The sequence below is a fragment of the Bradyrhizobium sp. LB11.1 genome (assembly GCF_040549385.1).
Taxonomy (GTDB): domain Bacteria; phylum Pseudomonadota; class Alphaproteobacteria; order Rhizobiales; family Xanthobacteraceae; genus Bradyrhizobium.
This window is the reverse complement of record NZ_JBEPTH010000022.1, coordinates 1-55,117: the sequence shown is the minus strand read 5'-3', so window position 1 is coordinate 55,117 and position 55,117 is coordinate 1. Positions and strand designations below refer to the sequence as shown.

Here is a 55,117-nt window from a genome sequence, read left to right as displayed (position 1 = left end):
CTCGCCCGCACGCGTGATCCGCACGCTCGACGACGCCCAGGTGCAGAAGATGGGAAGTGCGGCGAGGTTCTACGTCGCCAACGGTCCGCGCTTCAAGAAGGGCCTGAAGCGGATCGGCTAGTCGCCTTCGGACTCGCGCGCTTCGATTGCGCCGGCAACTTTCTCGTGGCCGGCGGCCCACAATGCATGCTCGGCACTGCCATCCTGATACGGATTGGCTTCGGCAGGGATGTTCTCGCGCGCCGCGCGTTCGCCATCTGCAAAGGGATCGCGATCCGTCATCGTGATTTTGCCTTTCGGGTCCTGGAGCGCGCCGTCGTCTTCTCCGCCACGCCGTCGAGTCTCGCGCTCTTGCGCAAGGCGTCCCTGAGGTCAATCGGGATGCCGTGCTTCTTCAAGAGGTCGGCGAAGGCTTCGTCCGCGAGCTCCTGAATCGTCGCCATCCTGTCGCGCCCCAATTGCTTCAGCTTGTCGAACGTATCCTCGTCGAACGCGACCAGTTTGCGCATGATCGTGATTGCCTTCCTGTTTCAAGCTGATGTGAGGGGATTTGTTCCGGAACCTGTCCTTGTCGCAGCCGTTGATGCTCGGCTTCGGGTGCGAACCCCAGTGCCGATGCGACGGTGAACACAGAGAACCAGCTGCTCGACAAGAAAGTTGAAGAGCATCTGTCGCGGCTGCTGACGCTCGCGCGGAAGTGAGCCGCCGCGCCTATCATCAACGATCGCCCGACATTAGCTTGGCGTCTGTTTGGAGTGTGGAGCGTTTCCACGCGGAGGATGATGAGTTGATGTTACGCAAGATGATGATGGCCGCGCTGGCCGTTGCGGCAGTCGGTCTCGCAGCGCCCCAGGCGGCGCAGGCGTTTGGCGGTGGGCATGGCGGCGGCGGCCATATGGGCGGTGGCCATTGGGGCGGCGGAGGCGGTTGGGGGCACGGTGGTGGCTGGGGCCACGGTTGGCATGGCGGCGGCTTCTGGCCGGGTCTTGCAATCGGCGCCGGCATTGCGGGCGCCGGCTATTACGGAGCCTATGGCTACGGCTACGGCGACCCCTATTATTACGGCGGCGACTATGACGATGGCGGTTATGGCGCGCAGTGTTACCTCGTGCGGAAGCGCGTGATGACGCAATCGGGCTGGCGCGTCCGCCGCGTTCAGGTCTGTGAATAAAGTCTGCGGCTAATGAGGGTGCCGGACAGAGGCACCAGAATACCGGAGAACTAAAAAACAAGGCCGTTGACGCAGTATACCGTCAACGACCTTGCCAGCCCCGGACATTAAAATCGGCTCACGCCATCCGGTATGGGCAAGCATCGCGCGGAATCATACGGACAAGTGTGATCCATTTCACAAGTGGCAAAAATAAAAGGCGGCTGCCCGGGATCTAATTAGCTGCGTGAGCGTTTGCGCGCGCTGCTGGCGCGGGCGCGGTGACTCACCGGTTTCCTTGGGGTGACCGAGGATAGATCGGTCTCGTTCGAGCGCACGCTGGCAAACGATTGCCGCAAGCCGTCGATGGATTCGTTCAGATTGGCGACCTGCTCAGACAGGCGCTTGGTGTCGGCCTGCTGCGAGGCGAGCAACCGTTTCATGGTCGAAAGCTGGTCCTGCACGACCTGGAGCTGGTCGATCGATTCCTGCTGGGTCGCCTCCAGCCCCTTGGTCTTCTCGACGAGCTGCTCGGAGGCCTGCGCGGCGCGCGCCTGCAGCTGCCGCGATGCGACCACCCGGTCGGTCTCGGGCGCCGCGCCAGTATAGGCGCGCCAGATCGCGATCGAGGTGACGCCGGCGATCAGCAGCAGCAGCGCTGCAGCCGTCAACGCGATCGGCTGAGCACCGAGACGGAGGAGGGGATTGGACGGTGTGTCCTCTGCGAGATCGATCATCGCTGACAAAACCCAAATTGACACTTGGTGATTGGCGAAGAGCGGCAGCACAAGAACGCAGAACAAGGCGGCCGGGACGTCCCGAAAGCGTTACACTTCAGCAACAAATGGGACGAAAAGGTGGCCGCCGGTGGAAAAAACGCAGTTGACCCAACGCGACGGCTCTGGCGGGCGAGGGCGGCGCGCCCAAAAGAAGTCCCTGTTCGGGCCGAATTCGGGTTGAGCCGAGAGTATCAGGGTATAGCCTATCGTGATGCGATGGATGGATGCAAGCCCGCGATAGACGGGCGGGTCTCATCGCGGGGCTTATGGCTGAAACGGCGCAAACGGGCCTGAATAGGTCTTCGGACGCGGCGCTGCGTAGGGGCCGAGCCGGGAGGTCGTCAGCCCGAGCCGCACCAGTCCTTCCGCAAGCGTCACCGCGGCCGCAACGCCGTCGACCACCGGCAGGCCGTGCGTGGCGGAGAGCTCGGCGGCAAGATCGGCCATGCCGGCGCACCCCAACACGATGGCCTCGGCGCGGTCGTCGCGGATCGCGGCCGCGATTTCCGTGGAGATTTTGCCAAGGGCGTCTGCGTTGCGCTCCTCCAGCGCGAGCACAGGGACCTCGGCGGCCCGCACGCGGGCGCAGCGCTCGGCAAGGCCATACTTCCGCAGATTATGCTCGATTGGCACGATGGAGACACCGAGCGTCGTCACCACCGCAAAGCGCGCCGCGATCAGGCTCGCCACATGGAAGCCGGCTTCGCCAATGCCGATCACCGGCGTTTTCGCGGCGGCACGTGCGGCATCAAGGCCGGTGTCGTCGAAGCAGGCGATGATGTGGGCATCCGCGCCATCGCGGTCGGCCTCGCGGATGCAGCTGAGCATGCCGGGAACGGCAAAGGCCTCGTCGTAGAAGCCCTCGATCGAGACCGGCCCCATCGCGGGCTGACGCGCATCGATCACCGTGTCGGGCAGGGCGACCGCGCGCGCGGCAGCGCCGATCTTCGCCGTCATCGACGCGGTGGTGTTGGGATTGACGACGTGAAGTCGCATCAGATCAGACAAGCCCCTTGCCGGCATCCGAGCCCTTGGCCGCCTGCCGCCTGTTGAGCATGTGGATGGTGCCGAGCGCAAGCGTGATCACCGCAAAGGACACTGCGGAGATGATGGTGCCGAGCGCGTAGATGTCCGGGTTGGTCACTGTCGTGGTGAGGCCCTGGAGATCGAGCGGCAACGTATTCACCGCGCCGATCGCCTGGCTGGAGCGGGCGAGCTCGTCCCAGGACAGAGTGAAGCCAAACAGGCCGATGCCGATCACCGAGGGCAGGATGATCGGCAGCACGACATGACGGAAGGCCTGCCACGGCGTCGCACCGAGATCGCGCGCGGCTTCCTCGAGCCTTGGATCAAAGCGGTTGAAGATCGCAAACATGATCAGGAGGCCGAACGGCAGCGTCCAGGTCAAATGCGCGCCGAGCCCTGAGGTGAGCAGGCCCATCGAGGTTTCGAAATTCTCGTTGAAATAGCCCTTGATCAGATCGTCGATGATGCGGAACTCGAGCGAGATGCCGAGCGACGTGATGATCGAGGGAACGATGAGGCTCGCGATCGCCGAGTAGAATAAAATGCTCTGCGCCTTGAATTTTCGGCGGAAGGCCATGCCGGCGGCGACGGACAGCACGACGGTGACAGCCATCACGATGATGCCAAGCAGCAGTGAGCGGCGGAAGGCCGCGCCGAGATCGACGATACCGGTGCCCTGGAACAGCTTCGCAATCCAGAAGGTCGACACGCCATTCATCGGGAAGGTGAGACCGCCTTGCGGCCCCTGGAACGACAGCACGTAGATCGCGATCATCGGGCCGTAAAGAAACAGCACATAGGCCGCGAAGAAAATCGCGAGCACGTAGAAAGAGCGCGGGCGTCCTTCCTTCATCGCCTACAACTCCTTCTTGATGTCGACGATGCGCGACATCATGGTGATGATCAGGAACGTGATGACGAGCAGGATCACGGCATTGGCGGCTGCGGCGGGGAATTGCAGCGCATTAACCCGCGTCTCGATGATCTTGCCGGCCGCCGCGATCTGCTGGCCGCCCATCACGCCGATGGTGATGAAATCGCCCATCACGATGGTGATGACGAAGATCGAGCCGATCACGATGCCGGGCTTGGCGAGCGGAATGATGACGTTGACCAGCGTCTGGAAGCCGGTAGCGCCGGCGTCGTAGGCGGCCTCGATCAACGACTTGTCGATGCGGATCATCGAATTGAAGATCGGCACCACCATGAAGAAGGTGAAGAGGTGGACCAGCGCCAGCACCACGGAGAATTCGGAGAACAGCAGCCATTCCACTGGCTGGCTGACCAAGCCTGTCTTCATCAGTCCGGAGTTCACGAGGCCGTTGCGACCGAGCAGCGGGATCCAGGCGATCATGCGGATGACGTTGGAGGTCCAGAACGGGATCGTGCAGAGTAGCGACAATCCCATCTGCCAGGTCTTGGATTTGACGTGGAAGGCGAGGAAGTAGGCAACCCAAAAGCCGATGAAAAGCGTGATGGCCCAGACGAGGAAGCACAGCTTGAGCGTCTTCAAATAGGTTTTAGCGATGGTGCAGAGATCGGGAAGCTGCGCGATGCAGCCTTCGAAGGTGTCGGTGTAGCCGCGGCCCGAAAAGGCCGGCAGCAATTGATATTCGTTGTAGTCCCAGAACGAGACGATGACGACGAAGACGAGGGGGATCAGGAAGAAAGCGAGAAACACCAGCATCATCGGTCCGGCCTGCAGCCAGGAGACGAAGGAGGGCGACAGGCGCGCCGCTTTCGCAGGGCGCGCCGTGTCCGATCCCCGGACGAGGTCCGGGGATGCCTGTTGCAGGATGTCTTCCGACGTATCCGTCACGCGGCGATGAACTCGTTCCACTTGCGGACCATGTAGTCATTCTCGTCCATCACGGCGTTCCAGCACGCGACGCCGCCCATGCGCTCCTCGTAGGAGCCGCCGTCACGCACGGAACCCGCCTTCTCCAGCAGTGAGCCGTCGGGCGCCTTGATGTCCTTCTCGGCCGGCTTGCCTTCCATCCAGTAAGCCCACTCGTAAGGCTCCATGTTCGCCTTCGCGGTGGAGAGCACGGCCGAGTAGTAACCCTGGCGGTTGAGGTAAGCGCCGGCATAGCCGGACAGGAACCAGTTGACGAACTCATAGGCCCAATCGAGCTTCGCGCCCGATACGCCCTTGGAGACGCAGAAGCCCGAGGCCCAGGAGCGATAGCCTTCCTTCAGCGGCTGGAAGGTGCAGGCGATGCCCATCGAGCGCACCTTCGTCACAGCCGGCGACCACATCGACTGGATGACGGTTTCACCCGAGGCCATCAGGTTGACGCTCTCGTTGAAGTCCTTCCAGAACGCGCGGAACTGGCCGGCCTTCTTCGCCTCGGTCATCACCTTCATGGTGAGATCGATCTCTTCCTTGGTCATGTTGCCCTTGTCGGCATATTTGTACTTGCCGGCGGCTTCCACGACCATCGCGGCGTCCATGATGCCGATCGAGGGGATGTTGAGGATCGAGGCCTTGCCCTTGAACTCAGGGTTGAGCAGTTCAGCCCAGGAGCTGATCGGGCGCTTGACGATATCAGGGCGGATGCCCAGCGTGTCGGCGTTGTAGACGGTCGGAATCAGCGTGACGAATTCGGTCGCCGACGTCGCGAACGTCTTCGAGTGCTTGCCTTCGAGATAGAGCACCTTCCAGGGCGCCGTGCCCTGGCCGCCGATCTTCTTGCCGCCGGGCGTTTCACCCTTGGTGAAGACTGGCGTGATGTTGTCGAACTGCTTGATCTTCTTGGCGTCGAGGGCAAGGATGTTGCCCGACGGCACGATCTTCTTCAGCGAGAAATATTCGGTGTCCAGCACGTCGAAGGAGTTCGGCTGGGTCATCACGCGCTTGGTGACGTCGTCGGTGGTCGCGGTGATGTATTCGATCTTGATGCCGGTATCCTTCAGGCACTGCTTCGAGATGTCGTCACCCTCGTTCACGGCGGTGCCGAGATAGCGCAGCACCTTCGGCTCGGCCGACATCACGTAGGGGAAGCCGGTGATGGCCCCGGAGCCGGCGGCGAGGCCAGCGAGACCTGCGGTGCTCTTGAGTAGGGTGCGGCGGCTGACGCCGGTCTTCTTGGTGGTCTCGGTCATTCCAGTCACTCCTCTGTGTTGCGCATTTTCCAAAGTGATGGGGCTATTGCAGGCGTTGCGCCTTGGCGGGATCCCAGGTGGCCAGCACACGATCGCCCGGACGGAAGGGGTGGACGTCGAAGGCGGCCTCGGGAACGTGAGAGAATAGGGCGGTGCCATCGTCGAGCGTGAGCGAGACGGCGACATAGGAGCCCTGGTACTCGGTCTGGGTCAGCAGCGCCGGTGCGCCGAACGTGCCGTCAGCGAGCGGCTTGATACCGAGCTGATCGGCGCGCACGGCGATAAGCTTGCCGGCGTCGCTGAGGACGTTGTGACCGCCGATAAAGCGGGCCACGAATTCGGTGCGGGGATGGTGAAAGATGTCGCGCGCCGTGCCCTGCTGCTCGATCTTGCCCTGGTTCATCACCACGATGTGGTCGGCGAGCGCCATCGCCTCGTCCTGGCCGTGGGTGACCTGGATGAAGCTGATGCCGAGCTCGCGCTGCAGCCGCTTCAACTCGCCGCGCATCTTGACCCGCAGGAACGGGTCGAGCGCGGACAGCGGTTCATCGAGCAGGAGAATCTGCGGCTCGGTGATCAGCGCGCGGGCAAGCGCCACGCGCTGCTGCTGGCCGCCGGAGAGCTGGGCGGGCAGGCGGCCCGCGTAGGGGGTCATCGCCACCAGCTCGAGCAATTCGCCGGCCCGCTTGTGCCGCGTAGCCCGGTCGACGCCGCGCATTTTCAGGGCAAACGCAACATTGTCGAGCACGCTCAGATGCGGAAACAGTGCGTAGGACTGGAACATCATCGCCGTGCCGCGCTTGGCGGGCTCCAGATCCGTGACGTTCTGCGGCCCTAAGATGATGTCGCCCTCGCTGACCGCCTCGTGGCCGGCGATCATGCGCAAGGTCGAGGTTTTGCCGCAGCCGGACGGGCCGAGCAGGCAGCAATAGGTGCCGGCGGGAATCTTCAGATTGACGGTGTCGACCGCCAGCGTCGTGTCATAGCGCTTGCTGACGGCGACCAGTTCGAGAGCAGTGGGAGTGGCCATGGCGTGTCCGGGCGGTGCGATGTTCCGCCTCTCTCCGCAAGGTCCGTGCCAACAGCGCAAATTTGTGTGAACAAAAAAACTGTGCTGCGGAGTCAGGTCGTTAGATCGAATCCAGCGCGGTTGTGCGACGCACGGGCCGGGCAAGGATGTGCACACGAAATGGGCGAAGATTGTATAAAGTTTCGCCTGTGATTGGACACAGCTCGTCGACTACCATTCGAGACCGAACGTCGTCGACCAAGCCCTCAAACCCAGCCCTTCGAACTAATGGCCGCCAAACCACGCCCGAAATCAGATGCGCGCGACGTGCATGATCGCGTTAGCCGGATCAGGGACGGTGTGACCGCGGCAATCCTCGAGCATCGCCTGCTGCCGGGCACCAAGCTCGGCGAGGACGAGCTCGGTGAGATCTATGGCGCGAGCCGCACGCTGGTCCGCACCGCGCTTCAGCAGCTCGCGCATGAGGGTATCGTCAACATTGAGAAAAATCGCGGCGCCTTCGTCGCGCGTCCGACGCCGGCGGATGCCCGCGAAGTGTTCGAGGCGCGCCGCCTGATCGAGCCCACAATCGTCGATCACGCTGTCGATGCCGTCTCGCCAGCATGGATCAATCGCCTTCAGCAGCATCTTGCCGAGGAGCGCGAGGCCGAGTTGCGTGGCGACGCGCGCGCCTCGGTCCGGCTCTCCGGCGAATTTCACGGTCTCCTTGCCGAGATGAGCGGCCACAGCATCTATCTCGGTTTCCTGAAAGAACTGATCGCGCGCTCTTCGCTGATCATCCTGCTCTATCGCCGTCACGACACGCCGGCCTGCGGCACGGATCATCACGCCGAGATCGTCACCGCGATCCGCAAGCACGACAAGCAGGCTGCGCGGACGCAGATGCTGTCGCATCTGAATGAGATCGAAGCCGAGCTGTTCCTGAAGGACCCGGCTGCCGACGAGTTGCGGCTTGCGGACGTGCTGGGCGTGTAAGCATCATACTTGGCGTCGCTATCGCGTGTTCGAGCCGATATTCCCGTTTTGAGTTGAGTTCGACGCAAGTGCGGCAGTCGCGCTTACCTATCTGCCTGCAAATCTCGTTCGGTGCGGTCCACCGGAGCGTTCTTGTCGTGCCGTATGGCTGAGTTGCAGAGACGCCCTGTGGTTGCAAGTTGACACGATGCTGTCGCATGCCTCAAGTCAGGGGCCCGTTGAGCTCTAGAACGGAGCCGAGAGTTGGAAGCCGTTCTGGGGAGTAGTGCGATGGCGTCGCGTTCAATCGTCTGGGACCGAGGGAAAGCTTACGTCGGACTTTTCAGAGCAGCCGCGCTCCTTGCGTTAATTGGAATGAGCCTCTGTATTTCATCACCGGCTCCCGCCCAGCAGGATTCGATTGTTCTGCTCCGCAACGTCCGGATTTTTGATGGAAAGAGCGCGACGCTCTCGACCGCATCCAATGTCCTCGTCAGGGGTGGCAAGATCGAGAAGATCTCGACCGCAGATGTCGCGGCCACCGGCCAGGTGATCGACGGTGGCGGCCGGGTGCTGATGCCGGGATTGATCGATGCGCACTGGCACGCAATGCTGGTGCGCCCGACGCCGATGGCAGCTCTTGCAGGCGATATCGGCTACAACAATCTGCTCGCTGCCAGCGAAGCGACCGCAACGCTGATGCGCGGCTTCACCACCATACGCGATATGGGTGGGCCGACCTTTGGCCTGAAGCAGGCCATCGACGAGGACCTCGTCGCCGGTCCGCGCATCTATCCGTCCGGCGCCATCATCACCATCACCGGCGGCCATGGCGATTTCCGTCAGCTTTCCGATCTGCCGCGAACCATCGGCGGCATGCTCAGCCGCATGGAGCGGATCGGCGGCAGCATGGTCGCCGACAGCCCCGACGAGGTGCGCCTGCGCGCGCGCGAGCAGCTGATGCAGGGAGCGTCGCAGGTCAAGCTCACCGCGGGCGGTGGCGTGGCGTCGCCGTTCAGTCCGTTGGACGTCTCGACCTTCACCGAGCCCGAGCTGCGCGCCGCAGTCGAGGCCGCCGACAATTGGGGCACCTACGTTGCCACCCACGCCTATACGCCGGTCGCGATCCAGCGCTCGATCGCCGCCGGCGTGAGATGCATCGAACATGGTCACCTCATGGATGAGGCGAGCGCAAAGCTGATGGCGGAGAAGGGGATCTGGCTGAGCACGCAGCCTTTCCTGGATCTATCCGCCGCCGCCGCGCTCGGGCCTTCGGAACAGGACAAGATGCGGCAGGTGGTTGCCGGCACCGATCGCGTCTATGCGCTGGCAAAGAAGTATCACCTCAAGACCGCATTCGGAACCGACGTCCTGTTCTCGCAGGCGCTGGCGGAGAAGCAGGGCTCGATGCTCGCCGCGCTGACGCGCTGGTACACGCCGGCCGAAGCGCTGGCCATGGCAACGTCGACCAATGCCGAGCTTCTGAGCCTGTCGGGCCTGCGCAATCCCTACCCCGGCAGGCTCGGCGTGGTCGAGGAGGGCGCGCTCGCCGATCTCCTCCTCGTCGACGGCAATCCGCTCGACAACATCAACCTTGTCGAGGATCCCGCGAAGAATTTTGTGGTGATCATGAAGAACGGCAAGGTCTACAAGAACATCCTGCCGCACTGAAAGCCGTGCCCCCAAAAAGTTGCGGCCAGCCATTGGGGGATGGCTGGCCGCGCGCGAACCGGTCTGGGACGGGGAGGGGTGGGGATGTGACCGGGTCGCGTAACTCGCTCGTTTGTCTCTACTGATCTCTTGCGCTGGCGGTGGAGACCGCCGGCTTGGTATCGCCGAGCGACACCCAGACGTTGGGATCGGCCTGCGACTGGCGCTTGACGAAGCGGTAGCCGGTCTCCGTCCAGGCAACGACGCTCTCGTTCTGATTGTCGAGAACGAACTCGCCCTTGTCGGTCTTCACCGTCAGCACCGCGTGTCCTTCGCCCTTCTTGTCGCGCACGACGGTGATGAGCAGGGCCTCGCGTGGCCAGCCGGCATCAATCAGCATCTTGCGCTTCAACAGCACGTAGTCTTCACAGTCGCCGTAACCATCGGTCGGCAGCGACCACTTCTCGATCACGCCCCAGTGGTCCTGGTCGGTCAAAGGCTTGATGGTCTCGTTGACCCAGCGATTGACCTTGGTCAGGTCGCGCCATGCGGTCTGCGACATCACGATGTCGCGCGGCTGCGTTGGCCCGGCCTGACACTGAGCGGTATTCTCTGCACAAAACTCGACCCAGCCGATCGGCGCACGCGTGGTGTCGCCGAGGCTCGCATAGAGCAGACGGCTCTCACCGGCCTGCGCTGCTGCGCTGATCCCGAAGAGCATGGCAGCAAGTGCCAGTCTCTTCCCCTGTCCCCTGAAGTCCAACATTGCGGCCCCCGTTTCTTGTTGGGACCACATTTCGCACGGAGCTTTTGAGTTGCCGCTAAGTCAGCCAAGTCAAATCGAGGCGAATACAAGTAAAAGGCGGGGCTAATTCGATCTATACTTGAAGAAAATTCGAGTAAAATTTTAGAATACTGCAATTGATTCAAATTTTAGGGATTAACGCGGAAACGCTTGTGGAATGGCTATATGGGCGCGCGAACAGGTCGCGCGTTAACCCGCGTCAGGCGCCAGCCCGACGCGAAAAAGGCGGCGTCCGGATCACGGAAGCCGCCTTTGAGGCCTGGAAAACAGGGGTCTTGGCGCTATCGCGCTTTTACCGCGCGGTAACGCTCTCTTCGAGAGTCTCGATCGGCTGCGAGTGCAAGAACTCCAGTGCGAAGCCGTCTTCGACGTTTCGGACCACGCGGCCCTGGACCCGGCCGAGCAGAACCGTCGATTTCAGCGGCGGCCGGTTCTCCGCTGCGATGGCGGCGCCGGACAGCGAGAGGTCGATGATGCGGCAGGTCATCTTGGTGCCGTCCTCGAGCGTCAGCACCGCGATCGGGTTGCGCGGCACGATGCGGTCGTGGCGGCGGTCTTCCGGCAGGTTGAGGATGTCGCGGTTGGCGAGCCATGTCAGCTGGGCGGCGAGCTTGTCGCGCTTGCGCGGCGTCGCCCCGACCGTCATGGCGAAGCCGTTGTCGATGATCCGGGTGATCTTGCCCTCGACGCGGCCGATATGGTCGAGATAGGCGACCACGCGGTCGCCGACATTGCCGATGCCGGGGGCGAGCAGCGCGAGCCCGCCCGGTGACATGTTGATCACCTGGCAGGGGAATTCACGGCGATCCGGCAGCATGTAACGGCCGAGCAGGTGCACCTTCACCCGCTGGAAACGCCGACGTTCCTCGGCGGCCGGAAGAAATTTTTTGTTCGCCAACGCCATTTTCACAACCCGACCCCCCGCCTGGCGGAGTCCGAGACGACCCTAAGGTGCATAGGGTTAATGCCGCGTTATGATTTGGCGCGTCGGTTGCGGACAGACACAATGCGTTCGAAAAGCCACATCAAGGGCGGGCAGGCCAGTACCGTCAGCGCGCCGAGGTCCAGCGCGACCGCGGCGGTGCCCGCCGATTTGGCCAGCCGCCCGGCCACGGCCGGCCCCAGCATCATCGCACTATAGAAGAGTGTGTAGAACACACCCATCCCGATCGCCCTGGTTTCCGGGGCGAGCACGCGGGCGGCCAGGCTCATGATCGGGCCGGCCGGAAAGCCCCCGATCAGGCCGATCAGAACCAGGGTCGTGATCACGGAATCCGACCGACTCAACCAGGCCAGCAGGGCGGCCACCACGAGGCTGGCTGCGATCGCCATGAAAAAAGGCCGCTTGAAACGATCGGACAGATAGCCGCCTGATGGCACCGAGATCACCGACAGCCACATCACGAGGCTGATCGCCGAGCCGGCCGCCGCAATGCTCCAGCCGCGCTCGGCGAGCAAAGAGGGGCCGAACGAGAAGATCATGGCGAAGCCGACATTATAGAGGCCCCAGATCAGGCCCGCCACGATCACCGCCAGCAGTGCGAGGCGATCAAGCCGTCCCGAGCCAGTCGCGATCGCCGTTGCGCCCGGCGGCGGCTGGTAGAGCATGATCAGGGCAATGCCGATTGCGCTCAGTGCACCGGTCGCCATGAACACGGCGCCCGCGCCATAGGCCGTGCCGATCGCCGGCAGCACCAGCAGAGAGATCGCAACACCCGCCGGCCAGGAGTTGACGAAGATCGCCATCGCGGTCGCGATCTCCTTACCCGCAAACCAGTCGGTGCCCATCTTGGTGAGCTGAACCGTCAGCAGCACGCCGCCGGCGCCGGAGACGAGCCGGCCCGCCATCTGCAAACCCCAGATGTCGGTGGTCGCCATCACGAGGCTGCCTGCCGTCATCAGCAGCAGCGCCGCGATCGTGGCCGGCTTGTCGCCAAGCGTTCGCCCGATCGCGCCGCCCGGCAGCGCCAGCACGACGCCCGGGGTGAAATAGAGCCCGATCAGGATGCCGATATCGCCGAGCCCGACGCCAAATGTCTTTTCAAGCAGGGGCGCGACCGCGGCCACGCTCTGGAACTGAAACGCAATGGTGAGGCGAACGGCGAACAGGATCGCAAGAATAGCCCAGCGACTGCGCAATGCCTGATCTCCCCAACCCGCTTGTCGAGCGTGCGGTCGGGAGGGGCGAGAGTCAACCGACAGTCTTCCTCGCCGCGCGTTGATAAAGGACAAGCAGCAGCGCCAGCAGCACTGCGGCCGAGAGTCCCAACGACCAATGAATGCCGATCGCAGCACCAAAGACGCCGACAGTGATGCCGCTGAAGGCGCGCATGCCGAGGCCGGCCATATTATAGAGACCGACCACGCGGCCGCGGATGTCGGTCGGCGCGTTCAACTGCACCAGCGCCTGCGCCATGGTGTTGAACGACAGCTCGAAGAAGCCCGCGCAGAACAACAGCACGATCGCGACCGGATAGATCCGCACGGCGGCGAAGCCGAGCAGCGATACGCTCCACAATGTTGCGAGCAGGATCGCACTGCGCGGCGTGCCCTTCAGCCGTCCCCACGATTCCAGCGCGATGCCCGCGAGCAGCGCGCCACCGGCGTCGGCTGCGAGCAGCACGCTGTAGGACACGCCGGGATCGCCATGACCGAGATCGCCGGCAAAGCCCGGCATCTGCGCGTGATAGGCGTTGCCGATCATGAAGGAGGTGAGGCCGGCAAGCCACATCATGGCCGTCAGCACCGGCTGCGCGCCGATGGCACGCATGGTGTCGACGATGTCCGCAATGCCGCGCACTGCAAAGCGTCGCACAACGACGCTCTTGTCGCGCATCGGCGCCCAGAACAGCCAGAGCAGCATCGGCAGATAGAACAGCGTGTTGAAGACGATGCCGTGCGAGGTGCCGAGCGTCAGCATGATGACGCCGCCCACCGCGGGCCCAACCAGGATGCCGAGATAACGCGCCATCGCGTTCAGCCGCACCGCGCTCGGAAGATCTGCGGGCCCGACGAGATCGTAGAGCAGCAACTGGTTCGGCGTCTGCCAAAGCACGCCGGCGCAGCCGTGGATCACCAGCAGGAACATGGCGTGCCACATCTGGATCGTGTCGGTGATGAAGAAGAAGCCCCATCCGGCCGAGGCCACGATGAACAGCAGCATGCCGCACTGGATGATGCGCCGCGGATCGAAGCGGTCGGCGAGCCCGCCGACCGCGACCGAGAACAACAGGAACGGTAGCCAGTGCGACAGCACGGCAAATCCGCCCAGCGTCGGCGAGTGGAATTTCTGGAACACCACCCAGTAGCTGATCACATGCTCGATATTGTCGGCCATCATCGCCAGCACGTAGGCGATGAACTGCAGCCGGTAGGGCACGGACTTCATGGCCGCGAACGACCCGGACGCGGCCACGGGATTTTGGGGCAGGGGATTCAAGCGATCACCAGGACAGGGCTTTTGCGGAGTTACACGTTCGCTGGCGCGTGCTCAAGACAATTGGGCGGCTTGAACAGCAGCCATGCGCTGCCGCAACATGCTCCACCGTCATCCCCGCGCAACCGCGAAGCGGTTGTCGCTGGAGGTGCGCGCTCTTTGCGCGCCTCAGGATGACGCCGCGCTCGTGGCTGCGATGTAGCCCGGATGGAGCGGCTTGTCCGCCGTAGCTCAACGAGCGAAGGCGGAAGTGCAATCCGGGCCGCTGTCCCCGTATTCCGCTTCGCTTCATACGGGCTACAAGGTCGCACCTTGGCACGACCGTGCATCTCCCATACGCTTCGCCTCAGGTCCGCACCCATCAATCATAACAGACGGGCCGCGAGGAAACAGCCATGCAACAGATCCGCGTCTGCACCCACGCCGGACCGGGCTCGGAGCCCGTGATCAAGACCGTGCCGTGGCCGCAGGTCGGTCGCAAGGGCGCGCTGATCAAGATCGGCGCATGCGGTGTCTGCGGCACCGATTTGCATATCCTGAAAGGCCATTGGCCGAAGCCGCTGCCATGGCCGTTCACGCTCGGCCATGAGATTGGCGGGGTCATCGTCGAATGCGGCGACGAGTTCACCGAGGATTTCATGAGCAAGCCGCTCAAGGTCGGATCAAAGGTGATGATCCCGCCGCTGATGCCGTGCGGGCGCTGCTATTACTGCATCCATTATCCGCAGACCGCCAACAAATGCCTGACGCCGGTCTATTACGGCCGCTATCTCGGCTTCGACAAGGCGCCGCACATGTGGGGCGGCTGGGCTGAATATGTCTATGTCGATCTCGACATGCTGCCGGGCACCAAGATCTACAAATTGCCCGACGACATGTCGCTGCGGCTGGGCGCGCTGTCGGAGCCGCTGACCTCCTGCATCCGCGCCTTCAACCGCGCGACCCGCGCCGGCGGCTTCACCTGGGCCGACACGGTGGTGATCCAGGGCTCGGGCCCAATCGGCATTCTGGCGGTGGCGGCGGCGAGGGAGATGGGGGCCGGGCGCGTGATCTGCGTCGGCGCGCCCGAGGAGCCGCGACTCAAGCTCGCGCGCGAGTTCGGCGCGGAGGCGACCGTGAACATCGAGGAGATCAAATCGCCGCAAGATCGCATCGCGCGCGTGCGCGAGATCGTCGGCGGTTTTGGCGCTGATCTGGTGATGGATTGCTCGGGCCACCCGACCGCGGGCCCCGAAGGCATCGAAATGCTGCGCGACGGCGGCACCTATGTCGAGATGGGCCAGTTCACCGACGCCGGCTCGATCGAGACCTCCTGGCACCGCATCTGCACCAAGGACCTCAACGTGCTCGGCTCCTGGGGGTTTACAGGCAACGATCTCCCGCTCGGCGTCGACATGCTCTACCGCACGCGTGACAAGTATCCGTGGCTGAAGATGCAGACGATCTATCCGTTCACGGAAGACGGCGTCGCGCAGGCGGTGAAGGATGCGATGGCGATGAAGACGGTGAAGTCGACCATCGTGCCGTGGCCGGAATTGGTGGATTGAACAATCAACCACCAAACGTCTTGCGGAGCGCGTTATGTACCGGGTCATAGCAGACAGTCTTGAGGCCTATCTCAACTTCGATCCCGAACGGAAATCCGATCTCGTTCGGCTGCACGAGGTGATACGGAAGGCTGCTCCGAGCTTGAAACGCTATTTTCATAAGGGCACTCCGGTCGGCGAAGCGGGCATGCGCATGAGGATGATTGGATACGGCAAGTTTCGCTACGCGATCAGATCGGGCGATCTCATCGAATGGCCAGTGGTCGGCGTGGCGCTCCAGAAGAATTACGTCAGCGTCTATGTGGCAGCGACAAAGGGGGACGCGCCGATTGTGAAGGGCTATGCCGGCACGCTCGGCGAACTCAGATCGGGCCGCAACAATTTCAGCTTTGAGCGGTGCGCCGATTTGAACACGGCCGCTCTGTCGTCGCTGTTCGCGGAAGCTGCGGGCATCTTCGCGGCGGACCCCCAAAACCCGGTTCGATATATGCAGGGTTCCTAGCCAGATTCCGCTGCGGCCGCAGCACCGCCAGGTGAGGGTCGCAAAAGCTTCACGAAGAATCCTCGAGATATTCGCTTGGAGATGAAACTTAAGCCCCAGTTCCGGCTTTCAGTTCAGGGGAGAGGTACCGTGAAGCGAATCCTGAAACCCGTCACCTACATCCTGGCTGCCATCTACTTCCTGGTGGATGCGGTGTTCATGGCCGTGGCGCGGCCGATCTCGCGCTGGCTCGGGTGGCATTTCGAATTCAAGCGGCTGCGCGCCTGGATCAAATCGCTGTCGCCCTATCCATCGCTCGCGCTGTTTTCCGTGCCCGTGATCATTCTGGAGCCAATCAAGCCGCTGGCGGCCTACCTCGTCGCAACCGGTCAGTTCCTGAGCGGGGTGACGGCGTTCGTTGGCTGCGAGCTGCTCAAACTGGTGCTGGTCGAGCGCCTGTTCCATCTCACGCGGGACAAGCTGATGCGGATTCCGGCTTTCGCGTGGGCGTATGGGAAGTTCACCGAAATGAAGGCGTGGCTGGAGGCAACCGAAGCCTGGCGCGCCTTCCGCGCTCTGAGCCAAACCGCGAAGGACTTTGTCGTGCGGACCAGGGCAAGGCTGGCCGGCGGCTTCAGCAGGCTCGTGACCTCCCGGGACTAGAACCGCGCCCCTCTACGCGAGCTTGCGCGCCGCGGCGGTGGCCTTGTCGCCCGTGTTCGGCGTGCCGGAGGGTTCGATCAGCAGGAGATGAACTTCCTCGCGCGCCACCGGCCGATGCTCGACACCCCTGGGTACGACGTAAAGCTCGCCCGGTCCGAGCGTCACCGTGCGGTCCCGCAGCTCGATGTCCAGAATGCCTTTCAGGACGAGAAAGAAATCGTCAGTGTCGTCGTGCTTGTGCCAGGTGAATTCTCCCTTCACCTTCACCACCATCACGTCGCAATCGTTGAAGGTCGTGACCGTGCGCGGCGACCAGAACTCCCCCGAAGGTCGCGAGCTTGTCGGCAAGCGATATGCTGTCGGCCATGTTTCACCCGTATCCTGCCTGTGTCCTGGTACGTCCAATGCCGCAATTTAGGCGAGATGACCCCAAAAGTCCGGCATTTCGGCCGAAAAGGCGCGCTGGACGCGTCGAAGCAGACCAGAAAGTGCTGTTGAAGGCCCCCCGAGCCTGTTCACCCTGTCGTCAATGCCATGCATCAAAGCCATGGTGATTTGGCGGCTTCTGGCGTAAAGAGCATCCAAATCAAAATCATCATGGGTGTGAGCGGGCCTTCTGCAGTGACTGCAGCGTCAGGCCCCTCGGCTTTCCGTTCCGCGCCCCCGGACCAACCAAGGTTTTCCATCCCGTGTCCTTTCCGGCCCTGACCCCGCCGCTCGCCCGTGCCTTGGCTGAGCGCAATTACGATTCACCGACCCCCGTTCAGCTCGCCGTGCTCGGCGAGGATGCGGTCGACCGCGACCTGCTGGTGTCGGCCCAGACCGGCTCGGGCAAGACCGTCGCTTATGGATTGGCCATGGCCAAGGACCTGCTTGATGGTGCCGAGCAGTTCGAGCGCGCCGCCGCACCGCTGGCTCTGATTGTCGCGCCGACTCGCGAGCTCGCCTTGCAGGTCCAGCGCGAGCTGACATGGCTCTATGAACATGCCCACGCGCGCGTCGTCTCCTGCGTCGGCGGCATGGACCCGCGCCGCGAGCAGCGCGAGCTTGCCGCGGGCGCCCACATCGTCGTCGGCACGCCCGGCCGTCTCTGCGATCATCTGCGGCGCGGCCGTCTCGACATCTCGGAATTGAAGGTCGTCGTCCTCGACGAGGCCGATGAGATGCTCAATCTCGGCTTTCGCGAGGACATGGAGTTCATCCTCAAGACCACGCCGGACACGCGGCGCACCTTGTTGTTCTCGGCGACGTTCCCGCGCGGCATCGTGGCGCTGGCGAAGCAATATCAGCAGCAGGCGTTCCGGATCGAGGTCGCGGGCGACGAGGGTGGTCACGCCGATATCGAGTATCGCGCCATCCGGGTTGCTCCCGGTGATGTCGAGCACGCGGTCGTCAATGTCTTGCGCTTTTTCGAATCGCCGAGCGCGCTGGTGTTTTGCAATACGCGAGATGCGGTCAGGCATTTGCAGGCAGCATTGCTGGAGCGCGGTTTCTCCGTAGTCGCGCTATCAGGCGAATTGACGCAGAACGAGCGAACCACGGCGCTGCAGTCGCTGCGGGACGGACGTTCGCGCGTCTGCGTGGCGACCGACGTCGCCGCGCGCGGCATCGACCTGCCGAGCCTCGACCTCGTCATTCACGCGGATCTGCCGAATGACGCCGAGGTCATGCAGCATCGCTCGGGCCGCACCGGACGGGCGGGCCGAAAGGGTGTCAGCGTGCTGCTGGTGCCGCCCGTACGCCGGCGGCGCGCGGAGGTGCTGCTGAATCTGTCCGGCATCGATGTGATCTGGGGCACGGCGCCGCAGGCGGACGAAATCCGCAAGCTCGATCACGAGCGCATGCTCAAGGATGCGCTGTTCTCCGAGGAGACGACCGCCGAGGATCTGGCGCTGGCGCAAGCCTTGCTGGCCGAGCGGTCGGCCGAGGACATCGCCGCAGCACTCGCGCGGCTCTATCGCGCGCGGCTGCCGTCGCCGGAAGACATCATCGATCCCGGCGAGCGAAGCAGCCGGCCGCGCGACGATCGCGGCCGTGACGATCGGACATCGCGCGGCGATCGCACGCCGCGCGACGATCGAAAGCCGCGCGGCGATGACCGCTCCGAAAGGCCTCGACCCAAATCGGGGAAATCGTCGCCGAAGCATGGCATGGCCGAGTCCACCGTATGGTTCCGGGCCAACATCGGGCGAAGAAAGAATGCGGAAGCGCGCTGGCTCTTGCCGATGATTTGCCGTCGCGGCGGCATCGACAAGGGCGACATCGGCGCCATCAAGATCATGGACACCACGACCGAGTTCGAAATCTCCGAGCGGGTTGCGGAATCCTTCGCTGCCAAGATCAAGCGTCCGGACAAGGAAGACAATATTCGCCTCGAGCCGATGACGGGTGCGCCGCAAGCGCAGGCGCCGGCGGAGAAGCGCTCACGCGCTCCACAGCGCGGTGAAGGTGACGACGATCATGCGGCCCGCCGCGGCGACGATCGATGGAACGCGAACGGGCCGAAGCAGCACGACAGGTCGCGGGGAAAGCCGGAAGCCAAGCACCAGGGCAAGCCGCATGCCAAGGCGCACGTCAAGGCTCACGCGAAGCCTGATGGCGGCGGCAAATTCGGCAAGCCGGCGTTCGGGAAGAAAAACAAGACATTCGAAAACAAATCCGGTGACGCCAAATATGCGCCGTCGGTCACCGAATGGCCTGGTGCTTCCGCGAAGAAGGGTAAGAAGAAGCACCGCGGCTGAAGGTGCTATAGGGCGAGCCCGCGCAGCATGTAGGTCGCGCTCGCGCCATAGGACGAGAGTTTGTCGCGCAGCGCCGCATCCGGTGCGACGGGGTGGAAACCGAGGCGCTCCCACAGCGGTCGCGTGGCGTAGACCGAGACCAGCGCAAGCGTCGTGATGCCTGATGATCGCGCGAGCTCTTCGATCGTTGCGACATAATCTCGCGCGACGCCGCCGCGGAAGTCGGGCAGCACGGCGACATCGTGCAAATAGAGGCAGTCGGCCGCGTCGGGCAATCGGTCGAGGAAGCCGTCGAGCGGCGGGATGTGTTGCTGTATCCAGGGATGCGCGAGGCCGTAGCCCGCGATCTCGTTGCCGGCGGCGAGCACGCGGCAGCCGTCCGGATAAAGCCGCATCTTCTCCGAAAGCACTTCGGGGCGCTCTGGGAGATCAGGATGTATTTGTGCCGCGATCGCGCTGATCGCTTCGATGTCTTCGGCGTGTGCGCGGCGCCAGTGCGGCTTGCTCATCTCGACTGTTCCGTATCAACCAACGCAATTTATTCCGTCGCGCTGATGTGCGCAGCCAAAAATATCTTTACCGCCGTTTCAGGAATACCACGCGCATTGCGGCGTCCTACTTCGTGCAAGCCAATTGCATGACAGGAGACATCATGACGACATCCTCGATCCGCCTCGCGCTCACGCTCGCAGCAACGCTGGCGCTCACCTCCGCTGCGCTCGCGGCACCGCCGACCAAAACGGGCAAGACCGACAAGGGCAACGTGCTTACCGACGCCAAGGGCATGTCGCTCTACACGTTTGATAAGGATATGGACGGCAAGTCGGCCTGCAACGGTCCGTGTGCGACAAACTGGCCGGCGGTGAAGGCCGAGGCCAGCGACGCCGCAGGAGATGGCTACACCATCATCGCCCGCGAAGACGGCTCCAAGCAGTGGGCCCACAAGGGCAAGCCGCTTTACACCTTTGCCAAGGACACCAAGCCCGGTGACGTTAGCGGCGACGGCTTCCTGAACGGTGCCTGGCATCTGGCGATGCCGTGAGGACAGTCTCGTGCCCCGGCGCAGCAGCGTTGCACGCTGCAGCGCGTCCGGGACACGGGAGAGAGTTATCGCAGCCCCTCATACACCATCAGCCCGCGTGCGATCTGCAATTTGCGGATGGCGCGCGGCAACAACTTCTCCGGCTGGTGCAGATAGCGCCAGGAGGTGACGGTGAAGGCGCGAAGCGCGCCGCATTCGTCGTCGAACGGCGCGAGCACGCCGGTCACGCTGACCGGCGTGTGCGGGCGGGCGTTGAAGGGCAACAGCAGCAGTTCGAGATGCGCCTTGCTGCCGTCCTCGCGGAGCGCAGTGAGGCCGGCGATGGCGCCGAGCGTCTCGTCCGCGACGATGGTTGCGATCTCCTCGATCTCGCGGCGGCTACCTTCCGCGAACAGCGCGGCAAAGCCCTGATCCTTGAGATCGCAGCCGGCGAGCGCGCAGACGCGGGTGCCGGCGACGCGGAATGGAAAGCCGGATTTCGGCTCGCAGGACAGGACGAAGATGTCGCCCAGTAGCTCGCGAACGGCGGCCGGGTCGATATCGGCCCGATCAGGGGCTCGCGCGCTACCGCGCTTCTTGTCCCAATACGCGAAGAACGCGCGGCTCGATGGATGTTTCATGACTGACGCTCACCCCGGGGCGCAACCTCATGGGACAAATCTGTCCCGCTTCAGTGCACCTGAGATCCCTGTGTTGTTGTGCAGGAGGGGAATTGCAGCGTCCATGCCGCGGGCGCGTTTTCGGTCCCCTGCGCGCTGCCTTTGCGTTGTTAACGTTAAGTTAACTATGCGCTTTGCCCCGGCGTCGCGGCTGCTATGGTGATCGTGGTCGCAAGCTTCGCCGCTTTCTTCCAGGTTCTGGGCGAAGCCTGTACACGGGCGTCAAACAGTTTGGTCACTGGCCGCGGGGAGGGGTGGGGATACACCTTTTTCTTCTGTGGTGCCGGGAAGGCCGACACGGACAGGCAGGGCCTTCCCAGGGCCCTGCCTTTTCCTTTTGTGCACTTGCGCAAAGCCGGTAAAGGCGACTATCTCCAAGTGCCTTGTTTCGAGAAGTGCCTTGCTTGGAGAAGCTTGTTGCTTCGATCGCGCCTGAAAGCGAAACCGCCTTGGATTCCCCGCCACCACCACCGTCAGACCAGCCGGTCGTCGTCGAAGAGGCCCCGCGCGAGCCGGCCCTGACGCTGCCGTTGCCGCTGACGGCTTACGTCGTCCTGCTGGCAGCGATCCATCTGCGGGTGCTGCTGCCGCCGGAGCTGGAGAACTGGACCATCGACGTCTTCGGCTTCATCCCGAAGCGCTACGATTCCTCGCTGGTCAATTTGCAGTTCGAGGGCGGCGCCGGTGCCAAGGTCTGGACCTTCGTCACCTATTCGCTGCTGCATGCCAATCTCACTCATCTCGCCTTCAATGTGCTGTGGCTGCTGCCGTTCGGCAGCGCGCTGGCGCGGCGCTTTGGCGCTATCAGGTTCTTCGTGTTCATGGCGGTGACGGCCGCCGCCGGTGCGCTCGCCCATCTCGCCACCCACGAGCACGCGGTGGTGCCGATGATCGGCGCCTCGGCCTCGGTGTCGGGGGCCATGGCGGCCGCGATCCGGTTCGCTTTCGTGCGCGGCAGTTTCCTGTCGTTCAGCCGTTCGGACGCCGATACCGCCGCCAAAGTTCCGGCACTGCCGCTGTTGCAGGCACTGCGGGACCGGCGCATCGTCGGCTTCCTGGGCGTGTGGTTCGCCCTCAACATCATCTTCGGCGTCGGCGCGATCGGCGTCGAAAGCAACAGCGCGGGCGTCGCCTGGGAGGCGCATATCGGCGGCTTCCTCGCAGGGCTGTTGCTGTTCGCACTGTTCGATCCCGTGCCGCGCGTGCGAAACGATGATGCTGCGGATGCGTCATCACAGGACATTTCAAACGGTATTTGAAGCGGCGCTTGCGGCGCTGCCCGAATTCATCCATCATTCCCGAGAAGAATGTTCCGAAGCAGCAAGCTCATAGAAGCTGCGCTTCGCAAAGCGCCTGAACGTGAAACCGGCGCCGAAACTGTTAGTTGAAGACTCGCGAACAAGTCCAAGCCGCGCCAAGCGGACGGATCCGATTCAGGGAGGCGACAATGACGGTACGTTCTATCCTCAATGCCAAGGGCCACCAGATCATGAGCGTCGCGCCCGACGCCAAGCTGGCCGCCGCGGTAAAACTGCTCGGCGAGAAGAAGATCGGCGCGGTGCTGGTGATGGACCAGAGCCGGCTCGAGGGCATCCTGTCGGAGCGCGACATCGTGCGCGTGCTCGGTGAGCGCGGTGCCGGTGTGCTGGAAGAGCCGGTGTCTCAGGTCATGACCCGCAAGGTCGTCACCTGCAAGGAGACCGACACGGTTGCCGAGCTCATGGAGATGATGACCACCGGTAAGTTCCGCCACCTTCCGGTGCTGGATAACAACAAGGTGGTCGGGCTGATCTCGATCGGCGACATCGTCAAGCGCCGCGTCCAGGAATACGAGTCCGAGCAGGAAGCCCTGCGCGACTACATCAAGACGGCCTGAGCTGGTCTTACTCGATGGCCTTCGGCGCGGCGCTTTCGGGCGCCGGAGCCAGCACGTCGATCGTTTCCTGGATCGACTCCAGCGCGCGTTCGGCGGCGCGGGTGCCGTGCGCGATCATTTCCTCGGCACGATGGAAATCGAACCAGCCGAACCGGCCGACCCGTGGCGTGATCAGGAGGTCCGGCGGATCGCCGGCGAGCCGCGCGCGCGTGATGCGGTCCTGCATGATGTTGAAGGCGTCCACCATCACCGAGGAGATTCCGGGACGACCGGCGGTGCCGAAGAACTCGCGCTTGACGGTTTTCTCCGGCGAGAAGAAGCGCGGAAAGCGCCGCTTGGCCGGGGGTTCCGCAGTCACGGGGGCGACCGGCGCGGGCATTGCACCGTGCGCATGGATCGTCGTCGAGTGCGTGAAGATGTCGGTGGACAGATTGACGGCGATGACGATTTCGGCGCCGAGCGCCCGCGCCGCCGAGACCGGCACCGGGTTCACCAGCGCGCCGTCGACCAGCCAGCGGTCGCCGATCAGCACCGGCGAGAAGATGCCGGGCAGGGCGTACGAGGCGCGCATCGCATCGACCACGCGGCCGTGCGTCAGCCAGATCTCGTGGCCGGTGCGGACCTCGGTCGCGACGCTCGCGAACTTGATCGGAAGGTCTTCGATCAGGGTCTGGCCGACCGCCTCCTCAAGCCGGGTGGCGAGCTTCTCGCCGCCGATCAGGCCCGAGCCGTCGAGGCGGATGTCGAGATAGCCGAGGATGTTGCGCATGCCTTGCAGGCTGCGACCCCATTCTTCGAGCGTATCGAGCCGGCCGGCCGCATGGAGGCCGCCGACCACCGCCCCGATCGAGGTGCCGACCACGACATCGGGCACGATTCCGTTGGCCAGCAGCGTTCTCATGATACCGATATGAGCAAAGCCGCGCGCCGCGCCGCCCCCCAACGCAAGGCCGATGACGGGCCGGCGGATGCTGCCGAGTCCGACCTTCTCGCCGTTCGCGCCCCGACCTCTCAAGATATCCAGCACCGAAACCCTCCTACACCGGGCCCAACCGCACTCGCCAGACTAGGCACCGCACGTGCTCGCCGCCAGATCGAGCGCCAAGCATGGTTTATACCGTTCGGGACGCAGGGGGGCGGGAGTATGGCGAGGGCCGGTTGCCTCTGATGTAATCACGCAGGCGTCAACCGGGTTCCAAAGAACCGTCCCAAGGCCGTGTTTCTGGGGGTTTCAGAGGCTTGAATTTGCCGCGTTTTCGGTGAAAAGCAGGTGGCATGACTCTCGGGGGTGACGGCATCATCGGATGGCGGCGCGGCAGCAGGCTGCTGCCGGCGCTGGTGGTTGCTGGCTGCCTCGCAATGTCAGGCCAAAATGCTGCGCAGGCGCAGCTTTTCTCCGATCGTCCGCCGCCGGTGCCCCCGGCTTCGGTGCCCGACCCCGGCGGCGCCGTCAGCCTGGCGCCGCCCTCCGGTCCGGGCGCCGGCCCTCCGAGCCTGCCCCCGACCCTGACGCAGCCGAACACACCCAGCATGCCGCCGCCCGCGGTGACGAGCGTGCCGCCGCCGGCACCTCTCAATGCGGCCGCGCCCGGGCAGGCCGTGCTGTCGCTGACCGCGAAATACGGCAAGGATACACCTGCGATCACCAGCGGCCTGGTGTGGCGGGTGTTTGCCGATCGTCCCGACGAGAACGGCACCTTCAAGCTGATCCGTGAGGATCGCAGCGCCACGCCCAACATCGTGCTGCCGCCGGGCAATTACGTCGTGCACGTCGCCTTTGGTCTCGTCAGCGCGGTGCGCACGGTCAGCCTGAAGGCCGAGACCGACCGCGAATCGTTCGTGCTGCCGGCCGGGGGCTTACGCATCGAGGGCCGCGTCGGCACCAGCCGCATTCCGCTGAACCAGATCTCGTTCGCGATCTACAAGGGCAGCCAGTTCGAATCCGGCGAGCGCGCCTCGCTGGTGCCGAACGTCGCAGCCGGCGACGTCGTGCTGCTGCCGGAGGGCACCTACTACATCATCTCCAACTATGGCGACGCCAACTCGGTGGTGCGCTCTGACATCCGCGTCCAGGCCGGCAAGCTCACCGATGTCACCATCACCCACCGCGCCGCGGTAATCACGCTCAAGCTCGTCAGCGACAAGGGCGGCGAGGCGCTCGCCAACACCGCCTGGTCGGTGCTGACGCCGGGCGGCGACGTGATCAAGGAATCGATCGGCGCCTTCCCGCGCGTCGTGCTCTCCGAAGGCGAATACCGGGCCATCGCCAAGAACGAGGGCAAGGTCTACGAGCGCGGCTTCAATGTCGTGAACGGCGTCGACGGCGAAGTCGAAGTCGTCGCGCGCTGACGCTTTCTTGTCCCGGACGCGGTGGGCATGAAATGCCGTTTCGCAGAGCCGGGGCAGGACAGTTCGCTTCTCATTCAGCGCACGCAAATCCCATCATGCGCTGGCCGATCTGCGCGGGAGATCGCTTCAGCGAGGGTGGCGCGGGCGCACATTTCCGTCTTGGTATCGCTGTAAGCGCTACCAGGCTCCGCCGCGGAGGGATTGGGAAACACCGGCGGCATCAGCTTATTCCAGGTGTGGTGTGACTTCGTCATATCCGGTGCAAGATACATATTTCCGATATTCAATTTCATTCGCTTTCCGTCCTGCTGCGTTATATGTCGGGCATCCGTCCGATGGGGGAGGCCGGCGCAGCCTTGATGGGCTCGCGCGACCGGCAAGGAGCAGGGGACCAAGCGCGTCGGCATGTTCGAAGTGATCCTCACCAGACGCAAACGGTTGGGTTGGCGGTGGCAGGTCTGCGACCAGTCCGGCAAGATATGTGCCGACGGCTTCGAGCGCACGCGGCCGTCCGCCAAATATTTTGGCGAGCGCGCGCTGTTCTTCCTGTTGTCGCAGGCTTATTTGCGCAACCGCTCTGCGGCGTCGAGCGAGGACTAGCGGCGCGTGCACCGTCAGATATCGACGACCAGCTTGCCCGTGGCGGCGTGATCCCTGATCAGCGCATAGGCCTCGCCAACACTCTCCATCGTGAAGCGCCGGTTGTCGAGCAGCGGCACCAGCTTGCCGGCTTCGGCCAGCCGCGTCGCGTCCGCCATGATCTCACCGTGATGTGCGCGGCCTTCGCCTGAGAGCAGCGGCAGCAGCGTGAACACGCCGGAATAGGTGGCGGCACGGAACGACAGCGGCGCCAGCGTATGCGTGCCCCAGCCGAGCGCGCTCACGACATGGCCGAAGCGGCGCACCGCCGCAAAGGACGCATCGAGCACCTTGCCGCCGACAGTGTCGTAGACGATGTCGAAGCCGCGGCCGCTCGCGTGCTCGGCGACGTAAGCCTCAACCGCCGTGTCGCGATCGATGAATACAGCGCCAAAGCCTTCGATGGTCGCGCGCTGCGTTGCCGAGCCGGTCGCGTACACCTCTGCGCCGAACGCGCGCGCGATCTGGATCGCGACATGGCCGACGCCGCCCGCGCCGCCATGGATCAACACCTTCTGTCCGGCCTTCAGGCCTGCGCGATCGATCAGGCCTTCCCACGCCGTGATGAAGATGAGGGGCAGGGCGGCGGCCTCGCGCATGCTGAGATTGGCTGGCTTCAACGCCAGCAGGTCCGCATCGACGGCGGCGAATTCGGCCAGCGATCCCTGCACGCCGCCGACGCCGCCGGTCATGCCGTAGACCTCGTCGCCCGGCCTGAACCGCGAGACCTCGCGTCCGGTCTGCTCGACCACGCCGGCGAGATCGATGCCGGGGATCGCAGGCAACGGGTGGCGCGCATGCGCCGCAGCACCAGCGTGGATCTTGGTGTCGAGCGGATTGACCCCGCTTGCGCGGACGCGCAGTAGCACCTCGCGCGGGCCGATCTCGGGCGTGGAGATGGTTGAGAGCCGCAAAGGGGCGTTGTGGGTCTCCAGCACGCCCGTGCGCATCGTCGATGGTGTCGTCATGATCGTCTTGCTCCGTTGTCGGCCTCCAATATGCCCATGATTTTTTGCATGGAAAGGAACAGGGATGTACGATGATCGTGCATTTTTGAATGAGCGGGATTTCGATGGAATGGAGCGATCTGCGCATCTTCCTGGCGATTGCGCGCGAGGGGACACTTGGCGCCGCCGCGCGCAAAATCGGCCAGACCCAGCCGACGATGGGGCGGCGGCTGCGCGCCCTCGAACAGGCGCTCGGGCAGACGCTGTTCCAGCGCACCGCCGACGGCTTTGTGCTGACCGACGAAGGCACGGCCGTGCTGGCGCATGCCGAGCGAATCGAGGAGGAAGCGATCGCGCTTCAGCGGCAGGCGACGGGTACGGAGACGCAGCTCGACGGCACCTTGCGCCTCTCCTCGTCGGACTGGTTCGGCGCGGTGATGCTGTCGCCGGTGATCGCGGCCTTCGGCAAGCTCCATCCGAAGGTGATCGTCGAGCTTCTGACCGATGCGCGGCTCTACAGCCTGCCGCGGCGCGAGGCTGATCTGGTGTTTCGCATCAAGCCGTTCAGCGAGCCCGAGGTCATCTCCAGAAAACTGCTCCACATTCCCTACGCGCTCTACGGCAAGAAGGGCGGCAAGCCACCGCGTGCCGGCGACGGCAGCGGTGCCCGAATCGTGACCATGAACGCGGAATTTTCTGACGTGCCCGACGCCGTCTGGCTCAAGCGCACGCTGCCGAAAGCGGAGATCGCCTCGCGCAGCAACAATCGCCAGGCGCAGGCGGAGCTCTGCGCCGGCGGCGGCGGCCTCGCCGTGCTGCCGCGCCCTCTCGGCGATCGCGATCGCCGCCTCGTCGCGCTCGACATCGGCGCGAGCCCGCCCGGCCGCGACACCTATGTCGGTTATCACCGCGATCTCAGGCGGCTGGCGCGTTTACGCGCATTGCTGGATCTGGTGATTGAGAAGATTGCAGACGCGAGGCCGTAGCCCGGATGGAGCGAAGCGAAATCCGGGGGCCACTGTGTCCGCAGGATAGATTCCCGGATTGCGCTTCGCTCCATCCGGGCTACGCAGGCCACAACCCCTTGCGCTGCCTGACGGGCAAAACACCCAAACCCTCGGTCAATCCACGTCGCCGCAAATATTCCACTTTACCGAAATTCGGAAACGGCGTATGTATCGCGCAACCCGGCCCATGGAAGAGGGGCGTATCGCGATCGTCACGAACGCGGGCCGGATGGCGGTGGACGTGGGTCACATCGGCGCGAAGGGTTTTGCAGGGCGGGCAACCGTGAGCGAGACCATCGCGCGTACGACCGGTGTGATTTGCGTACGGCAAAATCGTGTGGTCCTGGCGCCCGGGGTCTGTGCGCCAAGTCTCGTGGTGATGCGTGTGACTCAACCGGGCACGCGTATCAGTCATCTGCGAGGCGACGGGGGCAATAGTGCATCGCTCCCCGGGGAGAGCACGACATATGCCGTCAACCCACTGCGCAGGGAAGGCCGGATGTTGGGCTTCACCTGTATGCCGCTGTGCAGCTTTTCGTAGCGCAATTGTCGCACAGTGGACCGCGGGTGCCAGCCGGCACCCGGTCTTCCCTGCGCCCTCTTTCAAATGAGGGTGAGGCGATAAAGCAAAGCTCGGGCGAACAGCCGCGAGGATGCGCAAGTGTGTCTGCTTGCTCCGTCATTGCGAGCGCAGCGAAGCAATCCAGACTGCCGCTGTGGAAAGATTCTGGATTGCTTCGCTGCGCTCGCAATGACGACGTGGAGACAGCTGCGCGCGAAAATTTTGATCGCGCAGACGCATCGCTTTTCAAGCAACCGTCATAGTCTCTAACGCCCACTAACCAATACGCGACTTAAAACTGCAATAATCACTAAAGTGGAACCGACGACGGGCGCCCTTTTACACGCCGTTAAGCGGGCCGGCATTTGGATGCGCGGGGAAAGTGCGTTGGGGACTGCAATGAGTGCCGCGAAGAAGATGCCGGGCAAACCGGCCACCGAAATGTTTGACGACATCCCGGTGCTTCAGCGCAAATGGCGTGCCGCGTTGAAGCCGGGTGACCGGCTGCCGCGCTATGAGGACGTGATGCTCGGCAGCCTCGGACGGCTGGCCGACCATATCGCGTTGCTCAAGGGTGACGGCGCGCTCGAACTCTCGCGTAGCGGGCGCTACGTGCAGAAATGGCTTGGCGAGGAGCGCTGGGACATTCCGGTCGCTGAGCTGTCGCCGGATTGCGCCACCGCGCTGTCGGAGGCGGTGGCAAGCGCGCTCAGGAACGGACAGCCGCATCAGGCCAGCGCCCATTGCGTGCGCGACGGCATGGTCCGGACCTACGATGTGCTGGCATTGCCGACGGCCTCGCGCTGGGGCGCGACGCTGGTCGGCGCGTATGTCAACGAGCGCGGCGCGCAATATAATCTGCTCGATGCGATCTTCTCGTCGACCGACGACGCGGTGGTGTCGCTGGCGACCTTGCGCGACGCCAACGGCGCGCCGTTCGATTTGCAAATCGTGCACCACAACAAGAGCGCCGAGCTGCTGCTGAAGATCGCGAGCGGAAACCTGCTGTGGCGGCGGATCGGCGAGGGCAACACGCTGCTGGCCGCGTCCGAGATCATGGAATTTCTGCTCAAGGCGGTCTCCGGTGGCCGCGGCGAGCAGCTCGAGATCGAGCACGAGGCCCGTTATCTCCGGCTCAGCGCGACCGCCTTCGCCGACGTGGTCTCGCTGACGATCTCGGATGTCACCGCGCTAAAGCGCCGCGACGCCTCGTTCCGCCTGCTGTTCGACAACAACCCGATGCCGATGTGGGTGTTCGACGCCGACACCAAGCAGTTCCTTGGCGTCAACGACGCAGCGGTCCAGCATTACGGCTACAGTCGCGCGGCGTTCCTGCGCATGAAGCTGCATGAGATCTGGCCTGAGGACGAATGGGACAGCCATGCCGAGGCGCTCGAGCGTGTCGGCGAAACCTACCACTCTTCGCGCAACTGGCGCCACCTGCGCGCCGACGGCAGCGAGATCGAAGTGCTCACCTTCGGCCGCCGGGTCACCTTCGACGATCGCGACGGCTATCTGGTCGCAGTGGTGGACATCACCGAGCGGCGCAAGGCCGAGGCGCGGATCGCGCACATGGCCCATCATGACGGGCTCACCGATCTGCCGAACCGCGAATATTTCCAGGAGCGCTTGAAGCAGGCACTCGATCAGGCCGTCGGCAAGCGCGTCGGTGTGCTCTATATCGATCTCGACCTGTTCAAGAACATCAACGATTCCTTCGGGCATCCGGCGGGCGACCGTCTGCTCAAGGAGGTGGCTGAGCGCCTGACCACCGCGGTCCGCGGCGTCAATCTCGCAGCAAGGCTCGGCGGCGACGAGTTCGCCGTGATTCTGGCGGCCGACGTCTCGCCGAACGAGGCCAGCGCCTGCGCGATCGTGCTGATCGACATGCTGAAGGCGCCCTACGACATCGACGGCCAGGAGATGGTGATCGGCGCCAGCATCGGCATCGCGTTGTCGCCGGGCGACGGTGTGACGTCGGAAGAGCTGATGCGCAACGCCGACATGGCGCTGTACCGGGCGAAATCCGACGGCGGCGGCATGCATCATTTCTTCGAGCGCGAGATGGATCTCCAGGCGCAGAAGCGCCGCGACATGGAGCTCGATTTGCGCCGTGCGTTCGCCAATGGCGAGTTCGAGCTGCACTACCAGCCGCTGGTGTCGATCGCCTCCGACCGAATCTCCGGCTTCGAGTCGCTGTTGCGCTGGCATCACCCCGACAAGGGCATGATCTCGCCGGCGGAGTTCATTCCGGTCGCCGAAGACATCGGCCTGATAACCCAGCTCGGCGAGTGGGTGCTGCGCGAGGCCTGTGCAGAAGCGGTGAAATGGCCATCTGACGTCAAGGTCGCGGTCAATCTGTCGCCGGCTCAGTTCCGCAGCCGTAACCTGGTTCAGGTCGTGATCTCGGCGCTGGCGCAATCCGGCCTGTCGCCGAAGCGGCTCGAGCTCGAGATCACCGAGTCGATCTTCCTGGCCGAGACCGATGCCAACCTTGCGATCCTGCATCAATTGCGCGAGCTTGGCGTCAGCATCTCCATGGATGATTTCGGCACCGGCTATTCCAGCCTCAGCTATCTCCGCAGCTTCCCGTTCGACAAGATCAAGATCGACCGCTCGTTCGTGAAGGATCTCGCACAGCGGCCCGATTGCGTCGCCATCGTGCGTGCGATCTCCGGTCTCGGCCGCAGCCTCAACATCACCACGACCGCGGAGGGCGTCGAGACCGAGGATCAGCTCGATTGGCTCCGCGCCGAAGGCTGCAACGAGGTACAGGGTTTTCTGTTCAGCGCGGCGCGGCCCGCCGCCGAGATTGCAAAGCTGCTCGCCGATTTCGGTCAGCGCGCTTCACGGGCGGCGTAACTCTTCGGGGTAGCAGTCGTAGACCAGCGCCTTGAACGCCGGCGTGATGCGGCCGCGCTCGTTCTGGGTCTGCTGCATCAGGACGTAGACCATGTCGAGCTTGGGATCGACGCCGAAATAGGTGCCGCTGCCACTGTCCCATTTCAACTCGCCGATCGAGCCTGGCGGCGGCGGTTTCGCATTGCCGGGATCGGTGCGCACCGCGAGGCCATAGCCATAGCCAAAACCGTCACCGGGAAAATAGAAATAGTCGCGGTCGACGCCGGAGCCGGGTCCGATCTGATCGGTCGTCATGTCCTTGAAGGCGGCTGGGCTGAGATACCGCTTGCCGTCGAATTCTCCGCCGTTGAGCAGCATTTGCGAGAAACGCTGATAGTCGGTGACGGTCGAGAGCAAGCCGCCGCCGCCGGATTGCCATTCCGGATGGTCGAGGCGCTCGCGCTCGGCATCGAGCAGGATCTGGTCGCTTGGCAGCGGACGCGCCATACGTTCGAGCTCGTCCGGCGTCGTCAGCACGAATTTGGTGCTGGTCATGCCGAGCGGATCGAGGATGCGCTGTTTCAAGGCGTCGTACAGCGTCTGCCTGGTGATGATTTCGATGACGCTTCCGAGCACGTCGGTGGAATGACCATAGCGCCACAGCGTGCCCGGTTGGCGCGCCAGCGGCAGCTTGGCGACGCGCTCGGCGAATTCCTTGTTGTCGAAGTGGCCCTCGAAGATGTTGGCGGCCTTGTAGGCGAGCTCGACCCATTTGCCGCCGATATAGTCGTAGGTGATGCCCGAGGTGTGCCGCATGAGGTCCCGGATCGTCACCGGGTGGACCGGCGGCACCAGGTCGAGCGCCAGCGAGCCGTCGGGCTTGGTGACCTCGAGCCCCACCTTCGTGCCGGCGAAGAGGGGGATGTATTTCGACACGGGATCGGTAAGCGCGAGCTTTCCCTCGTCGATCAGCATCATCGCAGCCAGGCTGGTGATCGGCTTGGTCATGGAGTGGATGGCGAAGATGGTGTCCGGCGTCATGGACAGCCGGGTCCTGACGTCGCGCACGCCGAACAGCTTGAAATAGACCGGCTTGCCGCGCTGCTGGATCAGGACCGTAGCCCCCGGCAATCGACCGGTGGTCACCTCGTTCTCGAAGAAAGAGGTGATGCGTCGCAGCCCGTCGGCGGAGGGGGCGGGGACGTCGGCGGCACGGCTTCGCGCCATCGTGCCGGCCAGCATCGCGGCCCCGACCAGAAATTCACGACGCTTCATCCGGGCTTCCTCCCTCGCCGGGAACAAAGCCGCAAGACGTCGGAGGCGTCAACAAGACTTCGATTAAAAACGCGTCACGATTTCAGAAAGGACCGGCCGCGGACGATCCTCGCTCGGCTTGGTCGGCGTGCCGATGTGGACGAGGCCGGCGAGCTTTTCGTCGGCCTTGAGGCCAAGCCCGTCCAGCACGTCGCGATCGAAGGAGAACCAGCCGCTCAGCCAGCAGGCGCCGTAGCCCAGCGCGGTCGCGGCCGTGACGATGTTCATGACGCTCGCGCCCGCCGACAGTTCCTGCTCCCACGCCGGCACCTTGGGATGTGGCTTGGTGAAGCTGACGATGCCGATCACCAGCGGCGCATCGGTGAGGCGCTTGCGCTCGGTCTCGATGTCGGCTGCGGGGGTACCGGGATTCTTCCGGGCAAAGACTTTTGCGATCACCTCGCCGGCGCGCTGGCGGGCATCGCCTTCGAAAATGATGAAGCGCCAGGGCGCGAGCTTGCCATGGTCGGGCACCCGTGCGCCGATGGTCAAAATGGTCTCGAGCTCGGCCGGCGAGGGGCCGGGGCCGGTCATCTCGCGCGGCTTGACCGAGCGTCGGGTCTTCAGGAGTGCGATGGCGTCGGGCACGGGGATATCCTCTTCGGCTGGTCGTCGGGCGTGCAATCCCCAGATAGGAATGCACGCCCGCAACCAAAAGCGAATTTAGATCGATTTCAGGGATCAGACCGCTTCGCGCATCCGCCGGACATCCGGAGGGGTCGCCTCGTCGACCAGGGCGGCGATCGCCTCCGCGGTCGTCGACACCTTCTGGCCGTCGCTGCCGAGCCGGCGGACCGAGACCGAATGCGTTTCGGCCTCTTTCTTGCCGACCACAAGCAGTGCCGGGATCTTGGCCAGCGAGTGTTCGCGGACCTTGTAATTGATCTTCTCGTTGCGCAGGTCGATCTCGACCCGAAGCCCTGCGCGCCGCGCCTGTTCCAGCACCTGCTTGGCGTACTCGTCGCCCTCCGAGGTGATGGTGGTGACCACCGCCTGCACCGGCGAGAGCCAGAGCGGGAAGTTGCCGGCGAAGTGCTCGATCAGGATGCCGATATAACGCTCCATCGAGCCGCAGATCGCGCGATGCACCATCACCGGCGGTTTCTTGCCGCCGTCATGGTCGATGTAGAACGCACCGAACCGTTCCGGCAGGTTGAAGTCGACCTGCGTGGTGCCGCACTGCCAGTCGCGGCCGATGGCGTCGCGCAGCACGTACTCGAACTTCGGTCCGTAGAAGGCGCCTTCGCCCGGGTTGATCTCGGTCTTGATGTGATTGTTCTGCGACTGGATTTCGCGCAGCACGGTGGCCATCACGCGCTCGGCGTGATCCCACATCGCATCGGTGCCGACGCGTTTCTCGGGCCGGGTCGAGAGCTTCACCGTGAGATCGCCGGTGAAACCGAAGTCCGAATAGGTCGAGAGAATGAGATCGTTGATCTTCAGGCATTCCTCGGCAAGCTGGTCCTCGGTGCAGAAGATGTGCGCGTCGTCCTGGGTGAAGCCACGCACGCGCATCAGGCCGTGCATGGCGCCGGACGGCTCGTAACGATGCACCACCCCGAACTCGGCAAGGCGCAGCGGCAGGTCGCGGTAGCTCTTCAGGCCGTGCTTGAAGATCTGGACATGGCCCGGGCAGTTCATTGGCTTCAGCGCAAACCAGCGCTTGTCCTCGGCCTCGTCGCCGGCCGACTGCGCGGCGAACATGTTCTCGCGATACCAGCCCCAATGGCCCGAGGTCTCCCACAGCGACTTGTCGAGGATCTGCGGCGCGTTGACCTCGTTATAGTCGCCGGTCAAGCGGCGGCGCATATAGGCGATCAGCTGCTGGAAGATGGTCCAGCCCTTCGGGTGCCAGAACACGACGCCCGGGCCCTCCTCCTGGAAGTGGAAGAGGTCGAGCTCGCGTCCGAGCTTGCGATGGTCGCGCTTCTCGGCTTCCTCGATCTGCTTGAGATAAGCGTCGAGGTCCTCCTGCTTGGCAAAGGCCGTGCCGTAGATGCGGGTCAGCATCGGGTTGTTGCTGTCGCCGCGCCAATAGGCGCCGGCTACCTTCATCAATTTGAAAGCGTTGCCAACCTTGCCGGTCGAGGTCATGTGCGGGCCGCGGCAGAGATCGAACCAGTCGCCCTGGTAGTAGATCTTGATTGGCTCGTTGCCGGGAATGGCGTCGACCAGCTCGACCTTGAAGGCCTCGCCCTTGTCGCGGAACACTTGCTTGGTTTTCTCGCGGTCCCAGACTTCCTTGGTGAAAGGTTTGTCGCGCGCGATAATCTCGCGCATTTTCTTCTCGATCGCGGCAAAATCGTCCGGCGTGAACGGCTCGTTGCGGAAGAAGTCGTAATAGAAGCCGTTCTCGATCACCGGGCCGATGGTGACCTGCGTGCCGGGCCACAGCGATTGCACGGCTTCGGCAAGCACATGCGCGCAGTCGTGGCGGATCAATTCGAGCGCGCGCGGATCGTCGCGGTTGACGAACTCGATCTTGGCGTCCGCTTCGATCGGATCGTTGAGGTCGGCGACTTCGCCGTCGAGCGCCATCGCAACCGTGCGCTTGGCCAGCGACGGCGAGATGCCCTTGGCGATATCGAGGCCGGTGATGCTCTGGTCGAACTGGCGCTGGGCGCCATCGGGGAAGGTGAGGGTGACTTTGGCTGCTGGGGTCACGGGCTTCAGGTTGCTGAGGGAATATTGGAAGCCGGATTCGGACTTCGCTTGATCAGATTTGGCTTGTTCAGATTTGGTTTGATCAGACTTCGGTTGATCAGATTTGGGCTGGTCGGTCATTGCATTTCTCCTGAAGCTCACTCCTGCGAACGAGCGCAGGTAAGCGGGAACGAGCGATATATCAGGCGATTCGGCCTGCGCAATTCGGCAATTCCAAGAAAGTGGCGCGCAAAAGCCGGGGCGGTGCTCCAACTATTTCGAGCGACGCCCTTTCACTGGCCGCGGGTCTGGTCTACATGCATTTGCATGGAAAATCCCCGCGTCGGCCGTTTCACGGCAACCGCCCTGATGCTTGGCAATCTCGTCACCGGTTGCTCGGTGCTGGCGCCGGCGGGGATGCTGCCGGAATTGTCCGCGGGGTTGGGGATCAGCATCCATGCGGCAGGGCTGCTCATCACCTTCGGCGCGATCACGCTGTGCATCGGCTCGCCGCTGACGGCGTGGCTGACCAGCCGCATCGAGCGGCGGGTCTTGCTCTCGACCACGCTCGCGGTCCTCGCCCTCGGCAACCTCGCCTCGGCATTTGCGCCCGACTATGCGAGCCTCCTTGTCATCCGCCTGGTGATGCTTGCCGTCGGGGCGCTCTATACGCCGCAGGCCGCGGGCACGGCGGCGCTGATCGTGCCGGCGGAACGGCGCGGCAGCACGATTGCCTATATCTTCCTCGGCTGGTCGTTGGCTGCCGCCGTGGGCCTGCCGCTGATCACCTTCATCGCCAGCCGCTATGGCTGGCGCGCCGCCTATGCCGGGATCGGTGCGCTCGGCTGCGTCAGCTTCCTGTTGCTGCTGGTGCGCCTGCCGGTCGGCTTGAAGGGCACGCCGGTCGACCTCAAGACCTGGAGTGAGGTCGGCCGCAACAGGGCTATCCTGCTGCTGCTCGCGATCACGATGTTGCAGATGTCCGGCCAGTTTACGGTGTTCACGTTCATGGGCCCGCTGCTCAAGAAGCTGACCGAGGCGAGCCCGGATGCGATCGGCATGGTGTTCGCCATCTATGGGGTCTGCGGCTTCCTCGGCGTCGTGGTGGCGACCCGCATCGTCGACACATGGGGGCCGTACCGGACCTCCTTGCTGTTCACGTGCCTGTTACTGGCGGGCATCACGGGGTGGGCACTGAGCGCGGGCACCCTTGTGATGATGGCGATTGCGGTTGCGATCTGGGGACTGGGCTTTGCCTCGACCAACTCGATGCAGCAGGTGCGGCTAGTCGCGGCCGCGCCGCCGTTCGCGTCCGCAACCGTCGCGCTCAATACGTCCGTCCTCTATATCGGCCAGGCCATCGGCTCTGCCGTCGGAGGGTTGCTGTTTGCCAGCGAGCTGCTGCACAGCACAGGCTTCGTGGCGGTCGGCTTTGTTGTGCTGGCGCTGGTGCTGGTGGTCGTGAGCCGTCCCCGGCCGACTGCTACCACCCCAGGCTGAAGCCAGGCATTTCCTGTGTGCAAGGCGCTTGGCAAACCGCGCGGGAGAGCGCTAGAAGGCCGTCATGGGGACCAGAGAGAGTTGACTGAAATGAGGATGATTCTGGCGGTTGCCGCGGTGCTCTATTCAGCCTCCGCGTTGGCGCAGACCGACAAGCCACCGATGGTGGGGGACAAGCCGCTGGTGCAGGTCAAGCCCAAGGGGACCAAGGCGGGCACCAAAGAGGCGGCTGCCAAACCCGCCGCTCTGGCGCCGAAGGGCAAGCCGCAGTCGATCGCGGTTCGGCTCCAGGCCTGCCTCGACCTCGACGACGGCACCAAGGACCGGCTCAACTGCTACGATGCGGTGATCGCGCCGACGCCGAAGCCGAAGCCGGCGAAGGCCAAGGGCTACGCCGATTGCCGATTCTTCAAGGAAGAGGACGAGCGGTTGGCCTGTTTCAACGGCTTTGCCGAGAGTATTCCGAAGCTGCCGAAAAGCTGAGGCTTGCGAGCCGGACGCCTAGTCGGCGATCCGGCTCAGCATCGCTCTGAAGGCAACGCCCGGCAATTGCAGGGCGGTGCCTTCGAACTCGGCCGTGTCGCCGTCCTCCCGGCCGGCGAGCGTCAGCGTGATCCGGTCGATGCCGAACAGCGCCTTGAACGACGGATCGTCGTTGTAGCGCTCGGTCGAGATCTTGACCTTGATGCTGTTGCCTTCGCCCGTGTAGGTGCCAATGAAGGCGAAGGCCGAATTGCCGCCGCGCATCTTGCCATCCGTCACATAGACGACTCCGCAGCCAGTTCCATGAACGGTGTGGAAGTCGACCTTGTACAGTCCCTGACGCACTGCCTGTCCTCGCGGTATTCCAAACGCACTCGTGCAGTTCGGCCGGTAACATAGGGTCGTGGCCAGCCGAAGCAATCCGGTGGCTGCCGAGGATTGTCGGCCATCAACATTACATTTTGATCATGGCCTGACGGAATTGCAGTCAGCGCGGCGAAATGCCGGCGCGCGCAAAATCCAGCCTAACGGTTTGAGGCGGCAGAGCTGGTGGCCGCCACGCGTGTCAGCGCCAGCGCCGGCGTTGCCGACATCTTCACCAGCACGTCCTTCAGCGGGTATTGCGTCCACGCGCGGTTGACGTAGTCGCGGTGGGTGATGCCGTCGCCCGTTTCGACGAACACGACGCTGCCAGGACGCAACGGGCCATCCATGTCCTCGGAGACGCCGATGCCCTTCTGTCGCAGCGTGCTCATCAACTCGCGGTCGCGTTTTGCGGTGTGGTGGGTGTAGGAGCTAACGAAGAAGCCCGCGCGGTGGCTCTCGATCCAGGACGCGAACTTGTCCATCTCACCATAGACGGCGTCGAGCAGAACGACGCCGCGGACGCGATCGCTGATGCCGCCGACCTCGAGGCTCCAGGCGGTCGGCAGGAAGCCGCCGCTATAGCCGACGATCACGATCGGCATGTTGGCAAAGGCGCGCGCGCTGTTGGGATCGCCGGTCAGCTGCGCGAGGTGGCTGGCTGACTCTTCCATGAAGCGCTTGAGGCCACCGGGCTGCCAGAATTTTCCGGCACTGGAATCGGCGGCATCGACGGCCATCTGCGGTGCAAGCAGCACGGCATTGGCGCCGGAATCGGTGATCTGTTGCGGTACCAGCTGGCGATCGCGCACGTCACGCTCGAGCGTCGCGCCGTTGCCGTGGAAGAACACCACGATCACGCCGGGCTTGCGCACGTCGAAATGCTCAGGCACGTGCATCAGCACGCGGCTGTCATTGTAGGTTTCGTCCTGCCAGAACACGCGCCCCGAAGAGCTGCGGTGGCCGCGGCGGTCACCTTTGGAGATGTTGAGGAAGGGCGAGTCGGACGCAGGGTTGTTGCCGAAATAGGGGAAGGCCGAGGACTTCATGCTGACGAGCGTCGTCAGGTCCTCGCGTGGCGGACGCTGATAGGGCACCTGCGGCGCGAGCGAGGCAACCTTGTAGGGCGCTTGCTCAGGCTGAGGCTGTTGCTGAACGGAGCGCTTGGGCGAGAAGTCCGACATCTGCCGTTGCAGGAGACTTTCGCTCGCCGACGGGAAGCGCTCTCTGAACTGTGGGGCAGGGAAGCGATCTTCGAACGTGTCGCCGGTTGCGACTTGTTGATTGGACAGTCGCGAATTGGTCTTGGCGACCACCTGGACATTCGCTTGCGAGTTGGCCGCAAGCGCCGTCGGGTTGGGCGCATTGCCGCATTGAACCAGCGTGAGCGACAACGGCACCAAGCCTGAGATCACGGCGATCCGAAGCGCACGACCGCGCGCCCCGGACGCCTTGGCCCGGTCAGCGCGCATGTCTGCTTTCAATCTCGGAACGGCCCCGACCATCCACCCATGACCCCAAGCCATGAACTCACGTCCATCGGCAACCGTAAGACAATTGAGCCGACTGGCGTTTAGGCGACGTTAAGTGTCCGGAGCAATTTCCCCACATCCGGAACGATCAAAAAAGACCACGCAATCGTGTCGCGATTGTGGGAGGGGAGCGGGTATTCCAGCGGACGATTACGGGGTTTATTGCCCAAGGGAGACACAGAAGGTGCTGAATTACCTGTTCTGATCGCCTCATTTAGCCCTTGTTAACCCTGCTTGAATTGACTGCACCAAACTGCACGATGCCTCCCACGAGGCGCGACGCCTGAGGCTAAGGACCCAGATGACGGCATCAGATGCGGGAACCGCGCCCTGGACCGGGCGGCTGACCGGAGGCGGCTCCGGGGTTTCTGTTCTGGTCGCAACCGCGATTGTCGTTGCGGACATGATCGGGGTCGGCGTCTTCACCAGCCTCGGCTTCCAGGTCAAGGACATCCCCTCGGGCTTCTCGATCCTCGCGCTATGGACTGTCGGCGGCATCGTCGCGCTGTGCGGCGTGTTCTCCTACAGCGAGTTGGGCGCGATGTTTCCCCGCTCGAGCGGGGAGTACAATTTTCTCGGGCGCGCCTATCATCCGGCCTTCGGCTTTCTCGCCGGCTGGGTCTCGGCGACGGTTGGCTTCGCGGCGCCGGTCGCGCTCGCGGCTATGGCCTTCGGCGAATTTGCCAAGTCCGTCATGCCCGGTGTGCCGCCGATCCCGCTCGCGATCGGCGTGGTTTGGCTGGTCTCGATCGTGCAACTGACCGGCGTCAGGCACGCCTCGACCTTCCAGTTGATCTCGACCATCCTCAAGGTCGTGCTGATCGTCGCTTTCCTCGTCGCCGGTTTCGTCATCGGCACGCCGCAGCCGATCTCTTTCGCACCGCAGTCCGGCGATCTGGCCCATATCGTCAGCGCGCCTTTCGCGATCGGGCTCGTCTTCGTGATGTACTCGTTTTCGGGGTGGAATGCCGCGACCTACATCATCGGCGAGATGAACACGCCGCAGCAGAGCCTGCCGCGTGCGCTGCTCGCGGGTACACTGATCGTCCTGGTGCTATATGTCGCTCTCAATGCGGTGTTTCTCTACTCGACGCCGGTCGGCGCGCTAGCCGGCCAGCTCGACGTTGCTCGTGTCGCAGGCAGCGCGATCTTCGGCAACCTCGGCGGCCGGATCGTCGGCGCGATGATCTGTGTCGGCTTGATCTCCTCAATCAGCGCGATGATGTGGATCGGCCCGCGCGTGATGATGACGATGGGGGAGGACATCCCGGCGCTGCGCGTGTTCTCGAAGAAATCGGTGAGCGGTGCTCCGGCCTACGCGATCTTGTTTCAGCTCGCGGTCGCTAATTTGCTGCTGTTCACGCGTAGCTTCGAGGCGGTGCTCGACTTCATCCAGTTCGCGCTTTTGTTCTGCTCGTTCTTCACGGTTGCCGGCGTGATCAAGTTGCGCATCACCGATCCCGACCTGCCGCGCCCCTATCGCGCCTGGGGATACCCGTTCACGCCTCTCATTTTTCTGCTCGTGACCGCGTCCATGATGTACTACCTCTTGACCGAGAGGCCCGTGCAGTCGCTGTCGGGGTTGCTCGTCATGCTCGCTGGTCTCCTGATTTATGCTGTTTTCCGCAGGCGGCCGATCACCGCTGCCGCATCATCACATCGCGAATGAACATGACATCGCGAGTAAACATGTTTCGACCCATGAGAATTGCGGCCGTCGCTCTTGCTCTCCTGGCTGCGGTCACCTCGTCCGTGCGTGCGGCCGAGGTTACCTTCGACGACACCGCGCGTTTCCTCGCGGGCATGCAGCCATCGGCTGACTCGCCGCTGGCGGCGCTCACCAGGGATCCGTCCTGGCAGCATCACGCAAAATTCTTCGACGGCGCCTTCGCCCAGCTCGAGCAGCGGCAATTGTCGAGAATCCGGAGCTGGTCAGACGTCAATCTCGCCGCGCCGCGGCCGACCATGTTTTATTTTTTCAGTGGCCCGGATTTCCTTTACGCCAACGCCTTCTATTCCAAGGCCAGCACCTATGTGCTGGGCGCGCTTGAGCCGGCCGGCGCGGTACCAAATCTGACCAGGCTGTCGCGCGGCTCGGTCGATGCCGCGCTCTACAATGTCGAGCGCTCGCTGGGCTCGATCCTGAGTTTCTCCTTCTTCATTACCAAGCAGATGAAAGCCGACCTGCACACCAACCAGGTCAACGGCACGTTGCCGATCCTCTACGTCTTCCTGGCGCGCTCCGGCAAAACCATCCGCAACGTCGAGATGGTGGCGATCGACGACAAGGGCGGGATGCACACGGGCAACGACAATCCGGGGCCGAACGCCACGCGCGGAGTCCGCATCACCTTTGCAGGCGCCGACGGCGAGGCGCGCACGCTGTATTATTTTTCGACCGACCTGTCGAATTCCGGCGCACGGGCCGCCGGCTTCCTGAAATTCTGCGAGACGCTCGGGCCCGGCAACAGCCTGCTCAAGAGCGCGTCGTATCTCTTGCATGCGGGCAACTTCACCGTTGCTCGCGACTGGCTGCTCGCCAACAGCGCGACCATCATTCAGGACGATTCCGGCATTCCGCTTGCCAGCTACAATTTGCGGCAGTGGCGTTTCTTCCCGTTCGGCCGCTATCTCGGACCGATCAGCAAATTTCCCGGCCGCTATCAGGAGCGCTACGCCGAACTGTTCACGCGTGCCCAGCCGATCGATTTTGGCGTCGGCTATCGCTGGCGGACGCATGAGTCGAATTTGCTGCTGTCGGTGAAGACGGCGGGGAGCGAGGCCGCGCCGGCAGCGGAGATCACATCGTCAGCCGAGCCGCCGCCGAAACCAGCACGGCCGAAGCGGCCACGTCCACTCGAGCCGGTCCCGCCGCCGCCCGGACGCATCTTCTGGTTCCGTTAAATTAGCTACCAGTGCACGCTCTGGCTCGGCACGATGAACGCCGTGGTGCTCGGCTGCGTTGCAAAGCTTGTCGCCAGATACCAGCCGGAGCCGAGCACGAGTGTGAGCAAGGCTATAATTGCCATCATATCGATGGTTCTGGGGTCGTAGTGGTGGTGACCCCTGTGGCCAAGATCTGGACCGAGCCTGAAATGAAAATGAGGGCTGATTTTCCAGCGCATTGTTGTTTCCTCCCGTGGGAGCATCACAACAACGCAAGGGCGGAGTTCCGGTTCCGGTCAGAGCAGCGATGCGTAAAGCACCGCAGCATGCTTACGAAGCGTTGACGCCGCGCCAGCGCGCGTATCGCCATGGCAAATACCAGCGCGCAGTTCGCGGCGCAGTGAGAGGCACGTTGTCGATGCCAGAGGTACCGAATGGGTTGCAGCGCAGCAACCGCGCGAGCGTCATCCAGCCACCGGCCCAAAGCCCGAACCGCCCGATCGCCTCATCGCCATACACGGAGCAGGTCGGCAGATGGCGGCAGTTATAGCCGACCAACGGCGACAGCGTGTGCCGGTAGAGCCAGATCATCGCGCGACCGAACCTGCGCGGCAGCCGCAGCGCTTCTGTCACAGAAGTGGAACAGTGCTCGCAGGTTGAGTGCTTCATGTGCGCAATGCTGCCATCCTGAGCGCCCAGCTGCGCGGTTCCACCGCAGGGAACGGCGAGCTGTTGTGCGCACGCCATACTTTGCCTGCTTTCAGGGAGCAGTGCAGCAAGTACCTATGGACGATCTGTATTCCCCCGGATACCATTTTTGTGACGTCCATGTGTAGACTCATCGGACGCCGAACGGGGCTTACCTGAATCGCTTTGGGGCTTGGGAAGGGACCAGTTTGAAAGTTCTGAAGTCGCTCAACCTTCGCGGCTGGTTGCTGGTGGGAACCGCTACTTGTGGGATCGTATTGGCGGGCGTCGTCGCGACCTTCGGTTCGTCGGCCAGCGCCGGCGTCTCGCTGGAAGAGCGCAAGCTGCCGATGAAGTTTGGCTGGGTCGCCTGCGAGCCCAATTGCCGCGGCTGGGTCAGCGCGGTCGGCATCATCACCGCTGATACTCCGAAGGATTTCGACGACTTCGCTCGCGGACGCCAGCTCGGCGGCGCCACCGTCGTGCTCGACTCCAGCGGTGGTTCCGTCAACGACGCGATCACCCTCGGCCGTCGCTTCCGCAACCTCGGCCTTCTGACCACCGTCGGCATCACGCAGCAGAACGGCGGCGGGCAGAGCGCCCGTCCGGCGGTCGCCTCGGAAGCCTATTGCGAATCCATGTGCGTGTTCCTGCTGTTGGCAGGCAAGAAGCGCTACGTGCCTGATGCAGCCCATGTCCGCGTTCATCAGATCTGGATGGGCGACCGTGCTGATGATCCTAAGGCGGCGAACTACAGCGCGCAGGATTTGATGATTGTGGAACGTGACATCGGCCGGCTTGCCAAATACACCTTCGACATGGGCGGGGCGGGCGACCTGCTGTCGCTCGCGCTCAACGTGCCACCTTGGGAAGATCTGCACGAACTCGACGCCGCCGAGCTGAAGCTGACCAATCTCGTGACGACAGATCTGGTGGCCGACGTGCTCCCGCATGTAGACGTCACCGCGCCCGCGGTGGCCGAGCTTGCGCCGAAGACGCAGGCAAGGTTCGGCGAGATGCCGGAGCCTGCCAAGTCGACCAAGACGGCGGAAGCCACGGTCCCGACCGGCGGCGTGGCGACGCCGCAGAAGTAAGTGCTCAAGGCCAGCCTCAGCCCTGCGCGGTAGCCGGTTGTTTCGCCTTGGCCTCGATCTGGCCGATCGCATCGACCACGGCATCGAAGGTCAGGAGTGTCGAGGCGTGGCGCGCCTTGTAGTCGCGCACCGGCTCGAGGAACTTGATCTCTTCCCATTTGCCTTCCGGAGGAGCGCCATTCTCCTTGAGCATCTTGCGAACGGTCTCGCGTAACTCACGGAGTTCGCTCGCAGTCGAGCCGACGACGTGACTTGCCATGATGGATGAAGAGGCCTGGCCCAGCGCGCAAGCCTTCACGTCATGCGCGAAGTCGGTGACGGTGTCGCCCTCCATCTTGAGGTCGATCTTCACGGTCGAGCCGCAGAGCTTGGAATGGGCGATGGCGGAGGCATCGGGGTCCGACAACCGCCCGAGGCGCGGAATATTCCCGGCCAGCTCGATGATCCGCTTGTTATAAATGTCGTTCAGCATGTGATGGAGTCCAGGGCTTCCGGGCCGGATCGGCCTTGGCGGGCGCCGTCCACGGTCCTATATAGGGCTGGAACTGGCGGATAAACAGTCCGGCGGTACGTCGGTGGTGATCCAGATTTGCGCTGCCGGCGTTGTTGCCAAGGGACCTCTTTCGCCAAATACTGTTCTCTTCAGGCGTCCGGCGGCTTGCCCGCCCCGTCTGCCGGTGACACTCCGGCCGCAAGGCCGTCGAACGGAGTAGACATGGACGCTGCAATCCAATCCATCCGCCCCCACAAGCCCTCTGACAAGCAGCCCGAGAGCCGCCCGGCGGAGCTTAATCCCGCCGAGTTCCTCGCGGCCGCTGTCCGCGCCGACCAGCCGCGTCCCGCGCGTGCCGAGGCGGAAGCGGCGGTGAAGACTCTGCTCGCCTATATCGGCGAGAACACCGCGCGCGAGGGCCTGCTCGATACGCCGCGTCGCGTGGTCGAGGCCTTCGACGAGCTCTATCAGGGCTACCACCAGTGCCCGGCCGAGGTGCTCGACCGCACCTTCGGCGAGACCGCCGGCTATGACGACTTCGTGCTGGTGCGCGATATCGAGTTCACCTCGCAATGCGAGCATCACATGATGCCGTTCTACGGCAAGGCGCACATCGCCTATACGCCGGTGGAACGCGTCGTTGGCCTGTCGAAGCTGGCGCGCCTGACCGACATCTTTGCCCGTCGGCTCCAGACCCAGGAGCATCTGACGGCACAGATCGCGGCCGCGATCGACGAAATCCTGAAACCGCGTGGCGTTGCCGTCCTGATCGAGGCTGAGCATACCTGCATGTCGGTGCGTGGCGTCGCCAAGCATGGCGCCTCTACCTTCACCAGCCGCTACACCGGTATGTTCCGCGACAATCCTGCGGAGCAGGCCCGTTTCCTGTCGATGGTGCGAGGCCTGACGCGCTGACCTCGCGAATAACTGGCGAGGTTTGTCGTGTCCGCTCACTCCCATGAGATCGAGGAAGGCCTGGCCTTCCTCCCCAAATTCGATGCCGCCGGCCTCGTGACCTGCGTGGCGACCGACGTCGTCACCGGCGACGTGCTGATGGTCGCGCATATGAATGACGAGGCGCTGCACAAGACCATTGCGACCGGCGAAGCCTGGTACTTCAGCCGCTCGCGCAATGCCTTGTGGCGAAAAGGTGAGACCTCAGGTCAAACCCAGCGCGTGGTCGAGCTCCGCACCGATTGCGACCAGGACGCGGTCTGGCTCCGCGTCGAACAGATCGGCGCGGCCTGCCACACCGGTCGCCGGTCCTGCTTCTATCGCGAGGTCGAGGTGGAGGGCGACCGTGCGAAACTCGTCTTCGTCGATGCTGACAGGCTGTTCGATCCGAACGCGGTCTACAACAAGTAGCTCTCGCCACTCCGAGGCGCGCTGCTGGTCCGTCCGAAGCTCGAGGAGCGAAGGCAGATGCGCCCCGGAATGACAGCGACCGCCAAATTAACCACGCGTTAACCATAACCGTCCCACGGTGAGACAATCAGGCGCCCGAACTGCCGGCGCCGCTCAAACGCCGCGCGGGCCGGTTACTCCATCATGTCGGTCGACAATTCCAGTGCCTCGCAGACGGCCGCAACCGATCAGTCGCGGCGCGTCGCGGGCGCGATCAAGCAGGCCTCGAGCCAGACTGGTGTCAGCTTCGAATACATGCTGACCACCGCCAAGATGGAATCGGATTTCGATCCATCGGCCGGCGCCAGCACCTCGTCCGCCCACGGCCTCTATCAATTCATCGACCAGACTTGGCTCGGCACCGTGAAGGAGGCGGGCACCCAGCTCGGCTATGGCAACTATTCCGACGCGATCACCCGGACGTCGTCAGGCACTTACACCGTAGACGATCCCTTCATGAAGCGCTCGATCATGACGCTGCGCGACGATCCGGGGGCCGCCTCCAGCATGGCGGCGGCACTGACGCAGTCCAACAGCTTCAAGCTCACTGGTCTGCTCGGCCGCAGGCCGTCCGACAGCGAACTCTACATGGCGCATTTTATGGGCGTCGGCGGCGCGGCAAAATTGATCGCCAATGCCGAGGACAATCCGCAAGCGGTCGGCGCGCGGCTGTTTCCCAACGCTGCATCCGCCAACCGTTCGATCTTCTACGCCAAGGATGGCCGCGCTCGCAGCGTCTCCGAAGTCTATTCGGTGCTGAACGCCCGCTATGCGAGCGCCTCGAACGCAAGATCGACCCGCAGCGCGATGGCGATGTATGGCGACACGCCGTCGACCACGCAGGTTGCCGCCGCCAATGGTGTGCAGCCCACCGTGCCGATGGTCAATGGCGCTGCCTATCTCCAGACCTTTCCGGATGCACGCGGCGTGACGCCTGTGAGCGCGACATCGTCGACAACCGTCGCTGACAACACGCCGATCACGCCGGCATTCCGGTCGATCTATCAGCCTGGCGATGCGACGCAGCCGGTCTCGACGACAGTGCAGAAATTGTGGGGCAACAACGCCTCGCTTACCTCGGTTGCACCTGCGACGCCCGACATGCGTCCGCCGCAGCCGCTCGATCTCTTCAGCGATCGCAGCGGCACCTTCTCGAGCTAGCGCGCTGCCGCACGTTGCGGTGGCTCTCAGCCCTTAACAAATCATCAATAAAACCAGCCAGTTATGGTGAACGCTTTGTTAAGCGTCGTGGTTTATTTTGTGTTGCGGGTGACAAGCCGTCACCGTTTCATTTATTCGTTGCGTAAGCCGGAAGCACAATGATTGTTCGGCAGTTCATCAATTGGATCAGGACCGCGCCGGCCGGTGAGCGCGCCGAGGCAACGCGGGCATTGGCGCGGGCCTGGCTGATCTCGGACCTATCTCACGACGACCGTGTCGCCGCCGAAGGCGCGCTGCTGATGCTGCTCGACGATCCCTCGCCGCTGGTGCGGCAGGCGATGGCCGAGGCATTTGCGCGCAGCACGGATGCGCCGGCGTCGATCGTGCGGGCGCTGTCGGCGGACCAGCCGACCGTGGCGCTACCCGTGCTCGAACATTCGCCGCTGCTGATCGATGCCGATCTCGTCGACATCGTTGCGACCGGCAATGATGAGGTGCAATGCGCGGTCGCCCGCCGCATCGCGCTGCCGGTCTCGGTCTGCGCCGCCATCGCCGAGGTCGGCTGCGCGGCCGCCGCGCTGGAGCTGATCGAAAATCCTCACGCCGAGCTGGCACCATTCTCGTGGAATCGCATCGTCGAGCGCCACGGCCATCTCGCCGCGATCCGCGAGGCGTTGCTGGTGCTGGATGACATTCCGGCCGCCACGCGCGCCGCACTGGTGGCAAAGCTTTCCGAGACGCTGGCGCAATTCGTCGTGGCGCGGAACTGGCTGAGTGCCGATCGTGCCGAGCGCATGACGACCGAGGCGCGTGACCGCTCCACCATGAACATCGCAGCGCGCTCGCGCGGTGACGACATGCAAGGCCTGGTGAAGCATCTCCGTATCACAGGTCAGCTCACTGCGGGCCTGATCCTGCGCGCGCTTCTGTCGAGCAACCTCGAACTGTTCGATGCGGCTCTGGCTGAACTCGCCGATCTGCCGCTCGCGCGCGTCTCCGCGCTGCTGCACGATCGCGGCGGCAACAGTTTGCACGCGCTGCTCCGTCGTGCCGGATTGCCCGAGGCGACGTTTGCGGCGTTCCAGGTCGCGCTCGATGCTTGCCACGAGCAGGGCTTTATCGATACCGACGACACCGCGGCCCGGCTGCGCCGGCGCATGGTCGAGCGCGTGCTCACCCATTGCGAGACCGACCGCGGTGCCACCGAGCCGCTCATGGTTCTGCTGCGCCGCTTCGCCACCGAATCCGCGCGCGAAGAGGCGAGATTATTCTGCGACGAGATCACCGCGGAAGACACAATCGATCCGGTGTATGACGATCTGATCGCGGCCTAGCTAGATCCGCAAACTCCGTCATTGCGAGCGCAGCGAAGCAATCCTGGGTCTCTCCGCGGGAGCGGTCTGGATTGCTTCGCTGCGCTCGCAATGACGAGAGGAAGAGCGGGACGCTACTCCGCCGGCACGATGCTCGGCGCGAGGATCACTTCGAGATGTTCGGGGCGGTCGCGATTGACGTCGGCCAGATAGTCGTCTGCGACCTTGCGCAGACGACGGCTGAGCTCGGCGGAGACGCTGATGCTGTCGAGCTTGGTGTTCTCATGCAGGATGGCGAGGATTGCGTTGATGTGGTACGTGAACAGCTCGGCCGGCACCCTCTCCAGATCCGGCGCATGCTCGATGACGCGGCACAGACTCTCGGCAACTTCCGCTGCGGCCGGAAAGCCGAATGTGGCGGCGTCGCCCTTGATGTCGTGCGCGGCGTGGAACAGCTCGTCCCGCCGCTCCTTGGTGAAGCCGTCGTTGCGGATGGCGACATAGGCAGACGACAGCCGGTTGACCTCGGCCGTCATCCAGTTCCCGAACTCGCCGGACAGATCGGCAAGCGCCTGCTCGGCGCGTCCGATCGGATCGTCCATGTCCTTTTCCTCGACCCGACGCAAAACTTTCCGCAACGGATTGGGCTGCGTGATGACGTGATGCGTCGCGAAAGCCGTGACCTCGATATCCTTTGCGCTGTTCTTCGCCATGATGCCTGCCTCGTCGGGTGAGACGTTGCGCTAGATGGAGGAGCGGGCCTTGTCGAGCAGCGAGGGCTGCTGAAGCACCTCGTGCTTTTCGCCGACGCGGCGCTCCGGGCCCATATAGGCGGAGTTGGTGTTGCGGCGCCGGTCCGGGCCGAAATACGTCTTGGTCTTGATGAAAGGCCGGGGACTGGCGACCACATTGAGGATGCGCTGGTAAAGGCCCTTGGCCGAGATCGGCTTGGCCAAAAATTCGGTGACGCCGGCATCGCGCGCGACGGTGACACGGCGCTTCTCGGAATGCCCCGTCAACATGATGATCGGTGCGTAGGGGTTGCCCTTGGACTCGGGCTGCCGGATCATCTGCGCGAGCTCGAGCCCATCGAAGATCGGCATCGCCCAGTCGGCGATGACGATGTCGGGCACATAGTGGCTGTACATTTCCAGCGCGGTGGCGCCGTCCTCGGCTTCATAGACTTCACGTGCGCCAAAGGAATGCAGCAGCGTCCGCAGGATGCGGCGCATGTGCGGATTGTCGTCGCAGATGAGGAAACGCAGCTTGTTGAAATCGATGCGGAACATGGCGCCCGGGCCGAAGCGGTCAACTTTCGTTAACCATATCGCACCGAGGGTTAACGAAGCGTTGCGAACGGCGCGGCCGGCGGGCAGGTGGCTAGACGATTCAGGACCCGAATTGTTCGCGCAGAATGCGCTCTTCCAGACTGTGGCCGGGGTCGAACAGCATGCCCATCGAAATGGTCCTGTCGGCGAGCACCTCGACGCGGCGGACATCGCGCACCTCGTCGTGGTCGGCGACTGCCGCCACCGGGCGCTTGTCGCCTTCGAGCACCTCGATCACGACGTAAGCCGTGTTGGGCAGGAGCGCGCCGCGCCAGCGGCGGGGACGGAAGGCGCTAATCGGCGTCAGCGCCAAGAGGGCAGCGTTGATCGGCAGGATCGGACCCTGGGCGGACAGATTGTAGGCAGTGGATCCCGCCGGCGTCGCCACCATGATGCCGTCAGCGATCAGCTCGGGCATACGTTCGCGCTCGTCGATCAGGATCCGCAGGCGCGCCGCCTGGTAAGTCTGTCGGAACAGCGCGACCTCGTTGATGGCATGATGCAGGTGAACGCGGTCGTTGACGTCGGTCGCGCGCATCAGCAGCGGGTTGATCTCGGATTCATGCGCAGCCTCAAGCCGGGCGCGCAGGTCGACCGTCGAGTACTCGTTCATGAGGAAACCGACCGTGCCGCGGTGCATGCCGTAGATCGGCTTTCCCGTGTGCATGTGCTGGTGCAGCGTCTGGAGCATAAGTCCGTCGCCGCCGAGCGCGACCACGATGTCAGCCTCGTTTGGGTCGCAATTTCCGTAGCTATCGGTGAGCTGCCTGAAGGCGGCCTGCGCTTCGCTGCTCGGGCTGGCAACGAAGGCGATCCGGTCGTATCGCGATGGCTTGGTCATGGCTTCCAGGCAGGTGTCGCCGGCTCGAGAAAGTTCCGCCGGGCTCGTCTATACGACCTGGGCCTCTATTGTCGAGGATGACCGCTCGACAAGGCAAACGGGTCGGTCGGGGACGGCAAAAGCCAGGCGGATCGGCCCTGAAAGCCTTTCCTGGGCCTCCGATTCCCCAAACAGTCGTAATTGCCGGCTATAATTGCGGCCAGCGACCGACGGGCGGGGCAGGGAGAACAATCATGGTCATAGGCTTGCCGACGCTGCGCTACGCGGGGCTGGTGCTGGCGGTGTCTGCCTTCGCGCTCGTGGACATGGCGCGCGCGGACGATCCGCCGCTGCCGCGCAACGAGGCGGCGGCGCCCGCGGGACAGAAGGGCGGGCGCGGCGGCAATGCAGCGCAGGCCTCGCCATCGACCGCCGAGCAGCATCGTCTGCCGGGAGACCAGACCACTAAGCAGACCCTCGATCTGCCGGGCCGAACGCTCAACTTCGCCGCGACCGCAGGCTCCATCCGGGTGTTCGACGAAAAGGGCGAGCCGCTCGCCGACATCGCCACCACGTCTTACGAGCTCGATGGCGCCGATCGCGCCACCCGCCCGGTAACATTTCTGTTCAACGGCGGGCCCGGTGCCTCGTCGGCGTGGCTGCAGTTCGGCGCGGTCGGGCCGTGGCGGCTGCCGCTCGACGGCGAGGGATTGTCACCGTCGGCCTCGCCGGAGGTGAAGCCCAACGCGGAGACCTGGCTTGATTTCACCGATCTCGTCTTCATCGATCCTGTTGGTACCGGCTACAGCCGTGTCATCGCGAGTGGCGAGGACGCGCGAAAGCGGTTCTATTCGGTCAATGGTGACGTCAATTCGATCGCGCTCGTGATCCGACGCTGGCTCGAGAAGCACAACCGGCTGACCTCGCCCAAATTCGTCGCGGGCGAGAGCTATGGCGGCATCCGTGGGCCCAAGGTCGTGCGCCAGTTGCAGCTTCAACACGGCGTCGGCGTCAGAGGCTTGATCCTGGTGTCGCCGCTGCTGGATTTCCGCGAGTTCACCGGCACGAGCCTCCTGCAATATGTCGCGAGCTTGCCGAGCTATGTGGCGGTGGCGCGCGAAGCCAAGGGCCCGGTCAAGCGCGCCGATCTCGCCGATGTGGAGGCCTATGCCCGCGGCGAATTCCTGACCGACCTCGTCAAAGGCGAGGCGGACAAGGAAGCCACTAATCGCCTGGCCGACAAGGTCGCGGAGCTGACCGGCCTCGACCCGGCAGTGAGCCGCAGGCTCGCCGGCCGCTTCGACGTCGGTGAATTCCGCCGCGAACTCGACCGTAAGAACGGCATGGTGACCGGGCGTTACGACGCCTCGGTGCGTGGCTTCGATCCCTATCCGGATTCGAGCGGCTCATGCTTCGGCGATCCCTCAGGCGATGCGCTCCAGGCGCCGTTGACGAGTGCCGCCGTCGATGTTCTCACGCAAAAACTCAACTGGCGGCCGGACGGCTCCTATGAAGTCCTCAATGGCGCCGTCGAGCGCAACTGGGACTTCGGCGGCGGCATCAACCCGCCGCAATCGCTGTCGGAGCTGCGTCAGATCCTCGCCACCGATGCGAAGCTGAACGTGCTGGTCGCGCACGGCCTGTTCGATCTGGCCACACCCTATTTCGGCACGAAGCGGGCGCTCGACCAGCTGCCGGCCTTCGCAACGTCCCGCGTCAAGTTCGTCGTCTATCCCGGCGGCCACATGTTCTATTCGCGCGACGGCTCGCGGCAGGCGTTTCGAAGCGAGGTCGAAGGATTGATCAGGGAGTAGGCCGGCGCTTGCGGGGCGGATATCTCCGCGCGATCTCGCGCGCTACGACGCTCGCGGGCTTGAGGTTGGCGCCGCCAAGCCAGATGTCGCTGACTTTGCCGCGCTTGTCGCGGACGCGGCGCACGGGTTCGCCGTGGCTGGAATAGCCCGCCGCCCAGACGAGCTTGCCGGTGTCGCGCCCAGTGACCTCGATCTCGGCGGCATCCATGAACGGATTGTTGAACTGTGGATTGGCGACGAGCACGCGGTTGCCGGCGGGCACCAGATCGCTCGCGCCCCAGATCGTCCACCAGCGGCCGGTCCAGTCGCGCACGCGGCGGTCGGGGGCGCCGCGTGTCTTGAACACGCGCAGGATCTGCATCGCGCCGTCCATCCAGAACGGGGCCGCTCCGTCGATGGAGTTGCTGAGGATGCTGATCGCGAGCTCGCAGCCAGGAATCGTGCAGGTCCGGGAGATGTAGCCCTGGAAGCCGCCGCCATGGCCGAACCAGTCCCAGCCGTCGGTCTTGCCGGCGTTGACGCCGAGGCCGTAATAGCCCTCGAAGGTCTGCGGTACGCGCCAATGGTTGCGCGTCATTTCGCGGCGGCTCGCGACTGACAGCACGCTCTTCCTGGCGTTGGGGGCGAGCTGGGCGAAGAAGCGCGCCGTGTCCGCGGCGGTGGCGACGAAGCCCGCGGCGGATGCCATTGCATGCGCGGGATTGTCGCCGGGGATCACGCAGCGCTCGCCGAGCGGCAGCTTCCGCGTATGGCCGCGCGCAAACAGCGCGCCCTTGGGAAGCGGCGCATTCGGTTCGGTCTCGCGAAGGCCTGCAGGCTCGATGATCTCGCGCTTGATCCAGGCGGAGTAGGGCTCCTTCGTCACGCTTTCGATGACGAGGCCCATCAGGCCAAAGCCGTGATTGGAATATTTGAAGCGCGTGCCGGGCTCGATCGCGGTAGGCCCCTTCAACTCGGCGAGCAGCTCCCTGGCGTTGAGATAGGGACGGCTGTCGATGAACTGGCCGGAATCGGCGCCGTCGCGCGTCAACCCGGCGCTGTGCGAGAGCACCTGGGCAATCGTGGTCTCGGCCACGCGCGGATGCAGGCCGCTCACGTACTGGCCGACGGGATCGTCGAGCCTGAGCTTGCGCTGCTCGCGCAGCTTCATGATGCCGGCCGAGGTAAAGCTCTTCGAGTGCGAGGCGATGCGGAAGCGGTGGCGCGGGGTGAGCTTCTCGCCGGTGTCGAGATTGGCGAGGCCGAACGCATGCTCGGCGACGACCTCGCCGCGATGGACGAAGGCGACCAAGACGCCGGGCTGTTGGAAGGTCGTCTGCTGGAATTCGATCCAGGAGCCGATGTAGTCGATCGCGGATCGCAGCCAATTGTCCATTGCGCTACCGGTTTGCGAGGGGATCGGTTGCGAAGCTAGCCGAGAAAGCGGAACGGGCACAACCCGGAAAGGTTGTGCCCGTTCGCGTCATGCGAAGATGCGATGTCTCAGTAGACGAGCGTCGCGCCGGTCGGCTTGTCGAGCGCGGCAGCCAGCGAGCGATACTCGGAGCTGCCGGTGCCGGCGAGCGAGGCGATCTTGTTCAGATGATACTGCGCCTGTTCGCGGTTGCCCTGCTCGAGCTGCCAGAGGCCGTAATACTGCCAGGTGCGGACGTGGTTCGGATCGTCCTTCAGCGCGATCTCGTAATAGACCTTCGAGGACTGGTAGTCGCCGAGCTTGCGATAGGAGTAGCCGATCAGGTTCGCAACGTCGGCGACGTCGTCGCGCTCGAGCGACTTCAGCTGACCGATCGCGCCGGTGTAGTCGTGATTGTCGTAGATCGTGGTGTAGGCGGTGCGATAGGCCGCAAGGAATTTCGGATCGCTGACGGAAGAGCTCTTCTTCTTGCCCTTCTTGGACGAGTTGTCCGACTTCGGCGGTGGGGAGGGCTCATCGCCGCCCGCAGCATAGGCGCTGGTCAGTACCGGCGCGGCCGCCAGCGACATGGCGACGAGTCCAGGCACGACAAGCATTGAGAGTTTGCGCATTGAAGTTCTCCCGTATGGAACGTGGCGATCCTACACGATTGCCCAAAGACCGGAACACCCGGTACGCAAAAACATTCCCCGCACCCCGGTCTATTCGCCTTTCCTCAGATGACAAACTTGTCATCCAGATGAACAGAAGCTGGCCGCGGACTTCAGGCAGGGTTCAGTGCGCTCCTCCTAGGCTCTGACCCATGATCGAAGGGTTGGCGAGAGGGCGCCCGCCTCAAGATCCTTCCAAGAGGAGACCACCATGTTGAAGACCATTTCCGCAGCCTTGCTCGCAGCCTCCGTCATCGCAGCCCCCGCCTTCGCCGCTGAAGCCGGCAAGACCACGACGACCGCCCCGGTGATCAAGGCGGACCAGACCCAGAGCAAGGTCTCGACCATCGCCGCCAAACCCGACGCGAAGACCGCCGACATCAAGTCGGGGGCCAAGGTCGACACCAAGGCGAAGGCGATGAATGCCAACGCCGCGATCACGCCCGACGAGCACAAGGCCGTGCGGACGCATCGCCATCACCACAAGCATCTGTCGGCCAGGAAGTCGCTGAAGACGCAGTCGGGCCTCACCAAGCCGGTGACCACCGAGAAGCGCAGCTAACCGCTGATCCTTGCGCGGCGGCATCCCTGGATTGCCCTGCTGTCGCGTGCAGAGTTCAGGCCCGGCTCGCTCGTCACGCCCCGCGCGCAAGCGCAAGGTGCTGGCGGCGGGCCGGTGCGTGCCGGGGACCGCAAGCGAATTGCTTCGTTTCGCGACCGTAAACAAAATCTCGAAAACAACCCCATGCACAGTAGCCGGTGACACGCAAATCGATGGGTCCCCCTCTACGGATTTTACGAATCCGTTTGACTCGTCGGGCAAAACACCTCTAGCAGTCTGCTGAAAAACCCCTCGCCAGGGAGGGGACTTGATGATTCACTTTATCATCTCGAATCGGCGGAGACGATCATGCGCGGCAGGTTTACGG

General features: G+C 63.8%; 57 protein-coding genes and 1 pseudogene (1 of these 58 cut by a window edge). 27 read left to right on the top strand and 31 right to left on the bottom strand.

Translation table 11 applies throughout. The annotated features are described in order from the left end of the window. Positions 1–121, top strand: partial view of a gamma carbonic anhydrase family protein gene (locus tag ABIA96_RS33845; protein ID WP_200473443.1) — the 3' portion only. 410 nt of this gene lie to the left of the window's left edge; 121 of the gene's 531 nt are visible here — the last part of the coding sequence; the start codon falls outside the window, past its left edge; it ends in the stop codon at positions 119–121. Here the strand turns inward: ABIA96_RS33845 and ABIA96_RS33840 are convergent. Together ABIA96_RS33840 and ABIA96_RS33835 are read right to left on the bottom strand one after the other, a co-directional pair. Continuing rightward, positions 118–282 carry a hypothetical protein gene (locus ABIA96_RS33840; RefSeq protein WP_354141255.1) on the bottom strand — a complete coding sequence of 55 codons (165 nt, stop codon included), beginning with the start codon at positions 280–282 and terminating at the stop codon, positions 118–120. The genes ABIA96_RS33845 and ABIA96_RS33840 overlap by 4 nt on opposite strands. After that, the gene (locus tag ABIA96_RS33835; protein WP_354141254.1) at positions 279–509 is read right to left on the bottom strand and encodes a hypothetical protein; all 231 of its coding nucleotides are present in this window, start codon (positions 507–509) and stop codon (positions 279–281) included. The genes ABIA96_RS33840 and ABIA96_RS33835 overlap by 4 nt, the downstream gene beginning before the upstream one ends. Before the next feature lie 281 nt (positions 510–790). Here ABIA96_RS33835 and ABIA96_RS33830 point away from each other — a divergent pair, with 281 nt between their 5' ends. Then, entirely contained in the window at positions 791–1,171 is a 381-nt protein-coding gene (locus tag ABIA96_RS33830) for a hypothetical protein (RefSeq protein ID WP_354141253.1), read from the top strand. A 218-nt stretch (positions 1,172–1,389) separates the two neighbouring features. On the opposite strand, the gene ABIA96_RS33825 is transcribed toward ABIA96_RS33830, so the two are convergent. From ABIA96_RS33825 to ABIA96_RS33800, 6 genes are all read right to left on the bottom strand, one after another. Further along, entirely contained in the window at positions 1,390–1,887 is a 498-nt protein-coding gene (locus tag ABIA96_RS33825) for a hypothetical protein (protein ID WP_354141252.1), read from the bottom strand. Positions 1,888–2,193: 306 nt separating this feature from the next. Next, positions 2,194–2,925 carry an aspartate/glutamate racemase family protein gene (locus ABIA96_RS33820; RefSeq protein WP_354141251.1) on the bottom strand — a complete coding sequence of 244 codons (732 nt, stop codon included), beginning with the start codon at positions 2,923–2,925 and terminating at the stop codon, positions 2,194–2,196. 4 nt (positions 2,926–2,929) lie between these two features. Next, on the bottom strand, positions 2,930–3,808 hold the full coding sequence (locus ABIA96_RS33815; protein WP_354141250.1) for an ABC transporter permease: 879 nt from the start codon (positions 3,806–3,808) through the stop codon (positions 2,930–2,932). A gap of 3 nt (positions 3,809–3,811) precedes the next feature. Beyond that, the gene (locus tag ABIA96_RS33810; RefSeq protein ID WP_354141249.1) at positions 3,812–4,774 is read right to left on the bottom strand and encodes an ABC transporter permease; all 963 of its coding nucleotides are present in this window, start codon (positions 4,772–4,774) and stop codon (positions 3,812–3,814) included. Then, positions 4,771–6,060: an ABC transporter substrate-binding protein gene (locus tag ABIA96_RS33805; RefSeq protein ID WP_354141248.1), complete on the bottom strand. Its 1,290-nt coding sequence runs from the start codon at positions 6,058–6,060 to the stop codon at positions 4,771–4,773. The genes ABIA96_RS33810 and ABIA96_RS33805 overlap by 4 nt, the downstream gene beginning before the upstream one ends. Positions 6,061–6,103: 43 nt before the next feature. Further along, positions 6,104–7,090 (bottom strand): ABC transporter ATP-binding protein, encoded by a 987-nt coding sequence (locus tag ABIA96_RS33800; RefSeq protein ID WP_354141247.1) that lies wholly within the window; start codon positions 7,088–7,090, stop codon positions 6,104–6,106. Positions 7,091–7,357: 267 nt separating this feature from the next. Here ABIA96_RS33800 and ABIA96_RS33795 point away from each other — a divergent pair, with 267 nt between their 5' ends. Continuing rightward, the gene (locus ABIA96_RS33795) at positions 7,358–8,065 is read left to right on the top strand and encodes a GntR family transcriptional regulator (RefSeq protein ID WP_354141246.1); all 708 of its coding nucleotides are present in this window, start codon (positions 7,358–7,360) and stop codon (positions 8,063–8,065) included. A 354-nt stretch (positions 8,066–8,419) separates the two neighbouring features. Continuing rightward, positions 8,420–9,715: a metal-dependent hydrolase family protein gene (locus tag ABIA96_RS33790; protein ID WP_354141245.1), complete on the top strand. Its 1,296-nt coding sequence runs from the start codon at positions 8,420–8,422 to the stop codon at positions 9,713–9,715. 118 nt (positions 9,716–9,833) lie between these two features. On the opposite strand, the gene ABIA96_RS33785 is transcribed toward ABIA96_RS33790, so the two are convergent. The 4 genes from ABIA96_RS33785 to ABIA96_RS33770 form a co-directional block, all read right to left on the bottom strand. Continuing rightward, positions 9,834–10,460, bottom strand: a complete 627-nt coding sequence (locus tag ABIA96_RS33785; protein WP_354141244.1) for a transglutaminase-like cysteine peptidase — start codon at positions 10,458–10,460, stop codon at positions 9,834–9,836. Between the two features lie 331 nt (positions 10,461–10,791). Then, on the bottom strand, positions 10,792–11,403 hold the full coding sequence (locus ABIA96_RS33780; protein ID WP_354141243.1) for a PilZ domain-containing protein: 612 nt from the start codon (positions 11,401–11,403) through the stop codon (positions 10,792–10,794). Positions 11,404–11,471: 68 nt separating this feature from the next. Then, positions 11,472–12,638: an MFS transporter gene (locus ABIA96_RS33775; protein WP_354141242.1), complete on the bottom strand. Its 1,167-nt coding sequence runs from the start codon at positions 12,636–12,638 to the stop codon at positions 11,472–11,474. A gap of 52 nt (positions 12,639–12,690) precedes the next feature. Further along, on the bottom strand, positions 12,691–13,938 hold the full coding sequence (locus ABIA96_RS33770; protein WP_354141241.1) for an MFS transporter: 1,248 nt from the start codon (positions 13,936–13,938) through the stop codon (positions 12,691–12,693). A 392-nt stretch (positions 13,939–14,330) separates the two neighbouring features. Between ABIA96_RS33770 and ABIA96_RS33765 the strand changes: the two genes are divergently transcribed. From ABIA96_RS33765 to ABIA96_RS33755, 3 genes are all read left to right on the top strand, one after another. Further along, positions 14,331–15,482: a zinc-binding dehydrogenase gene (locus ABIA96_RS33765; protein ID WP_354141240.1), complete on the top strand. Its 1,152-nt coding sequence runs from the start codon at positions 14,331–14,333 to the stop codon at positions 15,480–15,482. Between the two features lie 34 nt (positions 15,483–15,516). Next, entirely contained in the window at positions 15,517–15,984 is a 468-nt protein-coding gene (locus ABIA96_RS33760) for a hypothetical protein (protein ID WP_354141239.1), read from the top strand. A gap of 129 nt (positions 15,985–16,113) precedes the next feature. Beyond that, positions 16,114–16,626 (top strand): hypothetical protein, encoded by a 513-nt coding sequence (locus ABIA96_RS33755; protein ID WP_354141238.1) that lies wholly within the window; start codon positions 16,114–16,116, stop codon positions 16,624–16,626. A gap of 12 nt (positions 16,627–16,638) precedes the next feature. Here ABIA96_RS33755 and ABIA96_RS33750 read toward each other — a convergent pair. Then, positions 16,639–16,993: pseudogene (locus ABIA96_RS33750) on the bottom strand (cupin domain-containing protein). A 322-nt stretch (positions 16,994–17,315) separates the two neighbouring features. Between ABIA96_RS33750 and ABIA96_RS33745 the strand changes: the two are divergent. Next, positions 17,316–19,367: a DEAD/DEAH box helicase gene (locus ABIA96_RS33745; RefSeq protein ID WP_354141237.1), complete on the top strand. Its 2,052-nt coding sequence runs from the start codon at positions 17,316–17,318 to the stop codon at positions 19,365–19,367. 5 nt (positions 19,368–19,372) lie between these two features. Here the strand turns inward: ABIA96_RS33745 and ABIA96_RS33740 are convergent, their stop codons facing one another. Then, the gene (locus tag ABIA96_RS33740) at positions 19,373–19,876 is read right to left on the bottom strand and encodes a GNAT family N-acetyltransferase (RefSeq protein ID WP_354141236.1); all 504 of its coding nucleotides are present in this window, start codon (positions 19,874–19,876) and stop codon (positions 19,373–19,375) included. A gap of 143 nt (positions 19,877–20,019) precedes the next feature. Here ABIA96_RS33740 and ABIA96_RS33735 point away from each other — a divergent pair, with 143 nt between their 5' ends. Beyond that, the gene (locus ABIA96_RS33735; RefSeq protein WP_354141235.1) at positions 20,020–20,409 is read left to right on the top strand and encodes a COG4315 family predicted lipoprotein; all 390 of its coding nucleotides are present in this window, start codon (positions 20,020–20,022) and stop codon (positions 20,407–20,409) included. 65 nt (positions 20,410–20,474) lie between these two features. Here the strand turns inward: ABIA96_RS33735 and ABIA96_RS33730 are convergent, their stop codons facing one another. Next, positions 20,475–21,029 carry a PAS domain-containing protein gene (locus ABIA96_RS33730; protein ID WP_354141234.1) on the bottom strand — a complete coding sequence of 185 codons (555 nt, stop codon included), beginning with the start codon at positions 21,027–21,029 and terminating at the stop codon, positions 20,475–20,477. A 488-nt stretch (positions 21,030–21,517) separates the two neighbouring features. On the opposite strand from ABIA96_RS33730, the gene ABIA96_RS33725 reads away from it, so the two are divergent. After that, complete coding sequence (locus ABIA96_RS33725; RefSeq protein WP_354141233.1) at positions 21,518–22,327, top strand: rhomboid family intramembrane serine protease; 810 nt, start codon at positions 21,518–21,520, stop codon at positions 22,325–22,327. A gap of 188 nt (positions 22,328–22,515) precedes the next feature. Further along, the gene (locus ABIA96_RS33720; protein WP_354141232.1) at positions 22,516–22,944 is read left to right on the top strand and encodes a CBS domain-containing protein; all 429 of its coding nucleotides are present in this window, start codon (positions 22,516–22,518) and stop codon (positions 22,942–22,944) included. A 7-nt stretch (positions 22,945–22,951) separates the two neighbouring features. Here ABIA96_RS33720 and ABIA96_RS33715 read toward each other — a convergent pair whose 3' ends face one another. Then, positions 22,952–23,971 carry a patatin-like phospholipase family protein gene (locus ABIA96_RS33715; RefSeq protein ID WP_354141231.1) on the bottom strand — a complete coding sequence of 340 codons (1,020 nt, stop codon included), beginning with the start codon at positions 23,969–23,971 and terminating at the stop codon, positions 22,952–22,954. Between the two features lie 248 nt (positions 23,972–24,219). Between ABIA96_RS33715 and ABIA96_RS33710 the strand changes: the two genes are divergently transcribed. Then, the gene (locus ABIA96_RS33710; RefSeq protein WP_354141230.1) at positions 24,220–25,293 is read left to right on the top strand and encodes an RgsD C-terminal domain-containing protein; all 1,074 of its coding nucleotides are present in this window, start codon (positions 24,220–24,222) and stop codon (positions 25,291–25,293) included. A 74-nt stretch (positions 25,294–25,367) separates the two neighbouring features. On the opposite strand, the gene ABIA96_RS33705 is transcribed toward ABIA96_RS33710, so the two are convergent. Continuing rightward, a complete protein-coding gene (locus tag ABIA96_RS33705) occupies positions 25,368–25,586 on the bottom strand; it encodes a hypothetical protein (protein ID WP_354141229.1) in 219 nt (72 codons plus the stop codon). 112 nt (positions 25,587–25,698) lie between these two features. On the opposite strand from ABIA96_RS33705, the gene ABIA96_RS33700 reads away from it, so the two are divergent. Beyond that, a complete protein-coding gene (locus ABIA96_RS33700; RefSeq protein ID WP_354141228.1) occupies positions 25,699–25,893 on the top strand; it encodes a hypothetical protein in 195 nt (64 codons plus the stop codon). A gap of 14 nt (positions 25,894–25,907) precedes the next feature. Here the strand turns inward: ABIA96_RS33700 and ABIA96_RS33695 are convergent, their stop codons facing one another. Continuing rightward, entirely contained in the window at positions 25,908–26,900 is a 993-nt protein-coding gene (locus tag ABIA96_RS33695) for a zinc-dependent alcohol dehydrogenase family protein (protein WP_354141227.1), read from the bottom strand. Between the two features lie 104 nt (positions 26,901–27,004). Here ABIA96_RS33695 and ABIA96_RS33690 point away from each other — a divergent pair, with 104 nt between their 5' ends. The 3 genes from ABIA96_RS33690 (at position 27,005) to ABIA96_RS33680 (ending at position 31,310) form a co-directional block, all read left to right on the top strand. Continuing rightward, positions 27,005–27,865: a LysR family transcriptional regulator gene (locus ABIA96_RS33690; RefSeq protein WP_354141272.1), complete on the top strand. Its 861-nt coding sequence runs from the start codon at positions 27,005–27,007 to the stop codon at positions 27,863–27,865. A gap of 187 nt (positions 27,866–28,052) precedes the next feature. Next, the gene (locus ABIA96_RS33685; RefSeq protein WP_354141226.1) at positions 28,053–28,427 is read left to right on the top strand and encodes a hypothetical protein; all 375 of its coding nucleotides are present in this window, start codon (positions 28,053–28,055) and stop codon (positions 28,425–28,427) included. A gap of 420 nt (positions 28,428–28,847) precedes the next feature. Continuing rightward, on the top strand, positions 28,848–31,310 hold the full coding sequence (locus ABIA96_RS33680; RefSeq protein WP_354141225.1) for a putative bifunctional diguanylate cyclase/phosphodiesterase: 2,463 nt from the start codon (positions 28,848–28,850) through the stop codon (positions 31,308–31,310). Here the strand turns inward: ABIA96_RS33680 and ABIA96_RS33675 are convergent. The 3 genes from ABIA96_RS33675 to thrS all read right to left on the bottom strand — a co-directional run bounded on the left by ABIA96_RS33675 (position 31,296) and on the right by thrS (position 35,387). Then, positions 31,296–32,564, bottom strand: a complete 1,269-nt coding sequence (locus ABIA96_RS33675) for a serine hydrolase domain-containing protein (protein ID WP_354141224.1) — start codon at positions 32,562–32,564, stop codon at positions 31,296–31,298. The genes ABIA96_RS33680 and ABIA96_RS33675 overlap by 15 nt on opposite strands. Positions 32,565–32,627: 63 nt before the next feature. Next, positions 32,628–33,191 carry a nitroreductase family protein gene (locus tag ABIA96_RS33670; protein ID WP_354141223.1) on the bottom strand — a complete coding sequence of 188 codons (564 nt, stop codon included), beginning with the start codon at positions 33,189–33,191 and terminating at the stop codon, positions 32,628–32,630. 93 nt (positions 33,192–33,284) lie between these two features. Further along, positions 33,285–35,387 carry a threonine--tRNA ligase gene (gene thrS, locus ABIA96_RS33665; RefSeq protein WP_354141222.1) on the bottom strand — a complete coding sequence of 701 codons (2,103 nt, stop codon included), beginning with the start codon at positions 35,385–35,387 and terminating at the stop codon, positions 33,285–33,287. A gap of 186 nt (positions 35,388–35,573) precedes the next feature. Here thrS and ABIA96_RS33660 point away from each other — a divergent pair, with 186 nt between their 5' ends. Together ABIA96_RS33660 and ABIA96_RS33655 are read left to right on the top strand one after the other, a co-directional pair. Further along, positions 35,574–36,746, top strand: a complete 1,173-nt coding sequence (locus ABIA96_RS33660; RefSeq protein WP_354141221.1) for an MFS transporter — start codon at positions 35,574–35,576, stop codon at positions 36,744–36,746. Between the two features lie 90 nt (positions 36,747–36,836). Continuing rightward, positions 36,837–37,229, top strand: coding sequence for a hypothetical protein (locus ABIA96_RS33655; RefSeq protein ID WP_354141220.1), 393 nt, complete (start codon positions 36,837–36,839; stop codon positions 37,227–37,229). Between the two features lie 18 nt (positions 37,230–37,247). On the opposite strand, the gene ABIA96_RS33650 is transcribed toward ABIA96_RS33655, so the two are convergent. Continuing rightward, entirely contained in the window at positions 37,248–37,574 is a 327-nt protein-coding gene (locus ABIA96_RS33650) for a GrlR family regulatory protein (protein WP_354141219.1), read from the bottom strand. A 179-nt stretch (positions 37,575–37,753) separates the two neighbouring features. Further along, on the bottom strand, positions 37,754–39,064 hold the full coding sequence (locus ABIA96_RS33645; RefSeq protein ID WP_354141218.1) for an alpha/beta hydrolase: 1,311 nt from the start codon (positions 39,062–39,064) through the stop codon (positions 37,754–37,756). 361 nt (positions 39,065–39,425) lie between these two features. On the opposite strand from ABIA96_RS33645, the gene ABIA96_RS33640 reads away from it, so the two are divergent. Together ABIA96_RS33640 and ABIA96_RS33635 are read left to right on the top strand one after the other, a co-directional pair. Further along, entirely contained in the window at positions 39,426–40,793 is a 1,368-nt protein-coding gene (locus ABIA96_RS33640) for an APC family permease (protein ID WP_354141217.1), read from the top strand. 20 nt (positions 40,794–40,813) lie between these two features. After that, positions 40,814–42,028, top strand: coding sequence for a hypothetical protein (locus tag ABIA96_RS33635; RefSeq protein WP_354141216.1), 1,215 nt, complete (start codon positions 40,814–40,816; stop codon positions 42,026–42,028). Between the two features lie 5 nt (positions 42,029–42,033). Here the strand turns inward: ABIA96_RS33635 and ABIA96_RS33630 are convergent, their stop codons facing one another. Further along, positions 42,034–42,249: a hypothetical protein gene (locus ABIA96_RS33630; protein ID WP_354141215.1), complete on the bottom strand. Its 216-nt coding sequence runs from the start codon at positions 42,247–42,249 to the stop codon at positions 42,034–42,036. A gap of 91 nt (positions 42,250–42,340) precedes the next feature. After that, the gene (yidD, locus tag ABIA96_RS33625) at positions 42,341–42,679 is read right to left on the bottom strand and encodes a membrane protein insertion efficiency factor YidD (protein WP_354141214.1); all 339 of its coding nucleotides are present in this window, start codon (positions 42,677–42,679) and stop codon (positions 42,341–42,343) included. 227 nt (positions 42,680–42,906) lie between these two features. Here yidD and ABIA96_RS33620 point away from each other — a divergent pair, with 227 nt between their 5' ends. Continuing rightward, a complete protein-coding gene (locus ABIA96_RS33620; RefSeq protein ID WP_354141213.1) occupies positions 42,907–43,791 on the top strand; it encodes a COG3904 family protein in 885 nt (294 codons plus the stop codon). A 16-nt stretch (positions 43,792–43,807) separates the two neighbouring features. Here the strand turns inward: ABIA96_RS33620 and ABIA96_RS33615 are convergent, their stop codons facing one another. Then, positions 43,808–44,263: an iron-sulfur cluster assembly scaffold protein gene (locus tag ABIA96_RS33615; protein ID WP_354141212.1), complete on the bottom strand. Its 456-nt coding sequence runs from the start codon at positions 44,261–44,263 to the stop codon at positions 43,808–43,810. A gap of 243 nt (positions 44,264–44,506) precedes the next feature. On the opposite strand from ABIA96_RS33615, the gene folE reads away from it, so the two are divergent. The 4 genes from folE (at position 44,507) to ABIA96_RS33595 (ending at position 48,183) form a co-directional block, all read left to right on the top strand. Then, the gene (folE, locus tag ABIA96_RS33610; RefSeq protein ID WP_354141211.1) at positions 44,507–45,199 is read left to right on the top strand and encodes a GTP cyclohydrolase I FolE; all 693 of its coding nucleotides are present in this window, start codon (positions 44,507–44,509) and stop codon (positions 45,197–45,199) included. A 27-nt stretch (positions 45,200–45,226) separates the two neighbouring features. Then, a complete protein-coding gene (gene hisI / locus ABIA96_RS33605) occupies positions 45,227–45,649 on the top strand; it encodes a phosphoribosyl-AMP cyclohydrolase (RefSeq protein WP_354141210.1) in 423 nt (140 codons plus the stop codon). A gap of 183 nt (positions 45,650–45,832) precedes the next feature. Further along, the gene (locus tag ABIA96_RS33600; RefSeq protein ID WP_354141209.1) at positions 45,833–46,849 is read left to right on the top strand and encodes a transglycosylase SLT domain-containing protein; all 1,017 of its coding nucleotides are present in this window, start codon (positions 45,833–45,835) and stop codon (positions 46,847–46,849) included. Between the two features lie 158 nt (positions 46,850–47,007). After that, complete coding sequence (locus ABIA96_RS33595; protein WP_354141208.1) at positions 47,008–48,183, top strand: DUF2336 domain-containing protein; 1,176 nt, start codon at positions 47,008–47,010, stop codon at positions 48,181–48,183. Between the two features lie 113 nt (positions 48,184–48,296). Here ABIA96_RS33595 and ABIA96_RS33590 read toward each other — a convergent pair whose 3' ends face one another. From ABIA96_RS33590 to ABIA96_RS33580, 3 genes are all read right to left on the bottom strand, one after another. Then, positions 48,297–48,875, bottom strand: a complete 579-nt coding sequence (locus ABIA96_RS33590) for an Hpt domain-containing protein (RefSeq protein ID WP_354141207.1) — start codon at positions 48,873–48,875, stop codon at positions 48,297–48,299. 30 nt (positions 48,876–48,905) lie between these two features. Next, a complete protein-coding gene (locus ABIA96_RS33585) occupies positions 48,906–49,451 on the bottom strand; it encodes a response regulator (RefSeq protein WP_354141206.1) in 546 nt (181 codons plus the stop codon). A gap of 100 nt (positions 49,452–49,551) precedes the next feature. Beyond that, entirely contained in the window at positions 49,552–50,331 is a 780-nt protein-coding gene (locus ABIA96_RS33580) for an NAD kinase (RefSeq protein ID WP_354141205.1), read from the bottom strand. A gap of 233 nt (positions 50,332–50,564) precedes the next feature. On the opposite strand from ABIA96_RS33580, the gene ABIA96_RS33575 reads away from it, so the two are divergent. Then, complete coding sequence (locus tag ABIA96_RS33575; protein ID WP_354141204.1) at positions 50,565–52,124, top strand: S10 family peptidase; 1,560 nt, start codon at positions 50,565–50,567, stop codon at positions 52,122–52,124. Here the strand turns inward: ABIA96_RS33575 and ABIA96_RS33570 are convergent. Next, entirely contained in the window at positions 52,114–53,499 is a 1,386-nt protein-coding gene (locus ABIA96_RS33570; RefSeq protein ID WP_354141203.1) for a serine hydrolase domain-containing protein, read from the bottom strand. The genes ABIA96_RS33575 and ABIA96_RS33570 overlap by 11 nt on opposite strands. A gap of 107 nt (positions 53,500–53,606) precedes the next feature. Further along, the gene (locus ABIA96_RS33565) at positions 53,607–54,149 is read right to left on the bottom strand and encodes a tetratricopeptide repeat protein (RefSeq protein WP_354141202.1); all 543 of its coding nucleotides are present in this window, start codon (positions 54,147–54,149) and stop codon (positions 53,607–53,609) included. Positions 54,150–54,399: 250 nt separating this feature from the next. Here ABIA96_RS33565 and ABIA96_RS33560 point away from each other — a divergent pair, with 250 nt between their 5' ends. After that, entirely contained in the window at positions 54,400–54,750 is a 351-nt protein-coding gene (locus ABIA96_RS33560; RefSeq protein WP_354141201.1) for a His-rich protein BRANT, read from the top strand. Positions 54,751–55,117 lie beyond the last annotated feature (367 nt).

Coding starts and splice junctions, on each gene's coding strand:
- ABIA96_RS33795 (WP_354141246.1), top strand. CDS start 7,358: ATGGCCGCCAAACCACGCCCGAAATCAGATGCGCGCGACGTGCATGAT.
- ABIA96_RS33800 (WP_354141247.1), bottom strand. CDS start 7,090: ATGGCCACTCCCACTGCTCTCGAACTGGTCGCCGTCAGCAAGCGCTAT.
- ABIA96_RS33590 (WP_354141207.1), bottom strand. CDS start 48,875: ATGGCGAAGAACAGCGCAAAGGATATCGAGGTCACGGCTTTCGCGACG.
- ABIA96_RS33700 (WP_354141228.1), top strand. CDS start 25,699: ATGTTCGAAGTGATCCTCACCAGACGCAAACGGTTGGGTTGGCGGTGG.
- ABIA96_RS33735 (WP_354141235.1), top strand. CDS start 20,020: ATGACGACATCCTCGATCCGCCTCGCGCTCACGCTCGCAGCAACGCTG.
- ABIA96_RS33740 (WP_354141236.1), bottom strand. CDS start 19,876: ATGAGCAAGCCGCACTGGCGCCGCGCACACGCCGAAGACATCGAAGCG.
- ABIA96_RS33655 (WP_354141220.1), top strand. CDS start 36,837: ATGAGGATGATTCTGGCGGTTGCCGCGGTGCTCTATTCAGCCTCCGCG.
- ABIA96_RS33585 (WP_354141206.1), bottom strand. CDS start 49,451: ATGTTCCGCATCGATTTCAACAAGCTGCGTTTCCTCATCTGCGACGAC.
- ABIA96_RS33575 (WP_354141204.1), top strand. CDS start 50,565: ATGGTCATAGGCTTGCCGACGCTGCGCTACGCGGGGCTGGTGCTGGCG.
- ABIA96_RS33710 (WP_354141230.1), top strand. CDS start 24,220: ATGACTCTCGGGGGTGACGGCATCATCGGATGGCGGCGCGGCAGCAGG.
- ABIA96_RS33835 (WP_354141254.1), bottom strand. CDS start 509: ATGCGCAAACTGGTCGCGTTCGACGAGGATACGTTCGACAAGCTGAAG.
- ABIA96_RS33645 (WP_354141218.1), bottom strand. CDS start 39,064: ATGCGCGCTGACCGGGCCAAGGCGTCCGGGGCGCGCGGTCGTGCGCTT.
- ABIA96_RS33690 (WP_354141272.1), top strand. CDS start 27,005: ATGGAATGGAGCGATCTGCGCATCTTCCTGGCGATTGCGCGCGAGGGG.
- ABIA96_RS33565 (WP_354141202.1), bottom strand. CDS start 54,149: ATGCGCAAACTCTCAATGCTTGTCGTGCCTGGACTCGTCGCCATGTCG.
- yidD (WP_354141214.1), bottom strand. CDS start 42,679: ATGAAGCACTCAACCTGCGAGCACTGTTCCACTTCTGTGACAGAAGCG.
- ABIA96_RS33820 (WP_354141251.1), bottom strand. CDS start 2,925: ATGCGACTTCACGTCGTCAATCCCAACACCACCGCGTCGATGACGGCG.
- ABIA96_RS33840 (WP_354141255.1), bottom strand. CDS start 282: ATGACGGATCGCGATCCCTTTGCAGATGGCGAACGCGCGGCGCGCGAG.
- ABIA96_RS33760 (WP_354141239.1), top strand. CDS start 15,517: ATGTACCGGGTCATAGCAGACAGTCTTGAGGCCTATCTCAACTTCGAT.
- ABIA96_RS33805 (WP_354141248.1), bottom strand. CDS start 6,060: ATGACCGAGACCACCAAGAAGACCGGCGTCAGCCGCCGCACCCTACTC.
- ABIA96_RS33720 (WP_354141232.1), top strand. CDS start 22,516: ATGACGGTACGTTCTATCCTCAATGCCAAGGGCCACCAGATCATGAGC.
- ABIA96_RS33580 (WP_354141205.1), bottom strand. CDS start 50,331: ATGACCAAGCCATCGCGATACGACCGGATCGCCTTCGTTGCCAGCCCG.
- folE (WP_354141211.1), top strand. CDS start 44,507: ATGGACGCTGCAATCCAATCCATCCGCCCCCACAAGCCCTCTGACAAG.
- ABIA96_RS33615 (WP_354141212.1), bottom strand. CDS start 44,263: ATGCTGAACGACATTTATAACAAGCGGATCATCGAGCTGGCCGGGAAT.
- ABIA96_RS33660 (WP_354141221.1), top strand. CDS start 35,574: ATGGAAAATCCCCGCGTCGGCCGTTTCACGGCAACCGCCCTGATGCTT.
- ABIA96_RS33780 (WP_354141243.1), bottom strand. CDS start 11,403: ATGGCGTTGGCGAACAAAAAATTTCTTCCGGCCGCCGAGGAACGTCGG.
- ABIA96_RS33600 (WP_354141209.1), top strand. CDS start 45,833: ATGTCGGTCGACAATTCCAGTGCCTCGCAGACGGCCGCAACCGATCAG.
- ABIA96_RS33680 (WP_354141225.1), top strand. CDS start 28,848: ATGAGTGCCGCGAAGAAGATGCCGGGCAAACCGGCCACCGAAATGTTT.
- ABIA96_RS33825 (WP_354141252.1), bottom strand. CDS start 1,887: ATGATCGATCTCGCAGAGGACACACCGTCCAATCCCCTCCTCCGTCTC.
- ABIA96_RS33830 (WP_354141253.1), top strand. CDS start 791: ATGTTACGCAAGATGATGATGGCCGCGCTGGCCGTTGCGGCAGTCGGT.
- ABIA96_RS33785 (WP_354141244.1), bottom strand. CDS start 10,460: ATGTTGGACTTCAGGGGACAGGGGAAGAGACTGGCACTTGCTGCCATG.
- ABIA96_RS33765 (WP_354141240.1), top strand. CDS start 14,331: ATGCAACAGATCCGCGTCTGCACCCACGCCGGACCGGGCTCGGAGCCC.
- ABIA96_RS33685 (WP_354141226.1), top strand. CDS start 28,053: ATGTATCGCGCAACCCGGCCCATGGAAGAGGGGCGTATCGCGATCGTC.
- ABIA96_RS33790 (WP_354141245.1), top strand. CDS start 8,420: ATGAGCCTCTGTATTTCATCACCGGCTCCCGCCCAGCAGGATTCGATT.
- ABIA96_RS33635 (WP_354141216.1), top strand. CDS start 40,814: ATGTTTCGACCCATGAGAATTGCGGCCGTCGCTCTTGCTCTCCTGGCT.
- ABIA96_RS33640 (WP_354141217.1), top strand. CDS start 39,426: ATGACGGCATCAGATGCGGGAACCGCGCCCTGGACCGGGCGGCTGACC.
- ABIA96_RS33705 (WP_354141229.1), bottom strand. CDS start 25,586: ATGAAATTGAATATCGGAAATATGTATCTTGCACCGGATATGACGAAG.
- thrS (WP_354141222.1), bottom strand. CDS start 35,387: ATGACCGACCAGCCCAAATCTGATCAACCGAAGTCTGATCAAACCAAA.
- ABIA96_RS33815 (WP_354141250.1), bottom strand. CDS start 3,808: ATGAAGGAAGGACGCCCGCGCTCTTTCTACGTGCTCGCGATTTTCTTC.
- ABIA96_RS33675 (WP_354141224.1), bottom strand. CDS start 32,564: ATGAAGCGTCGTGAATTTCTGGTCGGGGCCGCGATGCTGGCCGGCACG.
- ABIA96_RS33695 (WP_354141227.1), bottom strand. CDS start 26,900: ATGACGACACCATCGACGATGCGCACGGGCGTGCTGGAGACCCACAAC.
- ABIA96_RS33560 (WP_354141201.1), top strand. CDS start 54,400: ATGTTGAAGACCATTTCCGCAGCCTTGCTCGCAGCCTCCGTCATCGCA.
- ABIA96_RS33570 (WP_354141203.1), bottom strand. CDS start 53,499: ATGGACAATTGGCTGCGATCCGCGATCGACTACATCGGCTCCTGGATC.
- ABIA96_RS33595 (WP_354141208.1), top strand. CDS start 47,008: ATGATTGTTCGGCAGTTCATCAATTGGATCAGGACCGCGCCGGCCGGT.
- ABIA96_RS33730 (WP_354141234.1), bottom strand. CDS start 21,029: ATGAAACATCCATCGAGCCGCGCGTTCTTCGCGTATTGGGACAAGAAG.
- ABIA96_RS33630 (WP_354141215.1), bottom strand. CDS start 42,249: ATGCGCTGGAAAATCAGCCCTCATTTTCATTTCAGGCTCGGTCCAGAT.